Annotated in this window: 56 protein-coding genes (2 of these 56 cut by a window edge); 37 read left to right on the top strand and 19 right to left on the bottom strand. The window is 42.7% G+C overall.

Features of this window, described 5'->3' with window-relative positions; genetic code table 11:
* Positions 1 to 1,201, bottom strand: the 5' portion of a protein-coding gene (gene tilS, locus M1L62_RS00435; RefSeq protein ID WP_254411026.1) for a tRNA lysidine(34) synthetase TilS. Its footprint begins 146 nt before the window's first position; only the first 1,201 of its 1,347 coding nucleotides appear in the window; it begins with the start codon at positions 1,199 to 1,201; the stop codon falls past the left edge of the window.
* 238 nt (positions 1,202 to 1,439) lie between these two features.
* On the opposite strand from tilS, the gene M1L62_RS00440 reads away from it, so the two are divergent.
* The 11 genes from M1L62_RS00440 (at position 1,440) to M1L62_RS00490 (ending at position 11,026) form a co-directional block, all read left to right on the top strand.
* Entirely contained in the window at positions 1,440 to 2,927 is a 1,488-nt protein-coding gene (locus M1L62_RS00440) for an OstA-like protein (RefSeq protein WP_254411027.1), read from the top strand.
* Between the two features lie 343 nt (positions 2,928 to 3,270).
* Positions 3,271 to 3,714 (top strand): T9SS type A sorting domain-containing protein, encoded by a 444-nt coding sequence (locus M1L62_RS00445; protein WP_254411028.1) that lies wholly within the window; start codon positions 3,271 to 3,273, stop codon positions 3,712 to 3,714.
* A gap of 75 nt (positions 3,715 to 3,789) precedes the next feature.
* On the top strand, positions 3,790 to 4,716 hold the full coding sequence (locus M1L62_RS00450) for an outer membrane protein assembly factor BamD (RefSeq protein WP_254411029.1): 927 nt from the start codon (positions 3,790 to 3,792) through the stop codon (positions 4,714 to 4,716).
* A gap of 57 nt (positions 4,717 to 4,773) precedes the next feature.
* Complete coding sequence (locus M1L62_RS00455; protein WP_254411030.1) at positions 4,774 to 5,085, top strand: DNA-directed RNA polymerase subunit omega; 312 nt, start codon at positions 4,774 to 4,776, stop codon at positions 5,083 to 5,085.
* Positions 5,086 to 5,246: 161 nt separating this feature from the next.
* Positions 5,247 to 6,455, top strand: coding sequence for a bifunctional phosphopantothenoylcysteine decarboxylase/phosphopantothenate--cysteine ligase CoaBC (gene coaBC, locus M1L62_RS00460; RefSeq protein WP_254411031.1), 1,209 nt, complete (start codon positions 5,247 to 5,249; stop codon positions 6,453 to 6,455).
* Entirely contained in the window at positions 6,452 to 7,372 is a 921-nt protein-coding gene (gene porD / locus M1L62_RS00465) for a type IX secretion system protein PorD (protein WP_254411032.1), read from the top strand. Before coaBC ends, porD begins: the two co-directional genes overlap by 4 nt.
* A 38-nt stretch (positions 7,373 to 7,410) precedes the next feature.
* Positions 7,411 to 7,638, top strand: a complete 228-nt coding sequence (locus M1L62_RS00470) for a hypothetical protein (RefSeq protein ID WP_254411033.1) — start codon at positions 7,411 to 7,413, stop codon at positions 7,636 to 7,638.
* 159 nt (positions 7,639 to 7,797) lie between these two features.
* Entirely contained in the window at positions 7,798 to 9,456 is a 1,659-nt protein-coding gene (gene recN, locus M1L62_RS00475; protein ID WP_254411034.1) for a DNA repair protein RecN, read from the top strand.
* 29 nt (positions 9,457 to 9,485) lie between these two features.
* Complete coding sequence (locus M1L62_RS00480; protein WP_254411035.1) at positions 9,486 to 9,917, top strand: viral A-type inclusion protein; 432 nt, start codon at positions 9,486 to 9,488, stop codon at positions 9,915 to 9,917.
* 6 nt (positions 9,918 to 9,923) lie between these two features.
* Complete coding sequence (locus M1L62_RS00485) at positions 9,924 to 10,589, top strand: SCO family protein (protein WP_254411036.1); 666 nt, start codon at positions 9,924 to 9,926, stop codon at positions 10,587 to 10,589.
* A gap of 23 nt (positions 10,590 to 10,612) precedes the next feature.
* Positions 10,613 to 11,026 carry a c-type cytochrome gene (locus M1L62_RS00490; RefSeq protein ID WP_254411037.1) on the top strand — a complete coding sequence of 138 codons (414 nt, stop codon included), beginning with the start codon at positions 10,613 to 10,615 and terminating at the stop codon, positions 11,024 to 11,026.
* Here the strand turns inward: M1L62_RS00490 and lptC are convergent.
* From lptC to M1L62_RS00505, 3 genes are read right to left on the bottom strand one after another with little or no spacing between them, the layout of a single operon-like run.
* Positions 11,023 to 11,607, bottom strand: a complete 585-nt coding sequence (gene lptC / locus M1L62_RS00495; RefSeq protein ID WP_254411038.1) for an LPS export ABC transporter periplasmic protein LptC — start codon at positions 11,605 to 11,607, stop codon at positions 11,023 to 11,025. The genes M1L62_RS00490 and lptC overlap by 4 nt on opposite strands.
* Before the next feature lie 18 nt (positions 11,608 to 11,625).
* Complete coding sequence (gene bamG / locus M1L62_RS00500) at positions 11,626 to 12,921, bottom strand: BamG family beta-barrel-assembly machinery protein (protein ID WP_510185838.1); 1,296 nt, start codon at positions 12,919 to 12,921, stop codon at positions 11,626 to 11,628.
* Complete coding sequence (locus tag M1L62_RS00505; protein WP_254411040.1) at positions 12,905 to 13,627, bottom strand: type III pantothenate kinase; 723 nt, start codon at positions 13,625 to 13,627, stop codon at positions 12,905 to 12,907. Before M1L62_RS00505 ends, bamG begins: the two co-directional genes overlap by 17 nt.
* A gap of 450 nt (positions 13,628 to 14,077) precedes the next feature.
* On the opposite strand from M1L62_RS00505, the gene rho reads away from it, so the two are divergent.
* The 4 genes from rho to M1L62_RS00525 all read left to right on the top strand — a co-directional run bounded on the left by rho (position 14,078) and on the right by M1L62_RS00525 (position 18,128).
* Positions 14,078 to 15,970, top strand: coding sequence for a transcription termination factor Rho (gene rho / locus M1L62_RS00510; protein ID WP_254411041.1), 1,893 nt, complete (start codon positions 14,078 to 14,080; stop codon positions 15,968 to 15,970).
* Between the two features lie 135 nt (positions 15,971 to 16,105).
* Positions 16,106 to 17,008, top strand: coding sequence for an OmpA family protein (locus M1L62_RS00515; protein ID WP_254411042.1), 903 nt, complete (start codon positions 16,106 to 16,108; stop codon positions 17,006 to 17,008).
* Between the two features lie 29 nt (positions 17,009 to 17,037).
* On the top strand, positions 17,038 to 17,556 hold the full coding sequence (locus tag M1L62_RS00520; RefSeq protein ID WP_254411043.1) for a helix-hairpin-helix domain-containing protein: 519 nt from the start codon (positions 17,038 to 17,040) through the stop codon (positions 17,554 to 17,556).
* A 38-nt stretch (positions 17,557 to 17,594) separates the two neighbouring features.
* The gene (locus M1L62_RS00525; RefSeq protein WP_254411044.1) at positions 17,595 to 18,128 is read left to right on the top strand and encodes a helix-hairpin-helix domain-containing protein; all 534 of its coding nucleotides are present in this window, start codon (positions 17,595 to 17,597) and stop codon (positions 18,126 to 18,128) included.
* A gap of 72 nt (positions 18,129 to 18,200) precedes the next feature.
* Here M1L62_RS00525 and htpG read toward each other — a convergent pair whose 3' ends face one another.
* On the bottom strand, positions 18,201 to 20,039 hold the full coding sequence (gene htpG, locus M1L62_RS00530) for a molecular chaperone HtpG (protein ID WP_254411045.1): 1,839 nt from the start codon (positions 20,037 to 20,039) through the stop codon (positions 18,201 to 18,203).
* A 249-nt stretch (positions 20,040 to 20,288) separates the two neighbouring features.
* Between htpG and M1L62_RS00535 the strand changes: the two genes are divergently transcribed.
* Entirely contained in the window at positions 20,289 to 20,840 is a 552-nt protein-coding gene (locus M1L62_RS00535; protein WP_254411046.1) for a hypothetical protein, read from the top strand.
* 95 nt (positions 20,841 to 20,935) lie between these two features.
* Here M1L62_RS00535 and dapF read toward each other — a convergent pair whose 3' ends face one another.
* Both dapF and rplS read right to left on the bottom strand, forming a co-directional pair.
* Complete coding sequence (dapF, locus tag M1L62_RS00540) at positions 20,936 to 21,715, bottom strand: diaminopimelate epimerase (RefSeq protein ID WP_254411047.1); 780 nt, start codon at positions 21,713 to 21,715, stop codon at positions 20,936 to 20,938.
* A gap of 186 nt (positions 21,716 to 21,901) precedes the next feature.
* Positions 21,902 to 22,267: a 50S ribosomal protein L19 gene (gene rplS / locus M1L62_RS00545; RefSeq protein ID WP_254411048.1), complete on the bottom strand. Its 366-nt coding sequence runs from the start codon at positions 22,265 to 22,267 to the stop codon at positions 21,902 to 21,904.
* 358 nt (positions 22,268 to 22,625) lie between these two features.
* Here rplS and M1L62_RS00550 point away from each other — a divergent pair, with 358 nt between their 5' ends.
* Positions 22,626 to 24,107: an NAD(P)H-hydrate dehydratase gene (locus M1L62_RS00550; protein WP_254411049.1), complete on the top strand. Its 1,482-nt coding sequence runs from the start codon at positions 22,626 to 22,628 to the stop codon at positions 24,105 to 24,107.
* 106 nt (positions 24,108 to 24,213) lie between these two features.
* Here the strand turns inward: M1L62_RS00550 and feoB are convergent, their stop codons facing one another.
* Both feoB and M1L62_RS00560 read right to left on the bottom strand, forming a co-directional pair.
* Positions 24,214 to 26,346: a ferrous iron transport protein B gene (feoB, locus tag M1L62_RS00555; RefSeq protein WP_254411050.1), complete on the bottom strand. Its 2,133-nt coding sequence runs from the start codon at positions 26,344 to 26,346 to the stop codon at positions 24,214 to 24,216.
* A 29-nt stretch (positions 26,347 to 26,375) separates the two neighbouring features.
* On the bottom strand, positions 26,376 to 26,603 hold the full coding sequence (locus tag M1L62_RS00560) for a FeoA family protein (RefSeq protein WP_254411051.1): 228 nt from the start codon (positions 26,601 to 26,603) through the stop codon (positions 26,376 to 26,378).
* Positions 26,604 to 26,861: 258 nt separating this feature from the next.
* On the opposite strand from M1L62_RS00560, the gene M1L62_RS00565 reads away from it, so the two are divergent.
* The 5 genes from M1L62_RS00565 to ccsA (M1L62_RS00585) all read left to right on the top strand — a co-directional run bounded on the left by M1L62_RS00565 (position 26,862) and on the right by ccsA (M1L62_RS00585) (position 31,605).
* The gene (locus tag M1L62_RS00565) at positions 26,862 to 27,524 is read left to right on the top strand and encodes a heme exporter protein CcmB (RefSeq protein ID WP_254411052.1); all 663 of its coding nucleotides are present in this window, start codon (positions 26,862 to 26,864) and stop codon (positions 27,522 to 27,524) included.
* Positions 27,525 to 27,621: 97 nt separating this feature from the next.
* Positions 27,622 to 28,317, top strand: a complete 696-nt coding sequence (gene ccsA, locus M1L62_RS00570) for a cytochrome c biogenesis protein CcsA (protein WP_254411053.1) — start codon at positions 27,622 to 27,624, stop codon at positions 28,315 to 28,317.
* Positions 28,318 to 28,352: 35 nt separating this feature from the next.
* Positions 28,353 to 28,574, top strand: a complete 222-nt coding sequence (locus M1L62_RS00575; RefSeq protein WP_254411054.1) for a CcmD family protein — start codon at positions 28,353 to 28,355, stop codon at positions 28,572 to 28,574.
* Positions 28,575 to 28,579: 5 nt separating this feature from the next.
* The gene (locus M1L62_RS00580) at positions 28,580 to 29,014 is read left to right on the top strand and encodes a cytochrome c maturation protein CcmE domain-containing protein (protein ID WP_254411055.1); all 435 of its coding nucleotides are present in this window, start codon (positions 28,580 to 28,582) and stop codon (positions 29,012 to 29,014) included.
* Positions 29,011 to 31,605 carry a cytochrome c biogenesis protein CcsA gene (ccsA, locus tag M1L62_RS00585; protein ID WP_254411056.1) on the top strand — a complete coding sequence of 865 codons (2,595 nt, stop codon included), beginning with the start codon at positions 29,011 to 29,013 and terminating at the stop codon, positions 31,603 to 31,605. The genes M1L62_RS00580 and ccsA (M1L62_RS00585) overlap by 4 nt, the downstream gene beginning before the upstream one ends.
* A gap of 71 nt (positions 31,606 to 31,676) precedes the next feature.
* Here the strand turns inward: ccsA (M1L62_RS00585) and M1L62_RS00590 are convergent, their stop codons facing one another.
* Together M1L62_RS00590 and M1L62_RS00595 are read right to left on the bottom strand one after the other, a co-directional pair.
* Complete coding sequence (locus M1L62_RS00590) at positions 31,677 to 32,093, bottom strand: hypothetical protein (RefSeq protein WP_254411057.1); 417 nt, start codon at positions 32,091 to 32,093, stop codon at positions 31,677 to 31,679.
* 3 nt (positions 32,094 to 32,096) lie between these two features.
* On the bottom strand, positions 32,097 to 34,691 hold the full coding sequence (locus M1L62_RS00595) for a TonB-dependent receptor (protein ID WP_254411058.1): 2,595 nt from the start codon (positions 34,689 to 34,691) through the stop codon (positions 32,097 to 32,099).
* Positions 34,692 to 34,979: 288 nt separating this feature from the next.
* Between M1L62_RS00595 and M1L62_RS00600 the strand changes: the two genes are divergently transcribed.
* Positions 34,980 to 35,297, top strand: a complete 318-nt coding sequence (locus M1L62_RS00600) for a DUF3817 domain-containing protein (protein ID WP_254411059.1) — start codon at positions 34,980 to 34,982, stop codon at positions 35,295 to 35,297.
* 36 nt (positions 35,298 to 35,333) lie between these two features.
* Positions 35,334 to 37,508, top strand: a complete 2,175-nt coding sequence (locus M1L62_RS00605) for a DUF5916 domain-containing protein (protein WP_254411060.1) — start codon at positions 35,334 to 35,336, stop codon at positions 37,506 to 37,508.
* A 44-nt stretch (positions 37,509 to 37,552) separates the two neighbouring features.
* Here the strand turns inward: M1L62_RS00605 and M1L62_RS00610 are convergent, their stop codons facing one another.
* The gene (locus M1L62_RS00610) at positions 37,553 to 38,932 is read right to left on the bottom strand and encodes a leucine-rich repeat domain-containing protein (protein WP_254411061.1); all 1,380 of its coding nucleotides are present in this window, start codon (positions 38,930 to 38,932) and stop codon (positions 37,553 to 37,555) included.
* 254 nt (positions 38,933 to 39,186) lie between these two features.
* Here M1L62_RS00610 and M1L62_RS00615 point away from each other — a divergent pair, with 254 nt between their 5' ends.
* The gene (locus M1L62_RS00615) at positions 39,187 to 40,794 is read left to right on the top strand and encodes a hypothetical protein (RefSeq protein WP_254411062.1); all 1,608 of its coding nucleotides are present in this window, start codon (positions 39,187 to 39,189) and stop codon (positions 40,792 to 40,794) included.
* A gap of 7 nt (positions 40,795 to 40,801) precedes the next feature.
* Here the strand turns inward: M1L62_RS00615 and M1L62_RS00620 are convergent, their stop codons facing one another.
* On the bottom strand, positions 40,802 to 41,776 hold the full coding sequence (locus M1L62_RS00620) for a polyprenyl synthetase family protein (RefSeq protein ID WP_254411063.1): 975 nt from the start codon (positions 41,774 to 41,776) through the stop codon (positions 40,802 to 40,804).
* A gap of 320 nt (positions 41,777 to 42,096) precedes the next feature.
* Between M1L62_RS00620 and M1L62_RS00625 the strand changes: the two genes are divergently transcribed.
* Together M1L62_RS00625 and M1L62_RS00630 are read left to right on the top strand one after the other, a co-directional pair.
* Positions 42,097 to 43,005: a patatin-like phospholipase family protein gene (locus tag M1L62_RS00625; RefSeq protein ID WP_254411064.1), complete on the top strand. Its 909-nt coding sequence runs from the start codon at positions 42,097 to 42,099 to the stop codon at positions 43,003 to 43,005.
* Between the two features lie 29 nt (positions 43,006 to 43,034).
* Entirely contained in the window at positions 43,035 to 43,934 is a 900-nt protein-coding gene (locus M1L62_RS00630) for a glycerophosphodiester phosphodiesterase family protein (protein WP_254411065.1), read from the top strand.
* Positions 43,935 to 43,961: 27 nt separating this feature from the next.
* On the opposite strand, the gene M1L62_RS00635 is transcribed toward M1L62_RS00630, so the two are convergent.
* A complete protein-coding gene (locus M1L62_RS00635; protein ID WP_254411066.1) occupies positions 43,962 to 44,663 on the bottom strand; it encodes an MCP four helix bundle domain-containing protein in 702 nt (233 codons plus the stop codon).
* A gap of 169 nt (positions 44,664 to 44,832) precedes the next feature.
* Positions 44,833 to 47,349, bottom strand: a complete 2,517-nt coding sequence (locus tag M1L62_RS00640; protein ID WP_254411067.1) for a TonB-dependent receptor domain-containing protein — start codon at positions 47,347 to 47,349, stop codon at positions 44,833 to 44,835.
* A 327-nt stretch (positions 47,350 to 47,676) separates the two neighbouring features.
* On the opposite strand from M1L62_RS00640, the gene M1L62_RS00645 reads away from it, so the two are divergent.
* Positions 47,677 to 48,414 (top strand): DUF6962 family protein, encoded by a 738-nt coding sequence (locus M1L62_RS00645; RefSeq protein ID WP_254411068.1) that lies wholly within the window; start codon positions 47,677 to 47,679, stop codon positions 48,412 to 48,414.
* Positions 48,415 to 48,514: 100 nt separating this feature from the next.
* Here M1L62_RS00645 and M1L62_RS00650 read toward each other — a convergent pair whose 3' ends face one another.
* Positions 48,515 to 49,150: a peroxiredoxin gene (locus M1L62_RS00650; protein WP_254411069.1), complete on the bottom strand. Its 636-nt coding sequence runs from the start codon at positions 49,148 to 49,150 to the stop codon at positions 48,515 to 48,517.
* A 730-nt stretch (positions 49,151 to 49,880) separates the two neighbouring features.
* Between M1L62_RS00650 and M1L62_RS00655 the strand changes: the two genes are divergently transcribed.
* The 9 genes from M1L62_RS00655 (at position 49,881) to M1L62_RS00695 (ending at position 55,325) form a co-directional block, all read left to right on the top strand.
* Positions 49,881 to 50,204, top strand: coding sequence for an ArsR/SmtB family transcription factor (locus tag M1L62_RS00655; RefSeq protein WP_254411070.1), 324 nt, complete (start codon positions 49,881 to 49,883; stop codon positions 50,202 to 50,204).
* 6 nt (positions 50,205 to 50,210) lie between these two features.
* Complete coding sequence (locus M1L62_RS00660; RefSeq protein ID WP_254411071.1) at positions 50,211 to 50,678, top strand: SRPBCC domain-containing protein; 468 nt, start codon at positions 50,211 to 50,213, stop codon at positions 50,676 to 50,678.
* Between the two features lie 6 nt (positions 50,679 to 50,684).
* Positions 50,685 to 51,086, top strand: a complete 402-nt coding sequence (locus M1L62_RS00665; RefSeq protein WP_254411072.1) for a DoxX family protein — start codon at positions 50,685 to 50,687, stop codon at positions 51,084 to 51,086.
* 1 nt (position 51,087) lies between these two features.
* Positions 51,088 to 51,666, top strand: a complete 579-nt coding sequence (locus tag M1L62_RS00670; RefSeq protein ID WP_254411073.1) for a YdeI/OmpD-associated family protein — start codon at positions 51,088 to 51,090, stop codon at positions 51,664 to 51,666.
* Between the two features lie 60 nt (positions 51,667 to 51,726).
* Entirely contained in the window at positions 51,727 to 52,293 is a 567-nt protein-coding gene (locus tag M1L62_RS00675; protein WP_254411074.1) for a DUF4256 domain-containing protein, read from the top strand.
* Positions 52,294 to 52,532: 239 nt separating this feature from the next.
* The gene (locus M1L62_RS00680; protein ID WP_254411075.1) at positions 52,533 to 53,372 is read left to right on the top strand and encodes an ABC transporter ATP-binding protein; all 840 of its coding nucleotides are present in this window, start codon (positions 52,533 to 52,535) and stop codon (positions 53,370 to 53,372) included.
* A gap of 93 nt (positions 53,373 to 53,465) precedes the next feature.
* Positions 53,466 to 54,236, top strand: coding sequence for a hypothetical protein (locus M1L62_RS00685; protein WP_254411076.1), 771 nt, complete (start codon positions 53,466 to 53,468; stop codon positions 54,234 to 54,236).
* 13 nt (positions 54,237 to 54,249) lie between these two features.
* The gene (locus tag M1L62_RS00690; protein WP_254411077.1) at positions 54,250 to 54,630 is read left to right on the top strand and encodes a GntR family transcriptional regulator; all 381 of its coding nucleotides are present in this window, start codon (positions 54,250 to 54,252) and stop codon (positions 54,628 to 54,630) included.
* 11 nt (positions 54,631 to 54,641) lie between these two features.
* Positions 54,642 to 55,325 carry a hypothetical protein gene (locus M1L62_RS00695; RefSeq protein ID WP_254411078.1) on the top strand — a complete coding sequence of 228 codons (684 nt, stop codon included), beginning with the start codon at positions 54,642 to 54,644 and terminating at the stop codon, positions 55,323 to 55,325.
* A 78-nt stretch (positions 55,326 to 55,403) separates the two neighbouring features.
* Here the strand turns inward: M1L62_RS00695 and M1L62_RS00700 are convergent, their stop codons facing one another.
* The 3 genes from M1L62_RS00700 to zwf form a co-directional block, all read right to left on the bottom strand.
* Positions 55,404 to 56,744, bottom strand: a complete 1,341-nt coding sequence (locus M1L62_RS00700; RefSeq protein ID WP_254411079.1) for a sigma-54-dependent transcriptional regulator — start codon at positions 56,742 to 56,744, stop codon at positions 55,404 to 55,406.
* Between the two features lie 118 nt (positions 56,745 to 56,862).
* Positions 56,863 to 57,588, bottom strand: coding sequence for a 6-phosphogluconolactonase (gene pgl, locus M1L62_RS00705; protein ID WP_254411080.1), 726 nt, complete (start codon positions 57,586 to 57,588; stop codon positions 56,863 to 56,865).
* A gap of 12 nt (positions 57,589 to 57,600) precedes the next feature.
* Positions 57,601 to 57,671: the 3' end of a glucose-6-phosphate dehydrogenase gene (gene zwf / locus M1L62_RS00710; RefSeq protein WP_254411081.1), read on the bottom strand. 1,435 nt of this gene lie beyond the right edge of the window; 71 of the gene's 1,506 nt are visible here — the last part of the coding sequence; its start codon lies beyond the right edge, outside the window; it ends in the stop codon at positions 57,601 to 57,603.

The raw sequence follows: 57,671 nt of genomic DNA on the forward strand, positions 1-57,671 counted from the left end.
TGTTCAATTTTAAGTCAATTAGCAGATCGCTCACTTTTTTTCGTTTCCCTTTCATCCCAAACGGACAAAAACTGTCTCCCGTTGTCCAGTTTCGAACCGTCAGCGGAAGTATTAATTTTTCAGAAGCGAAGTAAGCTACGTTCGCACTAATCTCTATTTTCGAGTCTTCCGACCAGGTTTGTTTCTCAAAATGTAAAGCGACGGATTCATTCTGATAAATTCCTTCAGTCGCTTCAATCACTAAGTCTTCGGACACCTCATCCTTTTCCTTTTTTGTAAGAATAAATGTATTCCGATCTTTCAAAATCCGATGAGAAGCTGAATTAAATATTTTACCAGACAACCCCTCCGCCGATTTATATATTTCTTCTGCCTGATGATAGCTAAATCCGTAATGCTGCAAAATAAACCAAAGCCGGTATGTGGGCTCCTGAGCGGCTGCTAAAACGTCAATCGATATGTGTAAAGCTTCATCAACCTTTTTCACCGCTTCATTTTGCCAGTCTTGCAAAAAACTTTCCAACAACACTTCTGCCGATTTCAGCCGCCGACCCGTTATTTTAAAAGTCGTTTCCAACGAAGGATTCATCCTTTTCAGTACTGGTACCACTTCATGCCGGACCAGATTACGTTTGTAATGATGACTTGCATTGGAGCTATCCTCCCGCCAAGCCAATTGATGATCGCTGATGTATTGCCTAATTTCGTCTCTTGAAGCAAAAAGCAGTGGTCTGATCAGTTTGTTATTCCGAACCGCAATGCCGTGCAAACCAGCCAACCCCGTCCCCCGAACAAGATTCAGGATCACGGTTTCAAAAGAATCTCCGGCATGATGGGCCGTTGCAATCGTTTCATAATGATATGTCGATCTGATTTCTTCAAACCAGCTGTAACGCAAATCCCTGGCGGCCATTTGGGTTGAGATTCCGTTTGTCTGCGCATACTCCTTCGCTGCCAATTTCTTCACATAAAACGGAAATCCGTACGATGCAGCAAGATTTTTTACAAACAATTCATCTCCGTCCGACTCCTCTCCTCTCAGTCCGAAATTACAATGTGCAATACCAGCAGAAAATCCCGCGCAGTGAAATAAATGCGCCAAAACCACAGAATCCATGCCTCCACTCACGGTCAAAAGGGTCGGCTTTCCGGCGAGATCGAGTTTTTGTTGGTTAATAAAAGTTAAAAAAGCCTCCAACATAACATGAAGAGTTCTATTTGATGTAATTTTGTCGAATATATCAACAGATGTCTTTTACCCGGAATACGACAAATGAAGCATTAATGCCCATTTCAAAGGTAAAGGAAACCATAGCAACATGAAGAAAAAATTATTTATAAATCTTTGCAACCCTTTTAAACTTTTGTGCGTCATATCAATCAAAGACCATATATTAAAACTGACGTTCTTTACCTTATTGTTTACCTCGCCATATCTTATGGCTCAGAGAGTAAATCCGGCGGTACAACCCGGACAAGCAACTGATATTGTGGAACTTTTGAAATCTGATGAACTTGAACTGATCAGCGAAAATGGCGTAGACAGCCGACGGGTCATCAATGGGATTTTCAAACACAAAGGTGCACTTTTATACAGCGACCTGGCGATTCAAAATGTGAGCACAAATATTATTGAGGCTTACGGAAATGTCAGGATTGTTCAGGGAGATACGATCACGGTTACGGGTGATACGCTGCACTATTATGGCAATACCCGGTTAGCGATTGTCAGTGGCAGAAAAGCTGTTTTGAAAGACAAAAACAGGACGCTGACAACGCGAAGAATCGAATACGATATGGCAAACGGGATCGCCAACTATAAAGTCCCGGGACGCACGGTTGACATTGAGAATATCCTGACCAGTAACGAAGGCTTTTATAATACCAATACAAAAGAGTTTACCTATTATAAAAAAGTAAAGCTGGTCAATAAAAAATATACGCTTACGACCGATACTTTACTCTATAATTCCGTCACAAAGTGGTCGTACTTTAATGGTCCGAGTAAAATTGTTAACAAAGACGGAACACTTTTGAGTAATAAAGGTCAATATAACTCGCTTACGGGCGAGTCGGTTTTTAAAACCAGAACAACCGTCGACAATGACACGTATACACTCACAGCCGATTCGCTTTTTGTTGAAGGACAAAAAAACAACGGACAAGGAAAAGGAAATGTGGTAATCGTTGCCAAAAAGGATAATACAATACTCAACGGAGATCACGGATTTTATAGAAAAGCAGAAGGTTTTTCGAAGATTTACGGGCACGCTTATGTCAGAAATGTTGTTTCTAAAGATACTTTATACATCAGAGCTGACACTTTGTACTCTTTTGAAAATAAAAGAGATAGCACGCGAAGACTTGTAGGAGACAGAAATGTTTTTATCTATAAATCGGATTTTCAGGGAAAATGTGATTCCATAAGTTATAATACCGCTGATTCCACGATTTTGTTTTTTAAAAAACCGATTCTTTGGAGCAATCAGCATTACCAGATGGAAGGCGATACGATAAGTGCTTTTTTGGTAAACAATGCAATTAACCGGATGCTGTTGAGGAGCAAGGCCTTTGTAATCACGGAAGACACGCTCGTACACCAGTTTAATCAGGTAAAAGGAAGAACGATCAACGCGTATTTCGCGGCAGAAAGCAAACTTCGGCAGGTTCTGGTGGACGGAAATGGGGAAAGTGCTTACTACGCAATTGACGATAAGGAAAAAATGATTGGCTTAAACCGTGTAGAGTGTGGAAAAATGAATCTTCTTTTTGTAGATAACCGGGTAAACAGGATCGCATTTATCGGTAAACCAGACGGAAGATTGATACCACCCCGCCAAATAAAACCGGTCGAAAGACAACTGGACGGATTTAATTGGCGTGTTTCGGACAAACCAACCAAAGAAAAAACATTATGGCTCGAATAATGAGTCTTATTTAGGTATTTTAATACGATTCAGGCACGATTATTTTACGTTTAAAAATAAAAACGCCCGTTCGCACAATATATTTTGAAGTTCCAATTTTTTCTCTATATTTTTGTAAAGTACTTTTGAATGAGGCTAGTAGGAGTTGCTAAAAGTATTACGAATTATTGCTATGAAAAAAACTATACTTTATTTAATAATATGCACATTCTTTGCCTGGACCGGAATCCAAGCACAAACCGTTACGAACGGTAGCCGCTTAAATTTAACTCCTAAAAAGAAATCACTTGCTACCGGAAACATGAAGTTTTCAAATGTTCCCGCCGTATTAAACTATAAGCCCTTGTCTCTTCAAAAGCCGATGGCTTTGAATAATTTTTATAGATCTCTTCTGTTTTCTAATACCTCTGCTACCGAAAGCACTGCCGTGGTTGCATCTGAGGCGGTCGAGAAAACGGTTGAAAAACGTAGTCCCGTAGCCGAAACCAGCGTCCGTCTGGAAGAGCAGCTATATTCTAATGACAAGATAACGGTATCCAATATTTATCCTAACCCTGCAAGTGAATATGCAGAAGTGGATTATGCAATGTCGGCCGACATAAGAGACGCCAAATTGATATTCTATAACGTTTTAGGATCTCAGATGCAGGAATACTCACTTTCCAGAAATGAAAGCAAGCTTCGGATCAATACACGGGAAATGTCAACCGGCCTGTATTTCTACCAGCTGGCACTGGACGGCAAAAAAGTAGCAACAAAAAAAATGCTCGTACGCCATCAACAATAGATTTTTTACAATACTATTATTAGCTACGCATTCGTTAAGGATGATGTAGCTTTTTTTTATTATCTTTGCAGCTATATGCTAAAAAACAACCGTGCAAGTTACTTCTTGCTATTTTTTGCCGTACTTATAATTACTTCCTGTAGTAAGTTTTCCAAATTACAGAAGACTGGTACTGACCAGCAGAAGTATGATGCCGCCATGACTTACTATAAGAAGGGTGACTTCTATCGGTCCGGCCTTCTTTTTGAAGAACTTATACCTTTACTTAAGGGTAGCAATGAGTCAGAATTGGCGCAGTTTTATTACGCTTATACGCAATATCAGCAAGGCCAGTACAACACGAGCCAGTTTTTGTTTAAGAAGTTTTACGATACTTATGCAAGAAGTGATTTCGCTCAGGAGGCATTGTATATGCACGCTTTCTCTCTGTATAAGGATTCTGCCCCGCACAATTTAGATCAGGCCAGTACTTTCACGGCGATCTCAGCAATGCAGGACTTTATCAATACTTATCCGCAAAGCACTTTTAGAGATGAGTGTACCAAATATATTCTTGAACTGCGTGAAAAACTTGAATTGAAAGCTTACGATAAGGCTAAGTTATATTATAAAATCAGTGAATTTAACCCGATGTCGCTGAAAGCAGCGGTTATCTCCATTGATAATTTCCGTAAAGATTTCCCTGATTCTAAATTTAATGAGGAACTGGCGTTTCTGAAAGTGGAGTCTCAGTACAATTTGGCCTCAAACAGTTTTCTTGTAAAACAGAAAGACAGATATCTTGAAGTGATCAAGTTTTACAAAGAAATGGTAGATAAATATCCTACCGGTAAATACCTGAGCAACGCGGAGAAAATGTACGATGACAGCCAGAAACAACTGGAAATTATCGCACAAGCTGAAAAGGAACGTCAGAAACTATTGGAAACTCAGCCTGATTCAGGTTCTAAGCCAACAAAAGTTACCGCGTCTAACAACAGCACAGATCAAAAGCAAAATTAACATGACCGGTGCGCCGGTCCATACATAAAGATTTTTAACTATATCATCAAAGTAAGCATGGCAACGAATCCATCCATCATTACCCGCGATACGGACAAAATAGCTGACGTAACTGGGAATTTATATGAGTCGGTATCGGTAATCTCAAAAAGAGCGCGTCAGATATCCAGCAAAATGAAAGAGGAACTCAATAACAAGCTTGCTGAGTTCGCTTCGGGAGTTGACAATCTGGAAGAGGTTTTTGAAAACCGTGAGCAGATCGAAATCTCTAAATTCTACGAGCGTATGCCTAAAGCAGGCAGCATTGCTATTGATGAATTTATCGAAGGAAAAACTTATCATAGCTATAGAGATAGTTCTGAAGAATAATTTCTGATTATTCTTTTACATAAAAAACCAGTCGTAAACATTAATTTTGTTCTTACGACTGGTTTTGCTTTAACGGGAATCCTGTTGCGGTAAGTGACTTGTAAAATTCCTGTCGTCATAAAACTCAATCATAAAATAAACGTGCTTCTGCATTTTAAAGGTTGGATCTAAAAGGCAAAAAAATATTGCTTGGGGTTTCAGGCAGCATAGCGGCTTATAAATCTGCGTTACTTGTCAGATTGCTCGTCAAAGAAGGAGCGGAAGTCCAGGTCGTGATGACCGGTTCTGCCCAACAATTTATCACCCCCCTGACCCTCGGAACATTATCCAAACGCCCGGTATACAGCTCTTTTACCCAGTCTGAAAACGGAACATGGAACAATCACGTCGACCTTGGTTTATGGGCCGACGTGATGCTGATAGCACCTGCCACCGCCAGAACACTATCCAAATGCGCCACCGGAAACTGTGATGATTTATTGACGGCGATTTACCTTTCGGCACGCTGCCCCGTATTTTTTGCACCTGCCATGGATGTCGACATGTACCGGCATCCGTCAACGCAGCAAAACCTCAATACACTGATCAACTGCGGAAACCATATTATTGAAGCTGAATATGGCGAACTCGCCAGTGGATTGATTGGAGAAGGCCGACTGGCAGAACCAGAAAAAATTACGGCTGATCTGATCGCCCATTTTGCTAAAAAACCTGTCGCGGCCAAAAAAAGAGTATTGATTACCGCAGGTCCCACTGCTGAGCCGATAGATCCCGTGCGGTATATCAGTAACCGGTCTTCCGGAAAAATGGGTTACGCTATCGCCAAAGCGTTTGCTCAGGCCGGCGCTCAGGTAACGCTTATAAGCGGGCCAACCAATCTGCCGACGCCGGACGAGACAATCAAACGGGTTAACGTGGAAACGGCAAAACAAATGCTTGATAAAACGCAGGAGCATTTCGGTGAAAATGACCTGATTATCTTCTCTGCTGCGGTTGCTGATTATACGCCGGCACATGTTGCCGATCAAAAAATAAAAAAGCAGGGAAATGAAATGCAACTGGACCTGATCAAAACGGGTGACATTGCCGGGACATTAGGTTTACAAAAAAAAGACGGGCAATTGCTAGTGGGTTTCGCGCTCGAAACTGAAAATGAGCTGGAACATGCGAAGGACAAATTACATCGTAAAAACTTTGACTATATTATCCTGAATTCGCTTAATGATGCCGGATCCGGATTTGCACACGATACCAACAAAATTACCGTTATTGATAAACTGGAAAATGTCCAGCATTTTCCTCTGAAATCAAAACACGAGGTAGCACAAGATATTTTAAATATTATACTGAATAAATGGAGCGAAGCATGAAAAGGTTTATCATTCTTTTTTTAGGTTTAACCGGATTTTTTCCCGGCACGGCATCTGCTCAGGAATTGCTATTTACGGTCAGCCTCAACTATGACCAGCTGGTTGCACAGCAAAAAACGGATCCGCAGTCTATGACCAAGCTGCAATCCTATATCAGCGACTTCCTGAACAATACGAGCTGGACCAAAGAAACTTTCTCCAAAGACGAAAGAATAAAGTGTAAGCTCAATATTAACCTTACGCGCTCAGTAACCCAGGGGACTTTTGAAGGAACTGCCCAGCTGATCATTGCCCGCCCGGTATTTAATGCCAGCTATGAAACCGTGCTGTTCAGTTTTGTAGACAGAAATTTCTCCTTTAATTACCTGCCAACAACCCAGTTATATTTCAACGAAAACAGCTATACAGACGAGCTGCCCTATATTTTAGCATTTTACGCATACACGGCACTGATCTTTGACTTCGATTCATTCAGTAATCTTGGCGGGACACCTTATCTTCAAAAAGCATTTAACCTGGCAAATCTTGCATCCGGTGCTCCTTCAGCGGCCAAGGGCTGGGATCAGCGAAAAAGTGCAGATTCCCGTAACCGATACTGGTTGATCGAAAATCTGATGAGCCAGCAGTTTATTCCGTTCAGAGAAAGTCTTTACAACTATTACCGTCAGGGACTTGACGTCGCAACGCAAAATCCGGCGCAGACCCGTACCAAAACGCTGGATTTGTTAAACTCGATCAAGGCAGTGGCACAGTTAAGGCCAGGCAGTGTTGTCGTTAACTCATTTTTTGATTCAAAGTCCGACGAGATTTTCCAGATTATGAAAGAGGCCACGCCGGAAGAGAAAAAAGCAGCGCAGTCCATCCTGGTGAACCTGGATCCATCCAAAACCCAGCTTTATCAGAAACTTACCCAATAAGTTTTTTCAAATTTATTTTTAGTTATAAAAACAGACTTATGAGTAAACGCCTGGTTCGAATTAATTCCGAGAATATTTTCCGGGAACTTGAAAAGTTGAAAGGTGTGGAGCTTAATGCAATATCCCAAACGGGAAAAACATATTTCGGCAAGCTGGTCTCTGTTACAAATGAGTACCTGACGATGCTTGATACCAGACGACACAGCCACAAACTGGCTATACCGGATCTTTATGAAGTTGTTTACGACGAGCAGAGCAAGTTTTAAAACACGCTTTATCCTGACAATTGGTAAGGTATCGTATTAAAGAACCACCAGCGTTTCCTATTTGTTGATAACATAGCTATATTCGTGTCAAAGTCGAACCAATACCACTTGGAACCGTGGCCAGGTTTTACCAACGTTGACAATCTGCTTACATAAGGCATGCTTTCAAATTTACTTATTAAAAATTACGCCCTGATCAAGCAACTGGAAATGTCGCCTGATCCCGGACTGAATATTATTACAGGTGAAACGGGTGCAGGTAAATCGATTATGCTCGGTGCGATTGGTCTTTTGCTTGGTAATCGGGCTGATATCAAGTCGCTTTATGATCCTAACGAAAAGTGTGTAATCGAAGGTAGTTTCGATCTTTCCGGTTATGATCTTTCCCCTAACTTCGAAGAAGAAAATCTTGATTTTGCGGAAGAATGCATTGTACGCAGGGAAATTTCTGTGGCAGGAAAATCGCGTGCTTTCATCAACGATACGCCGGTTAACCTGGATACGCTAAAAAGAATCAGTGGCCAATTGCTGGATATCCACTCCCAGCACGACTCCATTTTGCTTGGGAGCAATGAATTTCAGTTGCAGGTTGTCGATACTTACGCCGAAAATTTCGGCTTGCTTCACGCCTACCGTAAAAACTTCAATGCCTACAAAGAGGCAGCCCGGGCATACGAGGCTTTAAAAAACGAAGCAGTTCAATTAAGAAAAGCATTCGATTACGATCAGTTTTTATATCAGGAATTAAGTAACGCAGGTCTTCAGAGTGATGAGCAAAACCAGCTTGAACAAGAGCTGACGATCCTTGAAAATGCAGTTGAAATCCGTGAAAGGCTTCAACTGGCATATGCCTATCTGGACAATCCGGACAATTCCATTCTTGAATTTCTGAAAAGTGCCGTTTCGTCTATCACGCAAGCAAGCAGACTTGTGCCGGCCTATGAGCCGTTACGCGAAAGAGCACAAAGCAGCCTGATAGAATTACGTGATCTGGCGGATGAGATCGATACAATAAGTTCTTCTGTGGATATCGATGAAGGCCGGACAGAGCTGGTTCGCGAACGGCTTGATTTGATTTATCAATTGCAAAAAAAGCACCACGCTTCAACCATTGAGGAACTGATCAGCATTCACGACGAGCTTGGAAAGAAAGTAGGTACTGTTCAGAATCTTGACGAATCACTAGCGAAAGCGCAAAAAGCAGTCTCGAAAACCGAGGAAGTGATGCTGAAAAGTGCTCAGTCCTTGTCAAAAGAACGCCATAAGGTGATTAAGACGATAGAGTCACTGATCATTGAACGTTTGATCGAACTTGGAATTCCTAATGCGTCGCTATCCATACAAATTACTGAAACGCAGCCTACCAGCGAAGGAATCGATTCGATCGCCTTTCTGTTCAGTGGTAATAAAGGACTGGCCTTGCAGGAATTACGTCAGGTTGCATCGGGTGGAGAGTTCTCTCGTCTGATGATGGTTATCAAGTATATTCTTGCCGATAAACGTAAGCTTCCGACTATTATTTTTGACGAAATTGATACGGGGGTTTCCGGCGAAATTGCGAAAAAGATGGGCAAGATGATGATCAAAATGTCGGATAATCACCAGATTATTGCCATCACCCATTTACATCAGATCGCCAGCAGCGGAAAAGCGCATTACTTTGTTTATAAAGATCACTCGTCTGAGAAAACAGTGAGTAAGATCAAGAAATTGTCGATTGATGAACGTGTGATGGAAATTGCACAGATGATCGGTGGGCATAACCCTACCGAGTCTGTCATCAATAATGCTCGTGAAATGATTTTAAAGGCTAATTAATTAGCGTTATGAATAACCCCACATAAACTATGAAACAATATTTACTTGCCCTCGGAATAAGTGCCTTGCTTTTTTCATGTAACAAAGATGCCGACAGGGTCCTGGAACTTGAAAGTGAAGTGATGCAGATCCATGATGACGTGATGCCACAAATGGACGATATCATGACATTAAAATCAAAGTTGTCCAAAAAAATCATGCGCATGGATAGCCTTCAGAATGAGGGTGTGGCTGGGAATAATCTGGCAGAGGAACGTATGAAAGCGACTGAAATTAATCAGAAACTAAACGAATCTGATAAGTTGATGATGGACTGGATGCACTCTTATCGTGGTGACTCTGCGAAGAAGCTTAAAGCTGCCGACGCCATTATCTATTTTGAGAGCCAGAAAAGTAAAATTATTGAGGTTAAGGAAATAACTTCCAAAACAATACAGGAAGCGAAATCATTTTTAGATTAAAAGAACATGTTTGGTTTACAGTACAAAAGACATTACAGTGCGGTAGTTGTTTTGCTGATCACAGCAATTACCTTGTGGAGTTGTAACGGTGAGAAGAAAAAATTGCCAATACTTGGCGAGCGTGACTGGGTAACAAAAAAAGTTGACGGAAAAGAAGTAGTTGATACAATTTACAATCAAATTCCACCTTTCTCCTTTACAAATCAATATGGAGATACCATCACTGAAAAAGTTGTGGAGGGGAAAATTTATGTGACCGACTTTTTCTTCACATCCTGCCCTACCATTTGTCCGGTTATGAAAAGACAAATGACCAAAGTTTACAAGGAGTTTAAAGGTAATCCGGAGGTTATGATTCTTTCGCATACCATTGACCCTGAGCATGACACGCCAAAAGTGCTCAATACTTTTGCAAAAGATTTGGGTGTTGAGGGAAATCAATGGCAGTTTCTTACCGGTCCAAAGGAGAATATTTATGCAATCGGCCAAAAAAGTTATTTGTCGGCCGCACAGGAAGACAGGACCGCAGAAGGCGGATTTTTGCACAGTGGTGCATTTATTTTGATCGACAAGGATAAATATATCCGTGGTATGTACGACGGAACGACCGAGGAAGGAACGCAGAAGCTGATGCGTGACATGAAAATTTTATTAGAAGAGTACAAAAAATAGTTTGTCTTCGGACATTCAGATTGATGATAAAAAAAGCATTATTACTTTTTACGGCCTTTGCTGCATTTTCATGCCAAAGTGCGGAAGAGCTTAAAACTGAACAGTATTTTGCAGAAGGGTATCAGTTGTATACCACCAATTGCGCCAATTGCCACCAGGCCGATGGAAAAGGTATGGCCAGCCTATACCCTCCCCTGGCTGGTTCTAAAATGATACAGGACAAAATCGCGATGTCGTGTATTATCAAAAATGGGATGAAGGATACGATTATCGTGAATGGAAAACCTTTCAGCAGACCTATGCCCGCCAATGCGTCATTAAAAGAGCTGGAAATTGCTGAAATTATAACTTACGTGAATATGAAATGGGGTAAGGACAGCGTTTACACCCCTATTGCTACGGTAGCGAAAGCATTGGAAAATTGCGGAAAGAATTAAAGCTCGTTGAACTTCATTTTGAAGGTTCCCTTCCGGAATTTTATATGTGAAAAATCCTGTTCGGCATCCATTCCGTTCCCATTGATCACGTCTTTTGTAACCATATTCCTCACCGAAACGAATTTTTCGGTGAAAACTTTCCTAGTATCCGGACTCCAGTTAAGCTCAGTCGTGGTAAGTAATTCCTGAGTTTGTGATTTCACTACCCGAACATTTCCCTTTACCAGGTAAACATTTTTACGAGGATCAAAACGTCCGGAATCCGCTCGGAGGCGAGTGATAACCGTACTGCCCGTCGGGTCATAGAAGTTAATGTTCACGGTATCCGGAAACACAATATCTTCGTTTTGATACCGAAGCCGTTTGGGCGTTTTCATGATAACTTTCAACAATCCTTGCTCACTGTATTTCACCTCTACCCCATTGACAATTTCAACAGGGCCGGTGTAGGCCTTGCCGACTTTATCCTTGTTTTGCTCGCAGGCAGCGAATAAAAATCCTGTAACGACCAGAATACAAAAAGGAGATAAGAATTTATCTCCTTTTTTAAACAACCTGTTTATATTTTTAATACCTAACATACGTATAGGTCTGCTTTCTTAATCAATTTTTTGTTTTTCAAACCATCTCTCTCTCAACGTCAATCCGAGCGCTATCTTTCCATAACGTTCGCGGATCATCCCCGTACCCATCACACCACGCTGTCCTCCGATAAAAGAAAGTGAAACAAAATTCTGGTAACCACGGCCCATTGGAAAAGTAAAACCAAGGCTGAAATTCGTGTCTTTGATATTGCTTTGCTTAACGATATAAGGCGTATTTCCGGTGCTAAAACCGGCACGGTAACGAACATTATTAAAGTAGTTCAGCGAACCGAAACGCGGCGTATACTCAGCCCCAAGATGCACTCGATCCACATCGTTCAAACCATTTTTCGAATCAGAGCTGCCGAAACTTCTGTAATCCGTCCAGGATTCGTGGCTGTAATCGGCTGAGAGCGTCAGCTTATAAGGCCATTCAAAACTAAACCCAACCTGATATTGTGAAGGAAGTCTTACCGAACCATTCTTTTTGTTAACCAATGTGTCAGGGTCAATCACCGGGAATGAAGACTGGGTAAGTTCAAATGAAACGGTATTAACCGCATTGATCCTTGTTCCAAAACTATACGCCCCACCCAGATTCAGGTTCAGTTTGTTGTTCTTTTTAATTGGTATTCTCAAAGCAGCACCACCTTTGAAAGCAATGTCGTTGTACGTCGTACGGTCGTTTACGCTGGCAAGGTAATCTGTTCCATCACCGATAGACGCCTCAGAAGCTTTACGTATGTTTCCAAAAAAGTAAGAACTTTCAAGACCAAGGCTCAAATATTTACCGATCTGAACCGCGTTGGTAACCGAAACTTTATTGATTCCGCCTTTTCCTGAATTGTAATAATCGGCGTAATAAGGTGTTCCTGCAATAATTTTTGAAGACTTATTGGAGAAATCGGTAAAGCTATAAGGTTTGATACTCACCCCCAAAGTCCACCTGCTGGCAACCGGGAAGGACAAAGCCACATATCCCAGGTTTCCGCCGGAGTTGGTCTGCCGGGCAGAGCCGGATGCTACCTTTTTATATTGTCCGATAACACCGAAATCCAGTGTCGTGAATTTATTTCTTACCCATAAAGCCGGGTTAAGGTTGTTAATTTCAAAACTGTTTGCGGTACTTACCCCCGACTGTCCCATTCCGGAAGATCCCGTAAATGCGTCGTTGTAAAGCTCTCCTAAACCCAGAGAAGAATATGGGGAGTTCCCCAATCCTTGTGCATTAACCTTTGATATTAAGACCGAACAATTGCATCCGAGCGTAATTGCTATCGTGAGTAATCCTATTCTATTGTAAAGCGACATTATATGTTAAAATTCTGTTCAGTCCAATTAATACCAGTTCCGGCACTGCAAATATGGGCGGTTTCAGGCTACTTTCAAAAAAAGGCACATCCCCGCCACAGATAACTACGCGTAAATGCGGCATTTTGTGACGGTATCTTTCAATTATTCCTTCTATCTCTGCAAGTATACCATTCATAACGCCACTTTGAATCGCTTGCTTTGTACTTTTCCCAATGAATTCGGGATCATTTTCGGGTTCAAACAACGGGAGTCTGTTAGTAAACGTATGAAGTGCATTAAATCGCATCCGCACACCCGGAGAAATTAATCCGCCCTGAAAAGTACCATCTCCTTCCACAAGGTCATAGGTGATACAAGTTCCCATATCCACTACCAACACATCCTCTTTGGGAAACATCCAGTTGACGCCCGCTGCGGCCGCAACCCTGTCTGCTCCTAATGTTAATGGTGTCTCGTAATTTTTTATGATCGGTACAGGTGTTTCTCCTGTCAAATCCAGTATCGGAATGTCTTCCCCCAGTGCTTTCAAAAAATCAGCAGCTGAACGGCTCACCGACGAATACATGATACGTTCCGGCAATTCCGATTTTATCAATTGAATAAGTTCCGGAAAACTTAGCCTGGTTTGATAACGAATTAAACTATCTCCTGAAAACCAGCCTATTTTAGCATAGGTATTCCCGGAATCAACTACAATATTCATATTCCCACAAAAGTCTTCTTTTCTTGGGAGAAATACTAACATTCTATGAAAGACAGTGGCGATTATACCTGCAAAAAAATATTTATTCAAATCATAAAAATTGATTCACGAAGAATTTGTTTTTCATAAAATACTTTTGTACCTTCGTTTCAATAACAGTACACCCCAGTACATCCAGCGTTCGGCAGCTCTCAAAACTGACGAAAAAAAGTTACCCAAGAACCAATTTTCCACACTTCATTTTTCAATAAATTGCAAACTTTTCCAGTTGATCTATTTTAATTTACCTGATTGTAAAGTCTTTCACTCTAGACTTGCAAGAAAAAAACACACATCACGCACCAATGACCATTACGTGACCCGAGAGCTGCGTTCTCCTATCATTTTCCATCTATATTCACTATCCCATTAATCATCTGGTAAAGTTTATCTTTACTGTATATTTTCTGTATGCTTACAATTGATGAATTGAACCTTAAGCTTCTATCTGAGCTGAAAGAAATAGCAGGAAAAAACGGCATTCAGGACTATGCCAAACTTCCTAAAAAAGAACTAGTATCTAGAATTATCGCACAGCAGGAACTTGAACAGGCCAGCGAGGCGGAAGCTCCGGAAGGTGATGAACCTAAGAAAAAAAGAGCACGACGTACAGTAGTTAACGAAACTCCTGTTCCAGTGAAAGCTATAAACGTAAGGACCGGAAAACCGAGGAAAGATATTCTTTCTGACAGTCCGGCACCGGCACCTCTTTTCGACAATGCACCAAAGGCAGTGGAGGTTCCCGAAGTTACCAATGATGAGCCGGCTCCTGCCGCTCCGTTAACCAGCGAAACACCGGCAAGACGTGAGGCTCCGGCAAGACGCGAGGCACCTGCGAAAAATTTCGAGAGACCTGCCAAGCGCTTTGATGCTCCAAAAAAAGATATCTTTTCTAAAAATATAGATTCTTCACCTGAACTTGATTCGGATGAAGATACATTGGAAGACCTTGGACGTGAAGAATCTGCTCCGGTTGCTGAAAATGTAACTTCTAGTGAGACTGTTAACCAGGCAGACAATACTGAAACTTCTGAAAATACGTCTGCTGCTGCCACGGAAGAAAAACCGGCGCAACAGCAAGGAGAAGGCACAGAAAGAAATACGCCTCAGGCCAATCAGCCAGCTCAACCGAGAGAAGATCCATCCAATAAGATCAAACGCAACTATAATAATTATGTTCGTGAATTTGACGGGCTTATTATCAATGAAGGCGTTTTGGAGATTATGCAGGATGGCGGTTATGGATTCCTGAGATCTGCTGATTACAACTATCTGGCAAGTCCGGATGATATATATGTATCTCCTTCTCAAATAAAATTATTCGGTCTTAAAACCGGTGATACTGTAAAAGGTCAGATCCGCCCGCCGAAAGAGGGAGAAAAATATTTTGCACTTTTGCGTGTAGAGACCGTAAACGGCAAAACAACCGAGGAAATCAGGGACCGTATTCCTTTTGAATACCTTACACCGCTTTTCCCGGAAGAATGTTTGAGACTGAGCGGTCGCCCGGATCAGTACTCAACACGTATCCTGGATTTGTTTGCACCAATCGGAAAAGGACAGCGTGGTATGATCGTTGCCCAGCCTAAAACTGGTAAAACAGTTCTTTTGAAAGAAATCGCCAATGCCATCACCCGTAACCACCCGGAGGTATTCTTGCTGATCCTTTTGATTGACGAACGCCCGGAAGAGGTTACCGATATGCAGCGCAGTGTTCGTGCGGAGGTTATTGCTTCTACTTTTGATGAGCAGGCCGACCGTCACGTGAAGGTTGCAAGCATTGTTCTTGAAAAAGCCAAAAGAATGGTAGAATGCGGTCACGACGTTGTGATCCTTCTGGATTCGATTACACGTCTGGCACGTGCATATAATACCGTCGTTCCTTCATCAGGAAAGATATTGTCAGGTGGTGTTGATGCCAACGCATTACACAAACCAAAACGTTTCTTCGGAGCGGCCAGAAATGTTGAAAACGGAGGTTCTTTAACCATCATTGCAACAGCGCTGATCGATACAGGTTCTAAAATGGACGAAGTTATCTTTGAAGAATTCAAAGGAACCGGTAACATGGAACTTCAACTGGATCGTAAGCTTTCTAACAAACGCGTATTCCCGGCTATCGATGTAATGGCCTCAGGTACGCGTAGAGAGGATCTGCTTCTGGATAAAGAGACACTGAAAAAAGTCTGGATTTTAAGAAAACATATGTCAGATATGAACGCCATGGAGTCGATGGACTTCCTGCTCGATCATATGAAAGGCACCCGAAACAACGAAGAGTTCCTGATTTCGATGAATCGCTAATCACGATGAGCCCCGGACGCACCAGCATCCGGGGCTTTTTTATTAATATTTATTTAAAAATTTCTATTTAAGGTTAAATTTATGTGACCGAATTAACTTATTTGAGTCCATTAATAAATTAATCCTTAAATACTTATGTCAAACAACAAAACACTTTGGTGGATTTTACTTATTGGCTGGATGGGAGGCTCAACCTACTGGCACGTTTGTAAAATTAAGCAGCTTTGCGATGCTCCACTCTCAACGTCTACGGTAAACACCGATACACATGCACCAACACCAACCATTACGCCGTTTACGATCGTAGACGGAACTGAGCTCAACCTGCAATCGTCCGGCAATTTTGGTTTTGCCAAGTCCGGAGCTGAGGCTAACATGAATGCTGTTAAAGCTGAAATTGATTCACTAGCTTCTTTCGCTGCTGCAAATCCTGGTAAAATTATTACGATCACCGGGTTGTACGCTTCGCAGGAAACCAATACAACTTCATTCCCGAATTTAGGTATCGCGCGGGCTGCCGGTATCAAAACTTATCTGATGAGCAAAGGCTTGCCGGATTCTGTTTTTGTGTTAAACGGAAAATTAATGGATGACATCGTTTTCAGTCCGGATTCCATGAGTGGCGGTATTGATTTTACTTTTGCCAAACGCATCGCTGCCACAGAAAATGACTTGGCCAACGAGCAAAAATATGAGAGTATCTTCAAACCGATGGACCTTTACTTCCCGGCTGCGAGTGCAGAATACATCAAAACGGATGAAAACAAGAAATTCCTGGCTGAGGCGAAAAAATTCCTGGCTGATAACAAGGACAAAAAACTATTGCTGACCGGACACACCGACAGTGATGACAGCGAGGCCTGGAATCTTACACTTTCCAAGAAAAGAGCTAATATTGTAAAAGCGAAATTTGTGGCACTTGGCATGCCTGCTGACCGGATTCTTACTACCGGGAAGGGTGAATCAGAGCCAAAAGCACCCAACGATACACCGGCAGGAAAACGCGCCAATCGTCGCGTAACCATTGTGGTCCAATAGCTTTTTATCCATAATAAACACATTATAACATGTTTGAATTAAATCCTCTTGCAAACCCCGATGCATTATGGCAGCATATATTGATGCTGGCCGTTGCCGCAATTCTGGGATATATTATTGGTTATATTTCAGGTAAGGGCACCATTACAGATCTCGAAAACGAATTATCCAGACTCGACAGTGATCTGAAATATTGCCAGGATCAGAAAATTGTCCTGAAAAAATCAAACAATCAGGCAAGTTCAGTCCATAACACCGTGGCCGCTTTGCCTGTGATACCAGAAAAAGTTCAGGAAAGTGATTTGAAAATCATCGAAGGAATAGGTCCTAAAATAGAAAGTGTGCTTAAAGATGCAGGTATCCATTCATTCCGCCAGTTAAGCCAGAAAACACCGGAACAAATTGCAGCAATTCTGCTGAATTCGGATTCACGTTATCAAATTCATGATCCTGCTACCTGGCCTCGTCAGGCAGAATTGGCGGCCAATGAAAACTGGGAGCAGCTGAAAGCGTGGCAGGACGAACTGAATGGCGGTCGGGCAGAATAATTTGATTCATCTTTTTATTTAAGATAACTAAACACATTATGATTTTCTTAGAACTCAATCCATTCAACAAGCCGGTAGCGATATCTGAAATACTGATTTTGCTGATCGCGGCGGCTTTCATAGGCTGGCTGATTGCCAGACTTATTGCCAACGGACGTATACGAGTACTCCGTGAATCCATAGAAGAAAGAAAGCTGGAACTTGCCGAATGTCGCTCTCAAAAGGTCGAATATAAATCAACAGAACAGCTGGTAGGTAAGGCTTCCAAAACTGTTTACCCGATTATTGAACCGGAAGCGAAAAAAATCGATCCGACACAGTTCGACGATTTGCAGCAAGTTGAGGGCATAGGGCCCAAAATCGAAGAATTAATCAATAAAGAAGGGATTTATACTTTCGAGCAATTGTCCAATACGTCGCACATCAGAATTTCACATATTCTTAAAAATGCAGGCCCGAGATTTCAGATGCATGATCCGACGACCTGGCCTGAGCAGGCAAGACTGGCGAAAGAAGGTAAATGGGAAGAACTTCAAATTTTGAAGGACAAACTGATCGCCGGAAGAAAGTAACATTTTCAGGTAAAACAAAAAATCCGCTCCCATTACGAGAGCGGATTTTTTGTTTTAAGAACCTAAGTGCAATTAAAGACTCACTACGGTACGCTGAATAAACTGCGTAAGATCCTTACCCGTCAGCAGTCCCTGAGACAATAGCGCAAGGTCATAAACCTGTTTTGCCAATGTTTTTTGTTCATCTTCGCTTTCTGTCTGAAGGATGCGACCCAATACAGGGTGATTGGCATTCACCGAAATGGTGTACATCAAAGGCATATCTCCAAACATGGAACGCTGTCCTGATGACGCCTGCATATCCGTCATACGACGCATAAACTCAGGGAATGTGATCACCACCGGCAATTCATCAACAGGCATTGCTTCAATTTTGACTGTACCCGCCTTGCTGCTTACCACTTCTTCAAACAATTTCTGAGCTTTTTCTTCTTCATCTTTTGAGATGATGCTCTCCAAAGTAATATCCTTTTCAATCAGTTTGTCCAGTGTATCGGCATCAACACGTTTAACCTGCACTTTTTCAACCTTCTGTTCCAAAGTATTAATAAAGTGAGAATCGATAACGCTTGTCAGCGAAAGCACGTCATAGCTACGTTTCTTTGCAGATTCAATAAAGGCATCCTGCTTTTTCTCATCGGTGGTATACAACCAAACCTGTGTATCGTTTTTGTCCGTCTGGTTTTCCTTAACCGCCTCACGATATTCTTCAAAAGTGAAGTACTTGCCATCAACGTTTTTCAACAGACAGAAATCTTTCGCTTTGTCATAGAATTTCTCATCGCTGATGATACCGTATTTGACGAAAAGTCCGATATCGTCAAATTTCTTTTCAAATCCTTCACGATCATTTTTGAAGATCTCCGAAAGTTTGTCAGCTACCTTACGCGTGATATATCCGTTGATTTTTTTCACGTTTCCATCGGCCTGAAGATAACTTCTTGAAACGTTCAATGGGATATCCGGAGAATCGATCACCCCGTGCAGCAATTGAAGGAAGTCAGGAACGATATCTTTTACTTCGTCCGTAATGAACACCTGGCGGCTGTAAAGCTGGATTTTTTCGCGCTGTCCCTGGAAATCATTTTTCAGTTTCGGGAAGTACAAAACACCTGTCAGGTTGAAAGGATAATCTACGTTCAAATGAATCCAGAACAACGGATCTTCGCTGAAAGGATATAGTTCTTTATAAAAAGCGATATAATCTTCGTCCGTCAGGTCCGAAGGATTTTTTGTCCAGATCGGGCTTGGATTGTTGATGATCTTCTCTTCAAATTCAATTTCGATTGGAAGGAATTTACCATATTTTTCAAGAATTCCTCTCAAACGGTGCTCATCCAAAAATTCCTCTGAATCAGCAGCAACGTGCAAAATAATATCCGAACCACGTTCCGACTTTTCCGCCGATGTTAGTTCATATTCTGTCGATCCGTCACATATCCAGCGAACCGCTTCGGATCCTTCTTTGTAAGACTTTGTGATGATTTCTACATTATCTGCCACCATGTAGGCAGAATAAAAACCAAGACCAAAATGTCCGATTATTCCTTTGTCACCTTTTCCGTCCTCGCCTTTGTCTTTGTATTTTTCGACAAATTCTGTCGCGCCTGAAAAAGCGATCTGATTGATGTATTTTTTAATTTCATCGGCAGTCATACCGATACCATTATCACTGATGGTGATTGTTTTGGCGTCTTTATCCAATTTAACAACCACTTTCAGGTCTCCCAATTCACCGTTAAATTCTCCGTAAGAAGCCAGTTTTTTTATTTTCTGACTGGCATCAACGGCGTTTGAAACTAATTCTCGTAAAAATATTTCGTGGTCCGAATAAAGGAATTTTTTAATAATCGGAAATATGTTTTCGGTATGAATGCTAAGATTTCCTTTTTCCTGAATCACTGATTCCATAATTTTTATGTTTATTGAATTTATATTTTAGAATTATTTTCTCGTTTGCAATACCGCATAAAAATTTGCGTTCCAATAGGAATTATCAGCAAACAAGTCTGACAGATTGTCAGCAACCTTCCGATTAATAGAGATGTATATTCTAAGTTGGTTACTGCAAGGCTTTTTAGTAATATTGCGTTCTCTACATGAAAGCATAATCGTAAGGATTTTGAGAATTAGTTAATAGTGAAACACGAATTACAACCCATGAATCTAATTAAAAAACTATTTGCCGGACTGGCACTTATCGTTGGCGTATCAGCTTGTACCACCACGAACTCCATACCTTTTACCAATTATACCGTTTTCACCGAGGATCTGCGCCGCGACCTTGAAAATGCCGGGATTCCGTTGAGCAAGGTTCAGTTCTTCAATGACAAAGCCATTACGATCCGCCGCGAAGTATCTGATCCGAACGATATCAAGGTGAATCCGGAAGGACAAATCAGCATCAGCAACGGAAAAAGTATTCAGACGATCAATGTACGTCCATTTACACCGGGAGTTTCCTTGGGCTCAGCCAACGGAACGATCAATGTTTCATGGGACGATACCCAGCAGGACAAAAAAGGTATGCGGTTCAATTTGAGCGGGCAGAACTACTTCCTGGATGTTTTACCAAATAACAAATTCGGCTACAAGGAACGCACTTTTGACTTGCAGGCTGGAAATGGTGCGCGCCTGTTTGTTAACAAGGATTTGTTAAAACAGGTTAACAACCAACGCGAAACATTGAAAGGCCGTAAGGTTGGACAATAACACTGGTTATTTCCTGATTCAGGAAATATCGGACAAACAAAAATCCCGGCTACAATTGTAGCCGGGATTTTTGTTTTATATCTACTTATGAACTTTTATATCGTCACGCTGCCTTCAAAAACCCGTACCGCAGGTCCTATTAAATAAATATCGTCGAATTTATCGTCTTCTTTTCCGAAGTAATCCACCTGTAAAGTCCCGCCAAGCGTCTCCACTTTCACAGGGCCATTCCAGCCTTCACGCAAATGCGCCGACAAAACACAGGCTGTTACGCCGGTCCCGCAAGAGTAAGTTTCATCCTCTACCCCACGTTCGTAGGTTCTTACGCTGATATGGTTTTCGCCTAAAAGCTGAACAAAGTTAACGTTGGTTCCTCCTACCGGACCAAACAACGGACCGTAGCGAACATCTTTACCTACTTCCACAACTTCCGCTTCATTGATATCATCTACATAAGTGACGTAATGCGGAGAACCGGTATTCATAAAATCATATTCCGAATGTCTTTCCACGCCGTTGACCGGCGCCATTTTCAAACGAATGATATCCTCGGTAGCGAGCCCTTCATGCGGACCGTCCACTGCAATGAATGAAGTTGTTTTTTCAAACAGACCCAGATCATGCGCAAAACGAACGGCGCAACGGCCCCCATTACCACACATACTGCCTTCACGGCCATCTGCATTGAAATAAACCATTCTGAAATCATATCCTTCGGCATTTTCCAAAAGAATAAGCCCGTCCGAACCAATCCCAAAACGACGGTGACAAAGTTTCTCGATCAATTCCTGTGAAGAAGGAAAAAATCCTGTGCGATTATCGATCATCACAAAATCATTTCCTGTACCCTGATATTTAAAAAAAGGAAGTTCCATATTGGCTGTTAGCGATTAGCCAATAGCTCTTAGCTACATCGCATTTTGAAAGTTATTCTATAATTTGGTTTTTTTGGTGCAGAAAGCCAATCGCCAACAGCTAATAACCAACTGCTCCCAAACAACAAAACCCTGCAAAGAAAAGATTCTCTTGCAGGGTTTTTAATTTCGTCCGAAGAAAATATCTTATGCCTTCGCTACTTTTAGCTCCTTAATACGAGCGGCTTTACCCTGACGACCGCGTAAGAAGAACAAACGCGCACGACGCACCTTACCACGACGAATCAATTCGATTTTCGCGATACTTGGTGAAAGAATTGGGAAAACACGTTCTACGGCAATTCCGTTAGATATTTTACGTACCGTGAAAGTTTCACCGCTTGAGCTTAGGTTACGGCGTTGCATTACCGTTCCCTGAAACTGCTGAATACGCTCTTTGTTACCTTCTCTGATCTTTACGTGTACGTTGATCGTGTCGCCTGATTTAAATACAGGATACTCGGATGTACGATTTTCAATCGTAGCTTCTACGAGTTTAATAAGTTCGCTCATGACGATGCTTTATATATTGATTAAAATAATTGCAGCTAATTTCCAGCGGATGAGGTGACGCCCCTTCATTCAAAACAGCTATTGCGAAAACGAGTGCAAAGCTAAGATTAATTATTAATATCTGAAAGAGTTAGCTTAATTTTATGTAGCAAAAAAGTAACTATTTTGCCGTGGAATGGTAAGACTTATAGCGATCGGCGGTCGGCTTTCGACTATCAGGCTCCTTTAAGAAACAATATTTTGGATAACTGCCAATCGCTGATAGCCGATAGGTGACTGCCGATAGCTATATTGCCAACGAGAAGTGTTCCTCCGGGACTTATAATTTCCAGAATACCATATCAGAAATCGTAAGATTATGAAAATACTGAATGCAGAGCAGATCCGGACACTGGATGCGCATACGATAAAAAATGAACCCATCTCGTCATTTGATCTGATGGAAAGAGCTTCACATGCTTTTGTAAAGTGGTTTACAAACTGCTTTGATATCAGTCACTCCATTTCTGTTTTTTGCGGCAAAGGAAATAATGGCGGTGACGGACTGGCAATCGCCAGAATTTTAAGCAGCAAAGGTTATCATCTTCGCGTTTTTGTCATTGAATATACAGACAAAACTTCTGAGGACTTTGCGCAAAACCTGAAACGGATTGAAAATCATTTACAGGTACAAAGTATCTATGAATCTCACACCATGCCTGCATTCAATGCGGAGCAGATCATTATTGATGCCTTGCTGGGATCGGGGTTATCACGCCCGGTTACCGGTTTGCTTGAAGAAGTGATTGAGACTATCAATGAGTCGCCCGCAACGGTTGTTTCGGTTGACATTGCCAGCGGGCTTTATGTTGACAAACCCAATGGAAAATCGGATGCCATTATCACGCCCGATTATACCGTTACTTTTCAACTTCCCAAGCTGGCCTTTATGATGCCTCAAAATGCAGCATTCACAGGCGACTGGCGTGTTGTGGATATCGGCCTGGATACAAAATTCATCGAACAGACTACGACACCCTATTATTTCACAGATAAATCTACGGCCGAAGCGTTGATCAAAAAAAGACAAAAGTTTTCTCACAAGGGCACTTTTGGTCACGGCTTGATTCTGGCAGGAAGTTATGGTAAAATCGGGGCGGCCATATTGTCGGCCAGAGCTTGTCTGCGGTCGGGAGCGGGTTTACTGACTGTTCATTTGCCGGAATGCGGATATGAGATCATGCAAATTTCACTTCCCGAGGCGATGGTTTCTGTGGACCCGCATGACAAAAACATCACGACGCTGCCTGATATCGATGCCTATTCAGCCATTGGTATTGGACCGGGTATCGGCCAGGAGCCTTTGACTGTCAGAGTGCTTGATGAACTGCTTGATAAAACGGAGGTTCCGCTGGTCATTGACGCCGATGCCCTGAACATTCTTTCCAAACATCCAGATCTGCTTGATAAGCTGCCGCCAAAAACAATTTTATCCCCGCATCCAAAAGAGTTTCAACGTCTGGCCGGCGATAGTGCCAATGAGTTTGAACGATTGGAACTGGCGAGGAATTTTGCCAGGAAACATAACATTATCATTTGCCTGAAAGGAGCTTACACGGCCGTCGTTCTGGCAAATGGAGATGTACATTTCAATTCAACAGGAAATGCAGGCATGGCCACGGGTGGCAGCGGAGATGTGTTAACCGGAATTTTAACGGCTATGCTGGCTCAAAAATACAGTCCGGAAAATGCTGCAATTTTAGGTGTATATCAGCATGGACTGGCAGGAGATCGCGCCGCAGATAAGAAGACCAAAACGGCGATGATTGCCTCCGATATTATCGAGAATCTGGGTTGGTGAGATTTTTAATTACCCGTCGGATGGCAAAAAAGCCATCCGACGGGAGGCTCGCTCCGTCCGACGGCTTTTCTGCCGTCGGACGGATAAAAAACCGACTCAACTCATTCTAACTCATTAACTGATACACCGAAAATGCCGAAACATAAGCCAGCACCATCAGATAACCCAGTTGGATAAGCGGCCATTTCCAGCCATGTGTTTCGCGGTAAACAACAGCAATGGTGCTCATGCACATCATCGCGAAAACATAAAATATCAGCAATGAATAACAGACCGCAGGTGTATACATCGGTCCGCCGTGGTCATTTTTTTCCTTCACAAGTCTTTCCTTCACGGTTAAGACATCTTCCGAATCTCCGCTGATGCTATATATCGTAGCCATCGTTCCAACGAAAACCTCCCTTGCCGCAAAGGAAGCAAGCAAAGCAATCCCGATTTTCCAGTCATAACCCAAAGGACGGATGACAGGCTCAATAAATCTTCCAAAATTCCCGGCATAAGAACTTTCCAGACGGGCCGAAGCAACGGCTGCTGCAACTTCTTCCTCAGGCGCCTGCGGCATAGCGCTCACGGCCTGCTGCTCGGCTACTTCCATATGATCGCCAGGACCATAAGAGGATAAAACCCATAGAACGATCGAAATCGCCAAAATTACTTTCCCGGCTTCGAGCACGAAAGATTTAACACTATCGTACATCATAAAACCAACATGCCCCCAACGCGGCACTTTATAAGTAGGCATTTCAAGCATGAAATAACCCGGCTCTGTTCTTTTGATAAACAACGACAAAATCCAGGCAGAGGCCAGTGCCCCAGCCAAACCTAAAAAGTATAACCCAAACAAAACCAGTCCCTGCATATTAAAAATGCCGAAAACTTTGGTAGAAGGAATAATCAGCGCAATGAGGATGCTATAAATAGGCAGACGTGCCGAGCAGCTCATAATCGGCGTTACCAGGATGGTAAGAAGCCTTTCGTGACGGCTGCTGATGCTACGTGTCGTCATAATTGCAGGAACCGCACAGGCCACGCCCGAAATCAACGGAACGACGCTACGGCCGTTAAGCCCAAACCGGCGCATCACCTTATCCATAATCACCATCACCCTGGCCATGTAACCGGATTCTTCCAGCACAGACACCAGACCAAAAAGAATGGCGATTTGCGGGATAAAAATAATTACACCGCCAATACCCGCCAGCACACCATCGGTAATCAGGTCATTGAGAACGCCTTTTGGCAAAACTTCCTTCACCCATGAAATAAACGACGCGGTATTTTCATCAAGCCAGTCCATCGGATACGACGCCCACGCAAAAATAGCCTGGAAAATAACCATCAGGATCAGCGCGAATGTAACATAACCCCAAAGCGGATGCAGCAGGATTTTGTCCAGTTTTCTTGTCCAGAGCGGCTGTTCGGTCGCGCCTTCCGACTTAACGGACTTCTCGACAATGGGCTTGATCGTTTTATAACGCGCAATCGTTTCGTCGGCCAGGAATCCGGTTTCGTCAAACTCATATTTTTCGATCAACGAATCCAGTTTCGCTCTGACCGGCTGAGCCAGAAATGAAAAATTATCGTGCTGACATACATATTGCAATGCCACATAATCATTGTCAAGCTTATGCAGCTCTTTCACTTCTTCAATAAGCGCAGGTTCGTTTCCTTTCGGAACATAAAAATATTTTTGCTCAGGTTTTTCCGTTTGTTCCACGACCTGACGAATCGCCTGCTGCAAATTCGGAATACCCTCGCTTGTCCTCGCGTTTATTTTAACCACCGGAACATTCAGCTGCATCGCCAGCTGAACCGCATTCACGGTTAATTTCATACTGGCAGCCACATCAAGCATATTCAATGCCAGAATAGTCGGGATACCCAGATCACTTATTTCGGTAAAAAGAAGGAGATTTCTCTGAAGATTGGAAGCATCCACCACCACCACCACCGCGGCCGGATAATCCGGATGTTTCGGATTAGCCAGGATATCCATCACCACGCCTTCATCGGCCGATTTTGGATACACGCTGTAAGTTCCGGGAAGATCCACAACGGTTACGTCCCTGTCGGAACTCCCATTAGACCCGGCCAGACGGAATGTTCCTGATTTTTTTTCTACGGTAACACCCGGAAAGTTACCTGTCTTTTGTCGTAAGCCTGTTAACGCATTAAATAAAGTTGATTTTCCAGCATTCGGGTTTCCTACGAGGGCAATTTTAATATTTTCTTGTTTCAATGGTAAAGCAAAATAGAACGAAAAACGAATTATTCAATTTCAATTGTTGAAGCTTCGTTTAACCGCAAAGATAAAGAATAACAACCACCTACATTTATACAAATCGGGTCACCCAGAGGGGCAACCGCATCCAGACGCACTTCACAACCTGGCACGCATCCCATCTCCAATAATTTCAAAGACATCACCCGATCCGTGAAAGATCTGATAACCGCCTTTTCACCTTTTTGAAGCTGCGAAACTGTACGAACCGACATATTAGCTTATTTAGATTAAATATACGTAAGTGCAAATTAAGCATTCTCAGCCCGTAATTCAAATAGTTAGGCTGATCATTTATACAGACACTGCTATAAATCATGCAAAAACATCCCATTTTTATTATTACCCATGGCTTTTGTGTCGTACTTTTGTAGCGTGAAGCAGTAAACAGTGTGCTGAACAAAAATCGAGAGAGAAGAATAAAATAATCACGGTGCCGAAAGCCTGATGCTGACTGCCGATAGCCAATAGAATTGAACGAGATAAAAACCCTCATTTGGAAAGAAGTGACGCTGGAATGGCGACAAAAATATGCTTTGAGTGGTATGTTGCTTTACGTAGTATCCACAGTATTTGTTTGTTACCTCAGTTTTAACCTGCGTCGTGGTCAGCTCACTCCTATTGTCTGGAACACGATTTTCTGGATTATTATTCTTTTTACAGCGGTGAATGCGATAGCAAAAAGTTTTTCACAGGAACGATACGGGCGGTTGATTTACTATTACAACCTGTGCAGTCCACAGGCGATTATTGTGTCAAAAATCATTTACAATTCGTTGATTATGCTGTTGCTTTCAGGAATTGGTTTCGGTTTTTATGCTTTTGTAATGGGCAATCCGGTTCAGGATGTGGGATTATACCTGATATGCATTTTACTCGCCGCGATTGGCTTTGCTTCGGTTTTGACCCTGGTCGCCGGCATTGCCTCGAAAGCTGAGAATAATGCAACATTGATGGCCGTATTAAGTTTTCCGATCATTCTGCCGATGCTGCTGATGACAATCCGACTGGCCAAAAACGCCATGGACGGACTCGACTGGAGTGTCAGCGTTGATGAAATTACCACACTTTTATCGATTGATCTTATCGTTATCACACTGAGTTATCTGCTTTTTCCATTTTTGTGGAGAAGTTAAACATAAATTTATCAATTACCGGAATGAGATTTAGCGGATTAACGTTATCACTCAATCTACTTTTTATCAAACAAAGTACCCTAATTATCAATATATTATGAAGAAATACTGGTGGAAAATTCTTTGTATACTCATTTTATTCTACGTGATCATCGTTGGATTTATGGGGCCAGTTCCACATCAGCCCATCCTGAACGAGAGTATCCGAAATACGTATTTTCACGTCGCTTTATGGATGTCCATGACGATCATGTTATTTACTTCCATGGTCTTTTCGTTTAAATATCTGAGAAGTGGCTCTCTGGACCACGATGATAAGGCTAGCGAATTTGCAAAGGGAGGTCTGTTTTTTGGTATTTTAGGTTGTCTTACAGGTTCTGTCTGGGCCAACTATACCTGGGGAGATCCCTGGCCAAATGACCCGAAACTGAATGGTGCAGCCGTTGGCATGTTGATGTACCTGGCTTATATGCTGCTTAGAAGTTCGTTTGAAGATGAACAGCGTAAGGCAAGAATTTCGTCCGTTTACAACATTCTGGCTTTTGCCGTTTTTATTCCGCTGATCTACATTCTGCCCAGGTTAACAGATTCCCTACACCCGGGAAATGGCGGAAATCCGGCATTTAGCTCTTACGACATGAATAATGAAATGCGCAAGGTTTTTTACCCTGCAATCATCGGCTGGACATTACTTGGTGTCTGGTTAATTGAGCTTCGGGTACGTGTAAAAAAAATCAATCGCTTTTTGCGGGAAGAAGTTGCCAATACAAACCCTGCCAAAGTGCATCAATAACAATCAAAGTTTAATTTCGTTAAGATTATATCATCATGAAAAAAATAATTCTCCTTTTTCTAACGCTTTTATCCTTGCCGCAAATGCTTTTTGCACAGGCTGCCGATCAGGTGGAAATGGCCGACAAACTGCGGGCTGACGGAAAGATATGGGTGGTTGTCGCTGTGGTGGCTATCGTTCTTGCAGGTATTGCGATCAATATGTTTCGCGTGGATTCCAAGGTTAGTAAAATAGAAAAAGAGTTAAATATCAAGTAATCAGTATGAAAAAGATCCAGATTTTCGGTCTTATAATTATTGCCGTGGCGATTGGAATTATCGTTTCAACTGCGGGCGATGCCAGTACCTATGTTGATTTTGGGAAAGCAAAAGAAATGGCTGACAACGGCGATACCGAAAGTATTCACGTTGTAGGTAAATTACCAAAAAACTCGGCGGGGCAGATTGTTGATATGCAGTATCATCCTGAAATCGACCCGAATTATTTTGAATTCTCATTGGTTGACAATAAAAACAAGGTCCAGAAAGTCGTGTACAGAAGTACAAAACCTCAGGACTTTGACAAATCTGAACAGGTTGTTGTTGTAGGAAAAATGGAGAACGGCACATTCGCAGCAGAAAAAATTCTGATGAAATGTCCTTCCAAATACGAAAACGGCAAAATGGAAACCACAGAGGCAACCGCATCAAAATCATGATTCATACTACCATTGGAAGTGCAGGTCACCTGCTGACAATTATCGCATTTGCATCGGCCTTGCTGGCAACTTTTGCCTATTTCAAGGCGGGGCTTTCGGGGACTCCCCTGAATGAAATTTCATCCTGGAAAAAATATGCCCGGACCGTTTTCACCATCCATGCGGTGGCGGTTTTCGGTATAGTTTTCTCTCTTTACTGGATTATCGGAAATCATTATTTCGAATACCATTACGCCTGGAAAAACTCATCGCTTTCTTTGCCGACCGGATATACCATATCCAGTTTCTGGCAGGATCAGGAAGGCAGTTTCCTGCTGTGGATTTTCTGGAATGTAATTCTCGGATGCGTGCTGATCTTCTCAAACCGTTCGTGGGAAGCACCGGTAATGACCATTTTTGCTTTGGTTCAGGCGTTTTTAACGTCGATGATCCTGGGTGTTGTTGTTCCCGGACTTGATCTGAAAATCGGTTCTACCCCATTCCTATTAATGAAGGAAGTAATGCCGGATCTGCCGGTTTACAAAATGGATCCGAATTTCATTGCCAAAGACGGAAACGGTCTTAACCCGCTTTTACAGAACTACTGGATGGTTATTCACCCTCCTACGCTGTTCCTGGGTTTCGCTACCACGCTGATTCCTTTCTCCTTTGCCATCGCGGGTTTATGGACTAAAAAAATACAGAACTGGGTTCGTCCGGCGTTGCCCTGGGCGTTATTCTCTGCCATGATTCTTGGTATTGGTATTCTGATGGGTGCTTACTGGGCCTATGAGACGCTGAACTTTGGTAGCTACTGGAACTGGGATCCGGTTGAAAACTCGTCGATTGTTCCCTGGCTGATCCTGATTGCTGCGATTCACACCATGATCATTGCCAGAAGAAATGCTACGGCACTTAAAACTTCATTTATATTAACGATTGCAACCTTTATCCTGATCCTTTATTCTACGTTCATGACGCGTAGCGGGGTTTTGGGAAATGCGTCGGTTCACTCATTTACCGATTTGGGATTATCGGGTCAGTTGCTGATCTATCTGATGACCTTCACAATTGTTTCCATCGGGTTATTGGTTTATCGCTGGAAAGAACTTCCTTCGGATGATGAAGAAGTTTCAACGTATTCTCAGGAATTCTGGATATTTATTGGAGCGACATTGCTTTGTCTTTCCGGTTTCCAGATTTTAGCGACAACCTCGATCCCGGTTTACAACAAAGTTGCTGAATTCTTTGGCGGTGTTTTAAACATGGCACTTCCGGCGGATCAGATTGGCCACTATAACAAATTCCAGCTTTGGTTCTTCTCCCTGATTATCGTATTAACAGGTATTGGACAGTATTTTTGGTGGAAACGTGTGGGCAAGGATAAGTTGCACGCTTTGTACAATCCATTACTGGTTGCCCTGCTTATCAGTGCAGCAGTCATTACCTACCAGGGCGTTAAGGAAATTCAGTATATCGTTTTGTTGACCACATCCATCTTTGCGATTGTTGCCAACGGGGCCATTCTATTCCAGATTATCAAGGGAAATTACAATTTGTCGGGTGGCGCAGTTACCCATATCGGGGTGGCGTTGATGCTGCTTGGTATCCTGTTCTCGTCTGCTTACACGAAAGTAGTATCGATCAACAACTCTGGTTTGATGATCTCACGCAGCGCGGAATTTACCAACAACGACAACAAAGAAAATAAGGAAAACATAACGCTCTGGTTGAATAAACCTGAAAAAATGGGCGATTATATGCTCACCTGGCGTGATGTGCGCGTAGAGCCACGTCATATTCCTGAATACATTCCAAAGAGCTGGGTGGATATGATCGAAAACGATTTCCATGCAGTTGCGCTCAGAGATATCGTTGTTAACGAGAAAAAGTATTACTCAAAAGGAGACACGCTGGAAATTTTCCCGGAAAACTTCTATTACGAAATCGAATATCGTGAGCCTTCGGGACGTGTATTTAACCTGTTCCCACGTGCGCAGATCAACCCGAGAATGGGACTGGTATCTTCTCCGGATATTCAGCGCGAACTGGATAAGGATTTGTATACCTATGTTTCAATGGTAACCAATCCAACGGCAGAACCGGTTTGGAGCCCTACGGAAAACTTTACCATCAGCATGCGTGACACGTTTTTTGTAAATGATTACGTGGCCGTTCTGGATAACGTGGTGCGCACGGAAGAAGTGGAAGGTATTAAACTAGGTGAAGGTGATGCAGCTGTAAAAGCGGTGATCCGTGTATTGGATAAAGATAACGAGTATGTGATTACCCCATCGTTTGTTATCCGCGACCGCCTGGTGGCGCGCAAGCCCGAGGTCAACAAGGACCTTGGCTTCCGTGTTCAATTCCAGGAAATCGATCCGGCAACCGGCAAGTTTACGTTTGCCGTCAATACAACACAGCGTGATTTTATCGTCATGAAAGCGACCGAAAAACCATTGATCAACATTCTCTGGATCGGAACGTTTGTACTCGTGATTGGTTTTATTATGGCAACAGTTCGCCGGTTCAAAGACTTTATCAAAATGCGTGATAAAGAGAATGCAGAAACGAACAAGACTAAAACGAAAAGAACACCCGCGGCTGTTTAAATACGAACGCTGAGCATAAAAAAATCCGGTCGATTCACTCGATCGGATTTTTTTATGTTATAACTCCAAGACTAGTTCGGCTTTACATTTTTATCAATTTTAGGATCAAAGGCACGGTACTTTGATTTATAGTAAATGATTTCATCTTCATACACTTTGAAACTGGTTTCCGGGCATTCCTTTTTGACCTCACCAAGCCTATAAGTGGCGAGTTTTCCGTCCAGTTGCCAGAACAGATTCTGCGTGTAAGAATCAAAATCCTGATCCAGTACCTTCTGCAAGTTTTTTATCCCGATCACACCTTTTTCCAAACCGGGCATCAATTGCACATCATCGAGCTGCTTATTGCTAAAACGGAAACGCTGAAATGCTGCGTTATCCTTTCTCAATTTGTCCGCCTCACGAAAAGTATCCGTTAATAACTTACAAGGCTGTGCGTATGAAAAATGAGCCAGCAAAGCCATACAAAAGATATAACCGTACTTCATAAATTAAAAGTTAAAATAGATCCGTGTATAGAAAAACGAACCGCTGCTTCCGGTCTGAACCGAATCCCATGCCCCACCCGATTCCGTACGCGCAGGTTTGGACATCGTTGGATAAGCATTCAAAAGGTTGCTCCCACCCAAAGTAAACGACAATTTTTCATTGATCTGATAACGAAGAGAAGCATCTGCCTGAATCATGGCTTTGTAAACATCCATATAATCCTTTTCCGTCAAGTCTTTTCCCGTTTTATCCTTCAAACCATATTTGCGGTTCACGAGCTTTATCTCACCGAAATGTGTACCACGCACCATCAAAGTCAAAGGCCCGGTCGTGTAGTCAAGCATCAGATTAATCTTGGTCGGAGGTGCCGAGGCCAGTATAAAATAGCGTTCACGCTTATCAAGGAAAACAGCACCCTTTCCAATAAGCCGGTCGTTCGTTTTGATCGAATCAATACTCATCGTATTGTAATTCGCAGACAAATAAGTGTTGAATTTACCAGCTCCGAGATCAGTCGTATATTTCAATGTCAGATCAACACCCGCGGTCGAAGTGGTTAACGAATTAGCGAATACCCGGGCATTATCGACATTTAATCTTTTTAGCAAAGAACCTACCTGTTTATCCGCCGATGTAAACTCGCCTGTTAAAATAATTCTATCCTTTACTTTTACATAATACCCATCCACCGCAACAGAAAAATTCTTATCAGGAGAAAATACAATCCCGGCACTCGCATTCTGTGTTTTCTCCATTTTTAAGCTGGAAACGCCCAAAGCGGCAGATACATCGCTGCCCGTCCTCGCGATAACGGACTGCAATGGAATATCCAAATTCGCTTTCGTTGCCTCAATGATGGAATAGCTGAAATGCTGCTGCGCAAGCGAAGGAGCCCTGAAACCAATGCCATAACTACCACGAAGCGTAATCGCATCAGTCAGTTCAAATCGCAGGCCGCCTTTCCCGCCTATTCCACTCCCCAGGTCGCTGTAATAATCAAAACGACCTGCTGCATTTACAGAAAAACGGTCACCAATCTGTGCTTCCAGATCCAGATATCCTGCCGCGTTATTGCGTTTTTTGGTGATCTGTTCTGCCTCGCCATAACCTCTGAATCCTTGTGCACCACCCATTTTCAGCGGGTTGTAAGTACGCCACGACAAAGGATTTCCGGCAATTATTTTATAGCTGTCCATACGGTACTCAGCCCCGAAAGCCAGATGAACACCGTCCAGGATATTATCGTAATACCTCGTCAGATCCAGATTTGTGCTGTTCTGCACGGTTTGCAAAGCACCTGCATCAAATGAAGTCGGGGTATCCGAACCGAAAGAGCGGTTCAGTGAACTTTTGACATGGTAGTTGAATTTGTTGAATCCGTAGGTATGGCTTAAATCCACATTGAATTTCTTCCAGATGGTCCTTATCCCTAACGTAATGGACCGGTCATCGACAGATCTGGATACCAGCGGGTCATAACCATTGGGATAAAGTTTGATAAAATTGGCGGAATCCTTTGCCCCACGCGTCCAGCCATAGGTTTCGCCTTGCCGGTAACTGGCTGTACCAAAACTATAAACCTCGTATTTTTTATAAAGCGGAAACGCCATGTTGTAACTTAAACTCCCGTTATAAATTTTAGGATCTCCGAATTTCCGTCTCAGCACCGAATCCGGCTGCGTATCCGCCCTGTTGGTGTGGTCCTGGAAATTATAATCTGCCGTCACATTTAAAAATCCGCTTTTTGCGATCGTACGTCCATAGTTGATATTGCCGTTATAACTGAGCCCGTCAAAACTACTGGAATCACGGTTATACTTCGCTTTCCGGATTCCCCCGTTTGCATTCGCGGTAAACCCGTTTACATTGTCTTTCAAAACAATATTGATCACACCCGCAACCGCATCCGATCCATATTGTGCCACGGCGCCATCTCTTAAAATTTCAATCCTGTCAATAGAAGCAACCGGTATCGTGCTCAAATCCGAGCTAGTGTTTCCCCTTCCACGTGTCCCCGAAAGGTTGATCAGCGACGACTGATGACGTCGTTTTCCATTCACCAGGATCAGCATCTGGTCAGGACCCATACCATGGATTGAAGTCGCATCGATCTGATCTGTCCCATCGGCGCCGAGCTGCGGATTGGAGTTGAACGATGCCGATGCATATTGCAGCAACTGCGGAAGATCAAACTGCCCGTTCAGACTGGCAATCTTTTTCACGTCAATAATGTCAACCGGCGACGACAGATCCTTTGCACTCTTGGCAAGATTTCTGGAACCGACAACACCTTTTTGCCTTGATTTTTTTAGACTTGTTAACGTAAAATTCTGCGTCCCTATTCCCTTAATTTCCCTTTCTATACGTTCAAATCCTTCGCTCGTAACTACCAGCGTTGCATTGCCATAATGTACCCTCATTTCATAAATTCCATTCACGTTGGTTAAGGCCTTCGTGTTGGTCCCTAATTCCTGGACAGAAACATCGGGTACACCTTTACCTCCCTCGTCCGTAATGATTCCAGCCACCTTATATTTTTGCGCAAAAGACTGAGAAACAAGCAAGACCATTAAAAATGAAAAGTATATTCTAATCACAACGTTTAAATAATTTAGTTAAATGATAAATGCTGGTTATGATTCAAAGAGGGCCGGTTACAGCGCAAAAAGTAACCGTTCAATAATTTTTTTACAAGTTTAACCTTTGATTTAAAATTTCAAGAATAAAACTTTATATAATTAGATAGAATGTTTTCTATTTTTCATCGAATAAATCCTTTTCTCCAATATACGCAGGAATTATCCCTGGCGATTACTCCACCCGAAACAGCTTAAATGTTATCTTTACAACTGAAAGATGCATTTTAAATTTCTTCCCTTGTTTTCATGTTAGCCAATTTATTAAAAACTGCCCTGGGCAGACTACGCGTAGTTGCATTCCTTGAAGGAACTTCATTGCTTATTCTATTCGGTATTGCGATGCCGTTGAAATACATTGCCGGTTATCCGCAGGCCGTTCAGGTCATCGGGATGGCTCACGGCGTCCTTTTTATCCTGTATGTGATCCTGCTGATCCAGGTAGTTTTTGAATTGGGCTGGGGATGGAAAAAATTCATTCTGGCGTTTTTTGCTTCCGTCATTCCATTCGGTACATTCATCGCTGATGCGAAAATTTTTAAACACCCAAACCGTAATACCATGTAATCTTTTTTATTCCATATTCCTACCCATAACGTAAAAGTGCTACCTAAATCCTTAATTAAATTCCTGCTATGCTTTTTTCTGTTTGGAAATTGCCTGGCCCAAAAACCCAATGAAAAGTTCCAGTATCACATCCGCCCTGCTCCATCGCCTATAAAAATAGATGGAAATGCCGATGATCCTGCCTGGGAATCAGCCGAGACCGCAACGGATTTTTTCATGGTCACTCCGATGGATACCAGTTATTCCCGCGCAAAGACGACCGTAAAAATGTCGTATGACAACCATAACATGTACATTCTGGTTGTTAATTACAAGACTGTGAAAAATTCCATCATCGTCGAATCTTTGAAGAGAGATTTCGCTTTTGGAAAAAATGACAACTTTTTGTTGTTCATGGACACCTTCGACGACCGCACCAACGGTTTCTCTTTTGGCGCCAATGCGGCCGGAGCACCCTGGGACGGACAAATGGGTGACGGTGGGACCGTCGATCTTAGCTGGGATAACCGCTGGGTAAGCGAGGTTAAAAATGATCCGGACAAGTGGGTTTGGGAGGCTGCTATCCCATTTAAGAGTATCCGTTACAAATCGGGAATTTCGCGCTGGGGAATTAATTTCAGCCGCCAGGACCTGACCATTTCGGAGAAATCGACCTGGGCGCCGGTTCCCAAACAGTTTCCCTCTGCGGCACTGGCCTATACCGGTGTGCTTGTCTGGGACCAGCCACCACCAAGTCCCGGCCCAAATATTTCTGTTATTCCCTATGCCGCCACGCGTCTTACCAGGGATTTCCAGAATGACAAACCCAACAAATACAAAACAAGCATAGGTGGCGACGTAAAAATTGGACTCTCGCCTTCCATGAATCTCGATCTGACCGTCAACCCGGATTTCTCTCAGGTGGATGTGGACGTTCAGCAGACAAACCTCAACCGTTTTGAGTTGTTCTTTCCGGAGAGAAGACAGTTCTTTCTGGAAAATGCTGATTTGTTCGCCAACTTCGGGTACGCTACCATTCGTCCTTTTTTCTCCCGCAGGATCGGTTTGGGTGTTCCAATACAATTCGGGGCCCGTATGAGCGGCAAGCTGAACAAGAACTGGCGGATCGGTGTGCTGGATGTACAAACCGGATCTCAGGACACAATTCCTAAAAACAACTATGCCGTTTTTGCTTTGCAACGACAGGTTTTTGCCCGCTCCAACGTCCGGTTTATTTTCATCAACCGTGATGCTGTGAATTATTCCATTGAAAAAAATGCGGCCACTTATCGTTACAACCGTAACATCGGAGCCGAATACAATCTGGCCAGTGTAAACAACCTGTGGACCGGTAAAGTGATGTTCTTAAAATCGTTCACACCGGGAAAATCCAGCGATGATTTTGTGCACGCAGCCGATTTAAAGTTCAGTAAGGCCAATTTCTTCTGGCAATGGCAGCATGAATACGTCGGTGCAAACTATAACGCAGAGGTGGGTTATGTGCCAAACGCAACCCGGAACGGTTATTACAAAATAAGCCCGACGGTGGGTTATCTGTTTTTTATCAAAAACCCAAAGATCATCAGCCACGGACCTAAATTCGTCAGCAATATTTATTGGGATAAGCAGATGTCCCTGAGTGACCGCGAGCTGACATTTTCTTATAACCTGAACTTTATCACACGTGCCACCATGTCGGCGTATGTGACGAGTAATTACACGCGCCTGCTGCGGCCCTTTGATCCAACCAATCTGGGTAAAGAAAAACTGGCGACCGGGACAGAACACAACTGGACGTCCGCAGGATTTGAAATCATTTCGGGCCCGCAAAAACACTTCACCTATACCTTTGCCGGGATTTTTGGCGGTTATTACAACAACGGACGACGCACCAATTTACGTACCGAACTTGGTTATCGCGTGCAGCCTTATGTGGCAATTGCCCTGGCAGGAAATTACAACGACATTCATTTGCCTGAGCCCTGGAACCGTACCCAGCTCTGGCTTGTAGGACCGCGTGTTGACGTAACCTTCCGCAACAACCTGTATTTCACTACTTTCATGCAGTATAATAATCAGGCTGATAACATTAACCTGAATTCCCGTCTGCAATGGCGGTATAAGCCAGCTTCTGATTTATACATCGTTTACACAGATAACTATTTACCCGACAATTTCATGGTAAAAAGCCGGGCCATTGTCTTAAAGTTCACTTACTGGTGGAATCTGTAAAAGTAAACTCCCAAAAGGTTCCGGCCTTTTGGGAGTTACGCTAATCAATAAAACACCTCTACATTTTTACCCTTTAACACCCCGAGCTGGTGCTCGTACTTGATGTCCATATCTTTCCCTACGAATGGATTACCCTGCAAATAAACCTTATCCAGCTTTTTGATATCAAGCAGTTTGGCCGGAAAATCAGGGAAATTATTGGAAGAAATATCCAGTTCCTTTAAATCCTGTAAAGACGCGACCTCAGCCGGAAAATTCGTAAACCAATTAAAACCAAGGTCCAGAATATTGACCTTCCGCATCTTCGCAACGCTCTCGGGGAGTACGCTTAACCGGTTATGATGTGCATAAAAAGTGTGCACGTTTTTCAACCGGTTCATCTTGGCGGGAAGCGTTTTGAGCTGATTATGCGATATCGCCAGATGGGTCAGTTTTTTCAGCCGGGTCAAAGAATTAGGCAGACTTTCAAACCTGTTATAGTAGAGATCCAGTACTTCCAGATTTTTCATTCTCCTGATTCCCCTCGGCAAAACAACCAGCTCTGATTTATAAAAATTAAGGTCTTTAACCTGTTTCAGTTTTCGGAAGCTCCGGTTCGAAAGAGATTTCAACTGGTTACCACCAAGCCATAAGCTGGACACTTTCTTGCAGTTTCTGGCGGCTGCGGGGATATCTGTCAATTTATTTTCTCGGAGATTAAGTACTTCCAGCGTTTTGTTTTTGCTTAACACAAGCCCCTCCCCTGTCAGTTTGTTATTTTGAAGGTGCAGTTGTTTGAGCCGGGGCAATCTTGCAAAATCAATGGCCAGTTTTTCCAGGTTATTCCCGCTGAGATACAATTCTTCGGCATTTGGAAACCGGTAAACGACGTCTGGCATCGCCGTCAGTTCAAGCTGATTAAAAAATATCCTTTTGATTTTTAACGTATCCACAAAGGCCTGTGCGTCTTTAATCGTCGTCACCGAACTGTCGGCCTGCCTTACCTCGCGATGCACGATCCGCTTCCCGAAAAAACGGAATGTCATAAACTGAAATGGTTTTTCAGGTTTGGAGGCCATTTGCCATTTTGTTAAGTCTTTTTCAAAGGCAGTCTTCAAAAGCTGATTGAGCGAATCCCGGTTATAACCTTTGGATTGTTCGGCATCAAAAATTAAATAGTCGACACTGCCACGGTCGTTGATAAGCACCTGCACAAAAACACCGATGCCCGGATCTGCCCGCTCTGACAACACAGATCCCATGCACGCACCCAGTTTTTCTGAAAATTCTTCGGAAGTTTCCAATGGAAATGTTGTGGTGTAGGAAACCGGTAACAGATCGACGTGAAAATTTGCCTTTTTCGCGTCCTCCCTCGTCCAGATATGCGACTGCGCTTTAAGACTTCCCGCAAAAAGAAGCAGTATAAACAGTGGTATTATTTTCATGACGGCTATAATTTATATGAGACCTAAATATAACTAAAAACTTAGTCATGAAAATATTTTTTATATAATTTTCTTATACAAGTCAAATTTGAAACCCGGTTTTCTAAACCAGGATGTCGCATAAAATCTGCCACACAATAACTTTTTATTCCAAAATCGCATATTTTGCGCAGGGTTAATAGCGAAAAAATTCTATGTTGATTACATTTATCCGGAAGCTTCTGCTGTTTTAGTGTTCACTTTACTCCACTATAATGAATTTAAATTATTACCTCATAGGTAATGCCGGGCTATGTTTTTTATGCATCATCGTCCTCTTTAAAACGGTTGCCGGTAAAAGAAATCCTTTACAGCAAAACGATGGCTGGTTTCTGTCCGGGATCGTATTCTTTCTAATGGTCACAAAACTTTTTTCATACAAGGCAGGTATGCTCAACATCGATGAAAGTATCATGATGACCGGAGGAAGAACACTGGGATATGACCCACGTCCATGGATATCACTGGATCCTACTACCTCAGGTCCGTTAAACTTTCTTCCGTCCCTGATCCTCTTGAAGACCGCAGACTGGGCTTCATACGGTGAATTACGGATTTTTTATACGCTGATATTTCAGATCCCATCCATACTCTTATTATTTTTCACGATCCGGAAAATTGCCGGCGCGAACACAGCGCGCATTACCATTATTCCCCTGGTACTGACTTTTAGCTTTTTTCACTACGCCGATCTCATTCATGCATCCAGCGAGCATCTGCCGTTGCTTTTTCTGGCCATTGTCATCAGCGTGCTGTTACGGATTTCGTTGGAGAACGAGGTTGGTAAATTAGAGCTTATCGTTGCAGGTATCGCGTGCGCAGCATCTTTTTACGCAAAATTACAGGTTACACCTATTTTTCTTTTTCTTGCCGGAGCCTGTTTTATTGTATTGATACTGATCAAAGGGAAACCACGGGAAGCATTTATTTTTCTTTCAGGATTTATATTAACCCACGCCCTCGCGCTTATAGCGATTTGGATTTACGGTGGATTTGATGACTTTATCCAATCTTATATCGTTGGAAATCTTCGTTATACCACGGTCAATGCCTTCAATCCGGAGATGTTCAAAACATTTTTAAAATCGAGCATCCGTTCTCTACTCCCGTTACTGGTATTCAGCCTGGTTTTACCCGGATTATTTTTGTCTAAAATTAAAAACAACCTGAAACCTGTTGACCTGATTTATCATGCAGGATTTTTGGCCACCCTTGTGATCACCGCTTACTGCATTGCCAAACCCGGCCGGTATTTTCTTCATTATACATTATTGCTGGTTGTGCCGCTTTACGGATACATAATCTGGCTGCTTTTGAAGTACAACTGGCAACCGGGCAGACTTATCCCGCCTTTATTCAGTCTGGCCATTGCTTTCATCTTTTATGTCAATGCCAAAAATGTTGTGAGAACGCTGGCCAATGAAAAGCAGCACCTGAACGATATTATCGACCAAAAACTTGTGGATCGTATTTATTCCAACCGGTTACCCGGCGACCGTATGGCAGTTTGGGGATGGGGATCTTACTATAATCACGCTACCCGGATGATCATGGGAACGAGAGATGTGCATTTTGATTTCCAGACCACGTACAAATCGGATCTGGGGAAATATTACCAGAGAAGATACCTGGCTGATCTTGAAACGAATATGCCCAAATATTTTCTGGACCTGTCACTCCCAGGTGGCTTGATGACCAACGAGAGCTGTCAGTTGACACAGTATCCTGAGATCAATCAGTTCGTAAAGAAAAATTACCGCGAGGTGTACAGAAGCGGATTTGAAGTTCTGTATCAGAAAACTTCCGAAACGCGTAGCAAATAGATTTCCTTTATTTGCTACGTTCAATCGTGTATTGTACCAGATGTTCCAGCGCAGTGCGGTGGGCAGATTCTGCAAACTCATGCAACAGAGCTCTAGCCTCCTCCACGTAACGTTCCATTACTTCCTGCGCATAGATTAAACCGCCTGAATTTTTCACGAAAGCAATCACTTCAAGTACCTTATCGGGTTTGTGGCTTTCGTTGCGGATGATATTGATCATCTTGCGTTTTTCAAGCCAGGAAGCTTTATTCAGGGCATAAATCAGCGGCAATGTCATTTTCTTTTCCTTGATATCGATGCCCAAAGGTTTGCCAATTTCATCTTCGCCGTAATCAAACAGGTCGTCTTTGATTTGGAAAGCGATCCCTACTTTCTCTCCAAAAGCATGCATCCGCTTAATTGTATCTGCATCCGATCCTACCGAACAGGCACCAACCGCGCAGCAGGAGGCAATCAGTGAAGCGGTTTTCTGACGGATAATTTCGTAGTATACTTCTTCGTTGATATCAAGTCTGCGTGCTTTTTCGATCTGAAGCAATTCTCCTTCACTGATCTCACGCATGGCAGTAGAAACGATTTTCAGCAGTTCAAATTCCTGATGTTCCACCGAAAGCAGCAAACCGCGCGAAAGCAGATAGTCACCGACAAGCACTGCAATTTTATTCTTCCACAACGCATTAACAGAAAAAAATCCGCGACGGTAATTGGAATCATCCACAACATCATCGTGAACGAGCGTAGCAGTATGTAAAAGTTCTATAAATGAAGCACCGCGATAAGATGACTCCGTGATGGGGCCACAGACTCCTGCTGACAAAAAAACAAACATCGGCCTGAGCTGTTTACCTTTACGACGTACGATGTAATTCATGATCTGATCGAGCAGCATTACATCACTTTTCATAAACTGGCGAAACTTATGCTCGAAAGCCTTCATCTCATCCGCAATAGGAGCTTGTATATCCTTTATTGAAAGGGTCATATTAATTATAGGAAGTCGTTACTTTACCTCCGAATATTGAAAGGCGATATACAGTAGTTTAGTTCAAAAAAACCTGATTTATATACTTCTGTACTTTAATCTTCAAATTTGGAATAAAATCTTCTCTTTATACCTATTTTAGAACGAAAATGTTTAAAATTGGAAATATGAAATTCAAAAATCTATGAATTGAGTAGATCAACGTTGAAAAACCGTTATGTGAATACGGAATTTGTATTACTGAACTACGAGAAAAAAATTAAACGCATCAATCATTCAATGGCTGGAAGCCCGGTGCCGACAGCCGAAAGCAAATATTTATGAAAGCACTCGTGCTTGGAGGTGGATCAATGAAAGGGGCTTTTCAGGTTGGGGCTATCCAATCGGTTCTGGAAAATGGTTTTGAACCCGATATGGTTTACGGAATTTCTGTCGGAGCACTTAATGCCACTTTCCTGGCCAACGAAACGGGCCGGCAGTTTGAAGAAGAGGCAAAAATAAACTGGCCGATCGCCGCCAGAAAGCTTCTCGAGTTTTGGGTTAAGAATATTACCCAACCTCAGGATATATCAACGCTGCGGTCGCGCGTTATGTTAGGGATGAATACCTTAATGAGCCGGTTCGACGGACTGGTTGATCCTGAGCCCTTACATTTGCTGATTCGCAAAAATGTGAAGGACAAACATTTGAAGCATACGCCGGTTAAAATAAAAGTGGGGGCAGTAAACGTGCAAAGTGGAGAGATAAAATATGTAACACCGCAGGAACCCCATTTCCTGGACTACGTGCGTGCCAGCTCCTCCATACCGATGCTTATGCCAGCGATTGCCATTGGGAAGGATATGTTCCTGGATGGCGGCCTCAGAGAAGTGGCGCCCATACGCCAGGCCATAGCCGACGGGGCAACGGAAATTGTTGTCATTGCCTGCCATTCTCCGCATCTATACCAGTCGGAAGGACTTAATCCGAGAAACCTGATTACACTGGTGGAAAGAGTGCGTGACATCACGGTAAATGAATATGCCAACAGTAATATTATCTGGGCCGAGTCTTATGTAGACAGGTCTATTTTGCGCGGCGTACCCATGAAATTAACTGTGATCCGCCCCGCTTCGCCGCTGGTGCTGGATATGCAGCATTTCAATTCAGAAGATATTTCAAGATTGATTATTGAAGGTTACCGGGTTGCGGTCGAGACGCTGAATAAAGTGGCCGAAGTAAAAGAATGATCGAATAACCTGATTAAAAAACTCAGCTAATGTTAGCACAACGTTTAAAAAACCCTTACCCTGTTTTATTGTTATTGTTTTTAACTTCCTGTGTCCCGTCGCGTCAGTTCACTTCTGTTACAGACAATTGCAATTTTAGTAAAAATGGAAGTTTAAAAGCCCATCTTAAACCTTCCAACCGGTTTGTGCCCATGATCATGGCGCACCAGGGAGGAACTGAGGACGGCTATCCTGGAAATTGTATTGCAACTTTTGAAAATACCTATCAGAATGTTCCCTGCGTTTTGCTGGAATTTGACATCCGTATGACGGCCGACAGCCAGCTTGTTCTTTCGCATGATAATGAACTGGCATTACGCACCAATGGCACCGGGCTGCTAAGCCAGCAGCAGTGGAAAGATGTAAAACAACTGCGTTTAAAAGACGATAAGGGACTTTTGACAAAAAATAAAATCCCGTCATTCAAGGAAGTGCTCGATTGGAGTAAGGATAAAAACCTGATGCTGATCGTAGACAAAAAACCGGAAACCGATATCGTCAAAACGGTTAAAATGCTTAAAGACAACAATGCGATCCATAAATCGGTCGTGATTTGTTATTCCCTTGAAGAAGCAAAAAAAGTACACGCATTGGAATCTACCCTGATGCTGGCCGTTGGTTTCAACAGCTGGGAACATATCACCGCAGTTGAGAAATCGGGACTTCCCCTTGAAAACCTTGTGGCACTAACCCCCAAGGAGCTTCAGGAAGAATCCTTCTACATGAAAATACATTCCATGAAAATTGTGACCTCACTCGGCACAAATGGAAACATCGATACCCTGAATACGGAAATTTCAGCCCCGAGGTATAACAAGATATGGGAGAGCGGTGCGGATATTATCTGTACAGATCAGCCTATTTTTGTCCACTCTTTATTTCAAAAATAAAATCCCGGAAGTGGGCGGTATCTTCGCTTAATTCAGGTGAAAATGCTGCCCTTTGTCTTTGGTCACCTTGGGTTTGTTGATCACTTTGGAGTTCTGGATAAAAACCAGGATAATCAATCCAATAATAATTGCCAGGGCCACCTGCAAAAAGGATATCATCGCATAACTGGCGAAATCGCTTTTAGATTCTTTCACCAGTTCATCGCCAATAACAGACTGGATTTCGGTCAGGTCATTAAGGTTGTTCAGTGTACTTTGAAAAGTGCTGGCTCCTGCCCCTTCAAACAGAACCTTGCCTTCTTCTGAATGCCCCGAGGCATGCAAATTCAGGATCATTTTTTCCAGCAGCCCATATTCTTCCACCCTATTTTTAAAAGCGGCCAGACTTTTGGCTTCCCGGTCTACCAAATATGTCTTTTCAAATGCCCGGATCAGCGAATCAATACTCTTGTCATGGGTGGCAAGCAATGCAGAAATCTTCCCCTTATCGTTGGTATCCGGTTTGAGCAGGAATTTTTCAAGAGAAAGGCGTTTACCGTATAAATTTTCTGTCAGATAAATAATGGTGGTAGCCGGGATCAGGCGATCTTTGTAAATCGATGAAAACGACTTGTCGATTCCATCAATATTACGTCTCGAAAGTAAGGTCCCCAATACAATCACAAGCATAATTCCACCCAGTAACAAACTCGCTTTTAGCTTTTGCTGAATAACAAAGGACCATTTCATGGCATCATAAACTTTGTATATTTATAAATAATAACATCTTAGTTCAAAAATAAACAAATAAAACCGGATATTAGTTTATACAGATAACTATCTGTCAGGTGACAAAAAACAAAAGAGGGTTAGCTTAAAAAGCCAACCCTCATGTAATATATATCACACTGATTATCTACTAGTTATTATCACCTCCGCCTTTCACATCTGAATTGGATACCGAACGTGTTTTGCGTTTTGGCGCGTCAAAACTCATTTTTCCAATGGTATAATTGAAGGTGATCTTGAAATTGCGGTTATACAATTGTGTCTGCATCGACTGCGCCAAAAGCGGCGATTTCAAATCCGAAGTGAATCTCACGCCTTTGGTCAGGAAGTTTTCTGCTCCAAAACCGATACTTCCTTTCTTGTTTGCAAAATCCTTTTTGAAGCCCAGCGAGTACATGTAAAATCCGGTTCTCGTTCCCTGCAACTGCACCTCACGACCACGGTAAAATCCAAAAGCCTGAAGTCCCCAGCCATTTTTAAGCGATATCTGCGACATTAACCTTCCGCCATAGTTAAACCCCGAATTGCTCACAGGCTCCGAAAGCCCATCGGCATTGGTGGTCTGTCCTTCCATATGCGACTGCAATAGATCGATACTTCCGTTCACCGTCCATTTTGGGGTTATGTAAACGTTGGCAAAAACATTCATCCCATAAGCGCTTTGTTTACCGATATTTTCAAAAGTTGTCACAATGGCACCGGCCAGGGTATCAACCGTTGTACGGATTTGCGTGATGGAATTGTTGGTATTTCTGGTAAATACAGAAACGTTCAGATATGTTTTCTTGATGTTGGTGCTCAAACCTAGCTCGAAGTTATCAGTCAGCTCAGGGCTCAGTGACGGGTTACCTGTACTGATGCTCTGCGGGTTTGCCAGGTTCACGTTTGGGTTCAGCTGCTGGATCCCCGGACGCTGGATACGACGGTTGTAGGCCGCTTTAATGGTCGTAGAAGCAGATAAGTTCTTGGACACATTGATACTAGGAACCAGGTTTCCGTAACTTGGAATGTTGATCTTACCTTTTTCACCCATATCAGCGCTGATCCCCGTGTACTCGTAACGTGTTCCGGCCTTAAACGTGTATTTATTTTTCGTAGTCAAAGTATAGGAAACATAACCGGCCGCTACATTCTGATTGTAATTTAAAGCGCCCGACGGGTTATCAGGATTAATGACAAAATCACCGGATTCGCCGGCAAGCAAGTATTTATAGTCACTGCTTACGGTACGGAAAATTCCTTTTGCTCCGAATTCAAGCAGCTGATTCTTCTTGATCGGCGTCTGGTAATCGGTTTGCAGGGTAAACTCTGTATTGTAGTTTTGGTTGACGTTTTTCAATTTACTGGCTACACTTCCGCCGGTGTTCAAAATATCAGTATCGAAATTATTTGTCAGATTGGTTCTGCTGAAAAGTGTCGAAAAGCTCCACTCCTGCTGTGGTTTGAACGTTCTAACATAATCCACGTTCACATCAACGGTTCCCGACAAATCTTTGCGGTTTACTTTACGCTGCGATGTTGACGTCGGATCCTGATTTGTAAACTGATCAATGGTCAGATTTTGCTTTTGCAGAAAATTGCGGGTACCATAACGCACACCGGCCGATAACGCCTGGTTTTTGCCAAGATCATAATCCCAGCCCAGAGAGTACTGTCCAAACAATCCGCGGTCTTTGGCATTGCCCATTTGTTTTGTATTAACAAGATCAGTGCCCGATCTTGTTTGCTGATTCAGTTCAGAAGTGGCCTTGTTATAAAATGCACGGCCAAATCCACCGAGTGTAAAACCCATTTTCCCCTTGCGGTAACTACCGTTCAGGCCAAGGTTGGTACCCCGGTTACCCACACCTGAATCCACATTCAGTGTCAGCCCCTGAAGATTGTTTTTCTTGGTAATGATATTGATAATCCCGCCTGAGCCCTCAGCATCGTACTTGGCCGACGGAGAGGTAATCACCTCAACCGATTTGATCATATCCGCAGGGATCTGCTTCAACGCATCAGCAACATTGCTCGCGATAATCGTAGACGGTTTGTTGTTAATCAAAACACGGATATTGGAGCTTCCTCTCAACGACACATTTCCATCCAGATCTACCGATAACATAGGCACTTTACGAAGCAGATCCGAAGCATCACCGCCTTTTGAGGTGATGTCTTTTTCTGCGTTGTAAACCAGACGGTCCACCTTTTCCTCAACCATGGACTTTTCACCGGTAATGGTTACCTCGTCCAGCGTTTTGGTATTGGCAACCATCTGGATTTTTCCCAAATCAACATCCTTGCCTTTTTCGATCGCAATATTATTGACCGTTTTATCTTTGAATCCGATGAACGAGATCAGTACTTTATATTTCCCCGGAGCAATGCCCGTGATTTCAAATTTCCCCTTATCATCGGCCACTGCACCGTCAATCACCTTGTTGTCAGCTGCATTCACTAACGCAATACTCGCAAACTCAACCGCCTTTGCTGCAACCGAGTCGGATACAAATCCTGAAATTTTGGAATTTCCTTTTGGTGTTACCGAAGCCGGAGCACCGCCGGCGGGAGCCAAAGGTCCCTGTGCCTGGCTCAACTGGGCATGTAAAAACAGCACACCGGCCAGCATTAATGTTGTAAAACTTTTTAAAATTACTTTGTTCATGGTTTTTTAATTAAGTTCAGGAGAGTCAGTCTCTTTCGTTATCACATTTCCCGATACAAAGAAATAATATGTTACAGACATAAATTTCTGTAATAGACCAGCACCTCGATTTTGTCTACGAGCTGGTACTTTTAACCGGATAAACTTGATTTTTTTATATATCACAAAAGAGGAAACGGGTGCTGTACAATTTTACACCAACTGGCATAGTTTTAATAAAGAGAGATTCAAGAGGCATAATGTTGCAAACAAAGCTTCATATGTTGTTACTTTGAACAAAATTATTTTTATAACCCTGGACTTTACTCCAAAAAGAAACTTCACCTAATGAATGAGATTGCCATAGATTTCAGCAAAGTACATCAGATCAAATTGTTTGGCATAACCATTCTGGAACCGTCCACGGTGTTATCCAGTCTTATGATGGCGGTGGTCTGTTTTTATGCTTTTGTACATCTGGGACGGCTTGGACGTGCACACCGGATGTACCGTCAGATCCAGTACTTTTTCCTTTTTATGGGGATCGCTACGGTTATTGGCGGCGTTTTGGGACACGGCTTTTTGTATATAACGGGTCAACGTGGAAAAATTCCGGGATGGTTTGCCAGTATGATTGCTGTTGCCTTATTTGAAAGAGCTGCGATATGGCATATCAAGCCGCTTCTTAAACCAAAACTCGGTTCCTGGCTTGGTTACCTCAATTACGTCGAGCTGGTTTTATTCTTTGCTCTGACTTTTGTTACGCTCAATTTCGTGGTGGTGGAGGTTCATGCCTTTTACGGCCTGTTCCTGATGTTATTCATGATCGAGGTATATGTTTACAAAAAGAAGAAGGACCCGGGCAGCAAATACATTTTTATTGCCACCGGTTTAGGCGCAGTGGCCGCAGGCTTTCATGCGTTGAAATTCAGCTTCGGCCCCTGGTTTAACTTCAATGATATCAGCCACATCCCAATGGCGGCGTCAATCTGGTATTATTATCAGGGGGCAACGCACATGACTTTCTACGGCGATCCGGTTATCGAGCCTGAAAAAGAAATGGAGAAATCGGAAATTGAAAACTAGCCGTCCGATAATAATAAAACTCCCCAATTATATCCGTCAGGAAATTTCATTCCATGATGGATATAATTGGGGAGTTTTTCTTTAAATCTTACTGCTGTTATTACTTGTTTGGCTGCGGCGTATAACGCAGATAGGGCTTCACAATACGCAGACCTTTTGTGAATTTTTTCTCGGCATCTTCTGTGCTCACCGCCGGTACAACGATCACGTCTTCACCATCTTTCCAGTCAGCAGGTGTCGCTACCGAATAGTTGGCTGTTAACTGAAGAGAATCTACCACGCGAAGAATTTCATTGAAATTACGACCTGTTGAAGCAGGATATGTCAACGTCAGTTTAACTTTTTTATCCGGACCAACGATGAAAACCGAGCGTACCGTAGCTTTTTCGCTAGCGTTCGGGTGGATCATATCATATAGTTCAGCCACTTTGCGTCCTTCGTCAGCAATGATCGGAAAGTTAACTTCTGTGCTGTTAACTTCATTGATATCCGGTATCCAACGGTTGTGTGAATCAAGATCATCAACACTGACAGCCAATACCTTAACGTTACGTTTTTCAAACTCTCCTTTTAAAAGCGCAGTTTTACCAAGCTCCGTTGTACAAACCGGAGTAAAGTCAGCAGGGTGAGAAAACAACAATCCCCAGCTTGTTCCCAACCACTCATGAAATTGAATTGGCCCTTGTGTGGTATTTGCCTCAAAATCCGGCGCAATATCTCCTAATCGAAGTGACATAACATATAAGTTTAAAATGGATTACATAATCTACTAACATTGTAGACTTTAACACAAATTTAGATAAATAGTTTCACATTCGATACAAATTGTTGCCTGATTAAGGACTGAAAATTATCTAACGTCAGCAGCCAAATGTGCCTGTTTAATAGAAATTTTACATTTATTTCCAATGTGTTAAAAAAGGTAAGTCATTTACTGTTAGAAAATTAAACACCCCGAATTATTCCGGTTAGAACATAAGCATAACGACAAAAGACCCAATTTTAACCTCAATTTAAGGTGAGTTTAATTGCGTTTTAATTGGGTGGCAGCTTCTTTGATTAATATTTCACACCAAGGCTCACGCAACAGCAGGAGCCAGAGATTCAGAAACACAATCAACCTGTAATTTGCCGGACTCGGCCCGCACTCACGTCAATTGCCGAAACAGATAAAGATATCCCGATTACTATTAACCAATACCTGTTTGTAAAAATTAAAATGCAACAAGTTATACTTAAAGAAGGCCTCTGCTTGGGGGCCTTTTTTTTTGCAAATGAGACGAAAACTCGATTATCGGATATTTATTATACCATGGCCAAATCCCAGCACCAAAACACTCATTTGCTGACATCCAAGACGTAACACCGCGAAATCACCGGAATAATCAGAAAAAAAATAAAAAAATCTCATAAAAATTTGCGTAGTTATTTGACTACATATACATTTGTAGTCAAATAACTACGCAATGAATTTAAGAAGAGACGTATTTCAAGCCATAGCAGACCCGACCAGAAGGGCAATACTTCTGTTGGTCGCTTCACAAACCATGACGGCAGGGGCAATAGCCTCAAACTTTGATACAGCCAGGCCGACAGTTTCCAAACACTTGCAAATACTTACCGAGTGTGAATTGCTTGAACAAGAGCAAAATGGCAGGGAAGTTTACTATCACATCAATGCAAAAAAAATGAAAGAAGTAGCCGACTTTATCGAGCCGTTCCGCCAGATGTGGGACGACCGGTTCAATAAACTGGAAGCCATCATGAAAAATTACAAACCTGAAAAATAACATAACGTGGAGCGCAAAACAAAAATCAATGCCGAAAACGGCAAACAGGAATTAGTCATCACACGGGAATTTGACCTGCCAGTTGAATTGCTTTTTAAGGCTTATGAAGAGCCGGAAATTGTTGAGCAGTGGATGGGTACGAAAGTGCTGAAACTTGAAAACAAAAGGCATGGCAGTTACCAGTTTGAAACCTCAGACCCGGGCGGAAACGTGGTGTTTAAAGCCAACGGAACCATTCATGAGTTTGTCCGGGATCAGAAGATCACACGAACGTTTGAAATGGAGAATACTCCGTTTGCCGTTCAGCTTGAATTCCTGGAATTTGAAAAACTCACTGACGATACCAGTAAACTGACCATGCAAATCGTATACAAGTCGGTTGAACTCAGAGACCAGACGCTGAAATTGCCTTTTGCACAGGGCATAAACTGGGCACATAACAGGTTACAGGAAATCGTAAACAAATTAAAATAAACGACCATGACAAAGCGAAATAAAATTATTTATTGGGTAGCCACAGGCTGGCTTTCATTGGGAATGGTATCAACGGGAATTGTGCAGTTGATCAAAATGAAAGAAGAAGTGGATATGATGACGCGTCTGGGTTACCCCATCTACTTTCTGACCCTAATCGGTGTGTGGAAATTGCTGGGTGTTGTGGCCGTGCTTATTCCTAAATTTCCATTGTTAAAAGAATGGGCCTATGCTGGTTTTTTCTTTGCCATGTCGGGTGCCGTTTTTTCTCATATCGCTGTCGGCGATGACGCCAAAGAGCTTTTCGGCCCGGTATTGTTACTCGTCCTGACTGCTATATCCTGGTATTTCAGGCCCGCAGCACGCAACCTGCCGACTGAAAAATCGTTTCAGCTAATCAATGAATAACATGAATCCCAAGGTTGATTTTTATTTTAATCGGGCTACACAGTGGCACGAAGAAATCGGGCATCTGAGGACAATCGTTCTCAATTGCGGACTTGAAGAAGAATTGAAGTGGGGATGCCCTTGTTATACATTTCAGAAAAATAACATCGTTTTAATCCATGTTTTCAAGGAGTATTGCGCACTGTTATTTTTCAAAGGTGCTTTGCTGCATAACATCGATGGCATTCTGATCCAGCAAACGGAACATGTCCAGGCGGCCCGTCAGATCCGGTTCACCAACGCCCACGAGATCACAGCGCTGGAACCGACGCTGAAAGCGTATATTTATGAAGCAATTGAAATAGAAAAAGCTGGTTTGGAAGTAGTACTTAAAAAGACTACCGAATTCGCAGTCGCCGAAGAATTTCAGATAAAACTAGACGAGCCTTCCGCCTTAAAAACAGCTTTTGAAGCATTGACGCCGGGACGTCAACGAGCTTATCTTCTTCATTTTTCCCAGCCAAAACAATCCAAAACCCGCGAGGCAAGGGTAGAAAAAAACATTCCCAGGATTTTAGATGGGAAAGGATTGGACGATTAATGCAGGTAATTTTCTGACTGCCCTTTCTTTTGCAGCAAACATCACCAAACGAGAAATAACATGAAAAGTTTAAAAAAAGAGTTATCACCTGAACAAACCAGAGAACTACTCAGCGTATTGAAGACCCGATTCGAGAAAAATATCAACCGTCACAAAGGTCTTGAATGGGCCAAGATCCAGGAAAAACTGGAAGCGAATCCCGAAAAACTTTGGTCACTTGATGAAATGGAAATCAGTGGCGGAGAACCCGATGTTGTCGATTTTGATAAAAAGACGGGCGAATATATTTTTTATGATTGCTCAGCAGAAAGTCCGAAAGGCCGCAGAAGTATCTGTTACGACCACGAAGCGCTGGAATCAAGGAAGGAACATAAACCGGCAAATAGTGCTATCGAGATGGCAGCCGATATGGGCATTAACATTTTAACGGAAGACGAATACCGGCATTTACAGCAACTCGGAAATTTTGATACAAAAACGTCGAGCTGGGTAAAAACACCCGCCGAAATCCGAAAATTTGGTGGCGCTACCTTTTGTGACCGTCGCTACAACCACGTATTTCTGTATCACAACGGCGCTGACTCTTACTACGCTGCCAGAGGATTCCGTGGCTCGCTAAAAGTTTAAAACATAATCTTTCCTCCCCTGCACTCTCTCACAACGCACGTTGTGAGAAGATTCATCCTGCACCAGTTTTCACCAATTTCATATTACACAAAGCACTTGCTTACAATATTTTAACTGCAAAAATATTTTCCTGCAACCATACTTTTGAAAAATTAATTTTTCAAAATACTTTGAAATTATAAAAGTAAAACAATACATTTGAGGTGTACTATTACACTAGAACACTAAACAAGTATTGTATGATTCACGTAGACTCGGTGTCATTCGGATATAACCCTAAAAAGTTGCTGTTCGAAAACCTGTCTGTAAAACTCCATCCGGGCCATATCTATGGGTTGCTGGGAAAAAACGGAGCTGGAAAATCAAGTCTGCTGCGTAACATGGCAGGGTTGTTATTTCCAACGGCGGGTAAAATTGAAGTAAATGGGTATGAACCGCGGAAACGACAACCCGCTTTCCTTCAGGACTTTTTTCTGATACCCGAGGAAATATATTTACCAGCCGTGACTGTCGAAAAATACATTGCCACGCTCGCACCATTTTATCCCAAATTTAATGAAGCGCAGTTTCGTGGTTATTTGCAGGAATTTGAAATTCCGGAAGGCAACATGATCACAGATTTGTCGTACGGGCAAAAAAAGAAAATTCTGATCGGATTCGGACTGGCGACCAACACAAAATATCTGATCATGGATGAACCCACCAATGGTCTGGATATCCCTTGCAAGGCCCAGTTCAGAAAACTGGTGTCCGCAGCGCTGGATGCTCACCGGGTTATTCTGATTTCCACACATCAGGTCCGCGACCTGGACAATCTGATCGATTCCATTATTATTCTGGAAGACAGCAAAATTTTACTGCATCACAGCCTTGATACGATCAGTGAAAAACTGCGGTTTGCTACCCTTGTTACTACTGAGGACGACAGCCGGGTCGTATACTCCGAACCTTCGCTGAAAGGTTATACGGTGGTTATGGAAAACTGGGAGCAGGAGGACAGCCGGGTCGACCTGGAACGCCTGTTTAATGCGGTGATGAATAATCCCGGCAGGATCCGGAAAATTTTTCATGAGCCATGAGAATACTGGTGCAAATACTGCTGGTGCTTGGATTTTTTATCCTGAAAATCCTGCCGAAAATATCTCCGTTTTTAAACATTAAAACTTTTTTATATGAATCAGGTCTTTAATTTTCACAGGTTCGGGCTGTTACTGAAACTGGATCTGGCAGAAAACGGGAAGAAGGCACTGCTCTCTCTGGCCGTCATTCTCGGACTTATGTTTCTGCTCATGAATCCCTTTATCGATTTCAGAAAAGTAGGTTTTTCGCCCATTTTTTTACATATCCTTGCCTATTGCGTCGCGCTGTTTTGCGGAAGCCTGTTTACGATTCTGGCATTTGAGAAATACGCCACACCTACAACAGGGATCGCCACGATACTTATTCCCGCTTCGCAAACCGAGAAATACATTACGGCTTTTATATCAAGTATACTGTTCATGAGCGTACTGCTCTGCGCGTTCTTTGCCATGCACTACCAGTTTGCAGAAATCCTGATCAGGAACTATCCACTGGAAAGAATTAATCCGCTACCGCCAGAAATTATGATTGCCTTTTCTTACATATTTTACCTTGTTCATGGCGTATCGTTTCTGGGCTCTATTTATTTCCCGAAAGCTACTTACATTAAAACTGCTTCTGTATTTTTCGCCTTTCTGGTTATCTGCTTTTCTGTAAACTGGATCATGGTTCATCAGATGGTTGAGGCAGGGACTATCGTTCAAGGCCCTCCCTTTGCAAAATGGAATGTATTTAGAAACGGAACATATATTCAGGTAGAATACAGCAAAACAACGTTTCTGGCCATCAAAACTTTCTTTGTTCTGTTTGTATTGGCGCTGTGGCAGGTCGCTTACGTCAGGCTGAAAGAAAAAGAAATTTAACTCATCAGACTTCATGGAATTTAAAGATAAACAATCCATTTACCTTCAGATCGCCGATTATATCTGCGAACAGCTGCTGCTTGGCAAATGGCCGCCGGGAGAGAGAATTCCCTCCGTGCGCGACCTGGCAAGCACCCTGGAAGTAAATCCCAATACGGTTATGCGTACGTATGAGTACCTTCAGGGCAACAATATCATTTACAACAAACGTGGTGTGGGTTATTTCACGGACGAGCAGACTAATACGCGTATCCTCGAGTCCCGAAAAGAGCGTTTTCTGGAAAGTGAGCTTCCCGAGTTTTTCCGCACGCTTTACCTGCTGAATATCAGCATTGAAGAATTACAGAAACGGTATAAAACATTCATCGAAAAAGCTCATCCTGCAACACTTTAATTTGAACGAACATGAAAACAAGCAATAAACTGATCGTTGCGCTGATTCTCGTTAGCCTGATCGCGATGCTGGGGACGAATCTGGAAATAAAGGCGGAGTATAATAAAATTAAACCGGATGATCTATTCTATGGATATGAAACTAAACCTGTCAAATCATTCAAAACAGTTGTTCTGATTGGCAATGACCATGGTTTTGTAGAAATCCAACCCGGTAAAAGTAATCAGGTGCGGATTAACAAGGATTACTCAGACCGGGTAAAACATACTATTTCCGGAGACACACTAAAAATAAGTTATCTGGAAAAAGAACGGAATAAATATCCGGCACCAGATCTTGTCTGGGCACGCTGGCCGGTTGTTTACATTGAAGCTCAACAACTTACTTCTGTTTCCATTAACGACATTCCATGCAAAATTAAAGGCTGGCATTCGGATTATTTAGACTTATCGTCAAACAGCAGTTTTACACTTCTGGATGGCAATTCCATCAAAAACGTCAGCGCATTGTATCAACAGGGCAGCGGATTGCAGATTAACAAGAGTAATACTCTGGGAAATACAGTTATTAAAATCAGGGACAGCAGCTCGTTAACCATCCAACAGGACGTTTTCACCTCCCTTGATCTTGATGTTGCGACGACTGCAAAAGCTAATTTGTCCGGGGATCTTCTCAAAAAGTTGATAAAGAACTAAAACAAAAATCGATTAGCCATGAAAAGAAAACGGACGCAGATCATTTTGCGTCCGTTTTCTTTTTCCGGTAAATCCAATCTAGTGAATATTGTATTCATCCAGTTTACGATAAAGCGTGGCAATGCCGATTTCCAGTAACCGGGCCGTTTCTGCTTTATTACCCCTGGTGTAATTCAGTACTTTCTGGATATGCAGTTTTTCAATACTTTCCATAGAAAAAGCAGAAAGCTGCCCACCTTTTTCAGCAGGTTCCGACTGTTGTATTTCAAAAGGAAGACTCTCAATATCCAGCTGATCATCACTCAAAATCACGGCGCGTTCGATGACGTTTTTTAGCTCGCGGATATTTCCTACCCATTTGTAGGTTTCAAGTTTTTTCAAAAATTCATCCGAATAAGTCAGTGTTTTCTTATTCATTTTTACCGAGAACTGTTCTACAAAAAAACGGACAAGCGGTTCAATATCCCTGACTCTTTCTCTTAAAGGCGGAAGCTGTATCTGAAAAACATTCAACCGGAAATACAGATCCGACCGAAACCGTTTTTCCTCGCTTTCCACTTTTAAATCCCGGTTGGTCGCAGCAATAAGCCTGAAATCGGATTTACTGAGTTTGGTATCGCCAAGTTTGATAAACTCGTTTGTTTCCAGCACGCGCAGCAATTTGGCCTGCAATTCTAAGGGCATTTCACCGATTTCATCTAAAAACAACGTTCCGTTATTTGCCTCCTCAATAAGCCCTTTCTTATCTTTGTTTGCACCCGTAAAGGCACCTTGTTTGTACCCAAATAATTCGCTTTCCAGAATATCTTTTCCGAAAGCACTGCAATTTAACGCCACAAAATTCTTTCCCGCACGGTGACTTGCCTGATGAATTCCCTGTGCAAAAACTTCTTTTCCAGTCCCGGTTTCTCCCGTCAATAAAACATTCGTATCATTTGGAGCGACTTTCCGTGCCAGATCAATAGCCTGCTGAATGCTCTTTGATTTTCCAATAATCGACTGAAAGGAAAACTTGTCTTCCACGCGTTTTTCCAGATCCTTCACCCGTTTTTGCAGCTGCACTTTTTCAATGGCCCGATGCAGCAAAGGGATAATTTTATCGTTATCGTCACCTTTCACGATGTAATCGAAGGCGCCATTTTTCATTGCCTGTACGCCATCGGTAATGTTGCCATAAGCAGTCAACAAAATAACCTCCACCTGCGGCTTTTTTGATTTGATCCTGGAAACCATGTCCACCCCGCTTCCGTCGGGCAATTTCACGTCGCAAAGTACCACGTCAAGATCATGCTGTTCAACACTTTTCAAGCCTGATTTGCAGTCCCCGGCTTCAAGCACATCAAACCCCTCAGCCCTCAGTATCCTCGCCAGTAATGCCCGAAGTTTCTCTTCGTCATCTATAATTAATACAGTTTTCAAACTTCTAGTTGTGAGTTGGAGTAATGCTTCAAATGTAACAGGAATTGTGATACTCCTAAAACAAAAAGAAGAATACCTGTCGCCAGATATTCTTCTTTTTACATTTATATCTATGTGCCTAAGCTTTCAATAAGCTGGCAGCCGCTTCATCAATAAACCAATGAAGTTCTCCTTTCGGCTTAATCACCTGCGAAGGATACGTATCCGGTTCAAATACTCCTTCCAGGACGTGTTTCAGGGTTTCTGCCTTGCCTGCGCCCACTGCTAAAAACGCAACGGAAGCCGCGTGGTTCACAACCGGTGCAGTTAAGGTGATCCTGTACATATCCTGGGCTGGCAAAAAGAAGGAAGTTGCCCAGGCATTCTGCTCATGAACTACCGGGGTACCAGGGAATAGTGACAATGTATGCCCGTCATCACCCATACCCAATAATACAAAATCAAATGTTGTTTCTTCTCCATCGAAATACTGCTTCAATATCTTTTCATATTCAGCAGCCGATTCTTCCGGTCCGATGTCCGTACGCATGACATGGATATGCTCGGCTTTTGCACCGATTTTATTCAAAAGCTCGTCATAGGCCATTTTGGCATTGTTCCGCGAATCCTCGTATGGAACAGCTCTTTCATCGCCCCAGAAAAAATGCAGTTTTTCCCAGGGAATACTTTCGCTGTAAGGAGACTCGGCGAGCAATGTATATAATTGCTTTGGTGTGCTCCCGCCGGAAAGTACAAAAGTAAACCGATCCTTTTTTGTTAAAACGTCCTGAATATACTTGTTGAGCCATTCAGCCAGTTCTAAACTTAGTGCTTTGGCATCTTTTGCTATGTGCAGTTGTCCCATTAATTTCAAATTTTAAGCTGATGGCAAATTAACCCAGGCATGTCCGTCACGTGCGATAAGCGCGTCTGCGTCTTCCGGCCCCC

The organism is Dyadobacter diqingensis (assembly GCF_024220585.1).
Taxonomy (GTDB): Bacteria; Bacteroidota; Bacteroidia; order Cytophagales; family Spirosomataceae; genus Dyadobacter; species Dyadobacter diqingensis.

Coding starts and splice junctions, on each gene's coding strand:
- M1L62_RS00440 (WP_254411027.1), top strand. CDS start 1,440: ATGGCTCAGAGAGTAAATCCGGCGGTACAACCCGGACAAGCAACTGAT.
- M1L62_RS00450 (WP_254411029.1), top strand. CDS start 3,790: ATGCTAAAAAACAACCGTGCAAGTTACTTCTTGCTATTTTTTGCCGTA.
- M1L62_RS00455 (WP_254411030.1), top strand. CDS start 4,774: ATGGCAACGAATCCATCCATCATTACCCGCGATACGGACAAAATAGCT.
- porD (WP_254411032.1), top strand. CDS start 6,452: ATGAAAAGGTTTATCATTCTTTTTTTAGGTTTAACCGGATTTTTTCCC.
- M1L62_RS00470 (WP_254411033.1), top strand. CDS start 7,411: ATGAGTAAACGCCTGGTTCGAATTAATTCCGAGAATATTTTCCGGGAA.
- recN (WP_254411034.1), top strand. CDS start 7,798: ATGCTTTCAAATTTACTTATTAAAAATTACGCCCTGATCAAGCAACTG.
- M1L62_RS00480 (WP_254411035.1), top strand. CDS start 9,486: ATGAAACAATATTTACTTGCCCTCGGAATAAGTGCCTTGCTTTTTTCA.
- M1L62_RS00485 (WP_254411036.1), top strand. CDS start 9,924: ATGTTTGGTTTACAGTACAAAAGACATTACAGTGCGGTAGTTGTTTTG.
- M1L62_RS00490 (WP_254411037.1), top strand. CDS start 10,613: ATGATAAAAAAAGCATTATTACTTTTTACGGCCTTTGCTGCATTTTCA.
- lptC (WP_254411038.1), bottom strand. CDS start 11,607: ATGTTAGGTATTAAAAATATAAACAGGTTGTTTAAAAAAGGAGATAAA.
- bamG (WP_510185838.1), bottom strand. CDS start 12,921: ATGTCGCTTTACAATAGAATAGGATTACTCACGATAGCAATTACGCTC.
- M1L62_RS00505 (WP_254411040.1), bottom strand. CDS start 13,627: ATGAATATTGTAGTTGATTCCGGGAATACCTATGCTAAAATAGGCTGG.
- rho (WP_254411041.1), top strand. CDS start 14,078: ATGCTTACAATTGATGAATTGAACCTTAAGCTTCTATCTGAGCTGAAA.
- M1L62_RS00515 (WP_254411042.1), top strand. CDS start 16,106: ATGTCAAACAACAAAACACTTTGGTGGATTTTACTTATTGGCTGGATG.
- M1L62_RS00520 (WP_254411043.1), top strand. CDS start 17,038: ATGTTTGAATTAAATCCTCTTGCAAACCCCGATGCATTATGGCAGCAT.
- M1L62_RS00525 (WP_254411044.1), top strand. CDS start 17,595: ATGATTTTCTTAGAACTCAATCCATTCAACAAGCCGGTAGCGATATCT.
- htpG (WP_254411045.1), bottom strand. CDS start 20,039: ATGGAATCAGTGATTCAGGAAAAAGGAAATCTTAGCATTCATACCGAA.
- M1L62_RS00535 (WP_254411046.1), top strand. CDS start 20,289: ATGAATCTAATTAAAAAACTATTTGCCGGACTGGCACTTATCGTTGGC.
- dapF (WP_254411047.1), bottom strand. CDS start 21,715: ATGGAACTTCCTTTTTTTAAATATCAGGGTACAGGAAATGATTTTGTG.
- rplS (WP_254411048.1), bottom strand. CDS start 22,267: ATGAGCGAACTTATTAAACTCGTAGAAGCTACGATTGAAAATCGTACA.
- M1L62_RS00550 (WP_254411049.1), top strand. CDS start 22,626: ATGAAAATACTGAATGCAGAGCAGATCCGGACACTGGATGCGCATACG.
- M1L62_RS00560 (WP_254411051.1), bottom strand. CDS start 26,603: ATGTCGGTTCGTACAGTTTCGCAGCTTCAAAAAGGTGAAAAGGCGGTT.
- ccsA (WP_254411053.1), top strand. CDS start 27,622: ATGAAGAAATACTGGTGGAAAATTCTTTGTATACTCATTTTATTCTAC.
- M1L62_RS00575 (WP_254411054.1), top strand. CDS start 28,353: ATGAAAAAAATAATTCTCCTTTTTCTAACGCTTTTATCCTTGCCGCAA.
- M1L62_RS00580 (WP_254411055.1), top strand. CDS start 28,580: ATGAAAAAGATCCAGATTTTCGGTCTTATAATTATTGCCGTGGCGATT.
- ccsA (WP_254411056.1), top strand. CDS start 29,011: ATGATTCATACTACCATTGGAAGTGCAGGTCACCTGCTGACAATTATC.
- M1L62_RS00590 (WP_254411057.1), bottom strand. CDS start 32,093: ATGAAGTACGGTTATATCTTTTGTATGGCTTTGCTGGCTCATTTTTCA.
- M1L62_RS00600 (WP_254411059.1), top strand. CDS start 34,980: ATGTTAGCCAATTTATTAAAAACTGCCCTGGGCAGACTACGCGTAGTT.
- M1L62_RS00610 (WP_254411061.1), bottom strand. CDS start 38,932: ATGAAAATAATACCACTGTTTATACTGCTTCTTTTTGCGGGAAGTCTT.
- M1L62_RS00615 (WP_254411062.1), top strand. CDS start 39,187: ATGAATTTAAATTATTACCTCATAGGTAATGCCGGGCTATGTTTTTTA.
- M1L62_RS00620 (WP_254411063.1), bottom strand. CDS start 41,776: ATGACCCTTTCAATAAAGGATATACAAGCTCCTATTGCGGATGAGATG.
- M1L62_RS00625 (WP_254411064.1), top strand. CDS start 42,097: ATGAAAGCACTCGTGCTTGGAGGTGGATCAATGAAAGGGGCTTTTCAG.
- M1L62_RS00630 (WP_254411065.1), top strand. CDS start 43,035: ATGTTAGCACAACGTTTAAAAAACCCTTACCCTGTTTTATTGTTATTG.
- M1L62_RS00635 (WP_254411066.1), bottom strand. CDS start 44,663: ATGAAATGGTCCTTTGTTATTCAGCAAAAGCTAAAAGCGAGTTTGTTA.
- M1L62_RS00640 (WP_254411067.1), bottom strand. CDS start 47,349: ATGAACAAAGTAATTTTAAAAAGTTTTACAACATTAATGCTGGCCGGT.
- M1L62_RS00645 (WP_254411068.1), top strand. CDS start 47,677: ATGAATGAGATTGCCATAGATTTCAGCAAAGTACATCAGATCAAATTG.
- M1L62_RS00650 (WP_254411069.1), bottom strand. CDS start 49,150: ATGTCACTTCGATTAGGAGATATTGCGCCGGATTTTGAGGCAAATACC.
- M1L62_RS00655 (WP_254411070.1), top strand. CDS start 49,881: ATGAATTTAAGAAGAGACGTATTTCAAGCCATAGCAGACCCGACCAGA.
- M1L62_RS00665 (WP_254411072.1), top strand. CDS start 50,685: ATGACAAAGCGAAATAAAATTATTTATTGGGTAGCCACAGGCTGGCTT.
- M1L62_RS00670 (WP_254411073.1), top strand. CDS start 51,088: ATGAATCCCAAGGTTGATTTTTATTTTAATCGGGCTACACAGTGGCAC.
- M1L62_RS00675 (WP_254411074.1), top strand. CDS start 51,727: ATGAAAAGTTTAAAAAAAGAGTTATCACCTGAACAAACCAGAGAACTA.
- M1L62_RS00680 (WP_254411075.1), top strand. CDS start 52,533: ATGATTCACGTAGACTCGGTGTCATTCGGATATAACCCTAAAAAGTTG.
- M1L62_RS00685 (WP_254411076.1), top strand. CDS start 53,466: ATGAATCAGGTCTTTAATTTTCACAGGTTCGGGCTGTTACTGAAACTG.
- M1L62_RS00690 (WP_254411077.1), top strand. CDS start 54,250: ATGGAATTTAAAGATAAACAATCCATTTACCTTCAGATCGCCGATTAT.
- M1L62_RS00695 (WP_254411078.1), top strand. CDS start 54,642: ATGAAAACAAGCAATAAACTGATCGTTGCGCTGATTCTCGTTAGCCTG.
- pgl (WP_254411080.1), bottom strand. CDS start 57,588: ATGGGACAACTGCACATAGCAAAAGATGCCAAAGCACTAAGTTTAGAA.